This window comes from Pseudomonas sp. 2 (assembly GCF_056627435.1).
This window is the reverse complement of record NZ_JBWXNG010000012.1, coordinates 110,615-168,285: the sequence shown is the minus strand read 5'-3', so window position 1 is coordinate 168,285 and position 57,671 is coordinate 110,615. Positions and strand designations below refer to the sequence as shown.

The window sequence follows — 57,671 nt, the reverse complement described above, 5'->3', positions numbered from 1 at the left end:
GGCCTGGCCGCCGAGACGTTGAGCGAGGCGGGGCTGGATTACGCTCAGAAGCATTTGCGCATGTTGTCTGGCCTGTATGGTCTGTTGCGTCCGCTGGATCTGATGCAGCCGTATCGTCTGGAGATGGGCACTAAGCTTGCGAACGCGCGGGGCAAGGATCTGTATGCGTTCTGGGGCGAGCGTATCAGTGAGTGGCTCAATGAGGCGCTGGCCGATCAGGGCGACGATGTGTTGTTGAATCTGGCGTCCAACGAGTATTTTTCGGCGGTCAAGCGTTCGGCGCTCAAGGCGCGGGTGATCGACACGGAGTTCCGTGATCAGAAGAACGGGCAGTACAAGATCATCAGTTTCTACGCCAAGAAGGCGCGGGGGATGATGAGCCGGTTCGTGATCGATGAGCGGATCGAGAATCCCGAGCATCTGAAGCGGTTCGATGTGCAGGGGTATCGGTTTGCGGCCCAGCTTTCCAAGGGGGATAAGTTGGTGTTTTTGCGGGATGAGATTGACGCCTGATCGGCTTGGGTCTTGATGGGTGGTGCGTGGTGTTGCGTGCTTACCTGTGATCTGCGGCGACAGTGCGTTTGTTTGTTCTGCCTAACGGCAGAAGCGTTTCGACTTCGTCGAGTTACTTGGAAAAGTCGGAATGCCGCACCACCCCCAAGTAACCAAGGGGTCCTGCTCCTGGTTTGGCCCCTCCTGCGTCGGGGTCCCTTCATTCCGGCCTCGCTCCGTGGGCCCGGCGCGAAAGGGCCATCCATGGCCCACGCGCCTCTCGCGGCATCCTGCCGCTCGTCCCACTCCACGAGACCTCCATTCAGCCTGCACCCAAGTCGCGTTTTGTGTTGTCTGGGCTATCGCGCATGAAGATCAAAAGCAACGGCAACGGGTTGATGTTGTGCGATCTGATTTTGATTCTGGCCGAAGGCCGTGGGAGCAAGCTTGCTCGCGATCTGGCGCGAAGCGGCAGCAAAATCATGCACCATCCGAGTGCCAGATTCACCGCTATGTATAGAGCTACATAACCAAACTTCCCGCCATCAAAGTTCCTCCCCCCAACTTCCCGCAGACGAACGGCACGATTCGCCATACATCTGACGCCAACATTCAGTCACCCTCAAAGTTCCCCTGGCTTTTCTCAAAAAATTAACAGGATTTTTCAGTGCTGGCATTTTAGCTTTTCTCACTAATGGCACAGTTACATGCATCACCTGTAAACCCCTTATAACTAAGGGCGAAACGGAAATGGCCATCACGATGCAACTACAGCCCAAATGAAAAAGATTTCAAAAAATCTCAAAAAGAGGACGAGCGGGCAGGAACTTCTGGGGAATGCCCACGCTCCTACATCCCGTAACAATTCTCGTCCACCTTGTGAGACATCTCTTACATAGCAGCAGGACGGATCTGAAAGTTGCTTTCAACGGTGTAAGACCTTTCGGTCAAGTTGGTTCGGGCAAGGAGTGACCCGCCAAACTAGTTGAACTAATGAGCAAGCACCGAACGGGTGCCTGCAGCCACTGACGAGCAGGACAAGACTGAATCATGGCTAAAAGCCTTGAGCCAGAGGCGCGGCAGCGACTCGCAATCATCCGCTGGAGTGTTATGCCATATCCCAGATCGGGAACCTGCATACATATGTATGGGCCACCCGACGCTTGTAACCGGTAAAATTCGGGCCCGCCTGAGACACCAGGTCGCCCCTGTTCAAATTCTGCCTGTGCTTGTGCCACGACATTAACTTGCCGTGCGGACGAGTGCGCGAAATTAGTTAGACCGTATTTATATCCAGCCAACTAATGGCGTAAAAATCGAGGAGATTACGATGCATATCAGCATCTTTGGTTTGGGCTATGTCGGTGCAGTATGTGCTGGTTGCCTCTCGGCGCGTGGTCATGACGTGGTGGGTGTGGATATCTCCAGCACCAAGATCGATCTGATCAACCAGGGCAAGTCTCCAATCGTGGAACCGGGTCTGGGCGAGCTCCTGGAAAACGGCATCAAGAACGGCAAACTGCGCGGCACTACCGATTTTTCCGAGGCCATTCGCGCCACCGATCTGTCCATGATCTGCGTCGGTACGCCGAGCAAGAAGAACGGCGATCTGGAGCTGGATTTCATCGAGTCCGTGTGCCGCGAAATCGGCTTCGTGCTGCGTGAGAAGAGCACCCGCCACACCATCGTCGTGCGCAGCACCGTGTTGCCGGGCACCGTGGCCAACGTGGTCATCCCGATTCTGGAAGACTGCTCGGGCAAGAAGGCCGGCGTCGACTTCGGCGTTGCCGTGAACCCGGAGTTCCTGCGCGAAAGCACCGCGATCAAGGACTACGACCATCCGCCGATGACCGTCATCGGCGAGTTCGACAAGGCCTCCGGTGACGTCCTGCAATCGCTGTACGAAGAACTCGACGCGCCGATCATCCGCAAGGACATCGCCGTTGCCGAGATGATCAAGTACACCTGCAACGTCTGGCACGCGACCAAGGTCACCTTCGCCAACGAAATCGGCAACATCGCCAAGGCGGTCGGCGTCGACGGTCGTGAAGTGATGGAAGTGGTCTGCCAGGACAAGGCCCTGAACCTGTCCCAGTACTACATGCGCCCGGGCTTCGCGTTCGGTGGTTCGTGCCTGCCCAAAGACGTTCGCGCCCTGACCTACCGCGCAAGCTCGCTGGACGTCGAAGCGCCGCTGCTCAACTCGCTGATGCGCAGCAACGTATCCCAGGTGCAGAACGCGTTCGACATCGTCGCGGGCGGCGATTCGCGCAAAGTCGCGCTGCTGGGCCTGAGCTTCAAGGCCGGCACCGACGATCTGCGTGAAAGCCCGCTGGTGGAACTGGCCGAGATGCTGATCGGCAAGGGCTTCGACCTGAGCATCTACGACGCCAACGTCGAATACGCCCGTGTTCACGGCGCCAACAAGGACTACATCGAGTCCAAGATCCCTCACGTCTCGTCCCTGCTCAACTCGGACTTCGACGCCGTGGTCGACAACTCCGACGTGATCATCCTCGGCAACCGCGACGAGCGCTTCCGCCCACTGGCCAACAACGCGCCGGCCGGCAAGCGCGTCATCGACCTCGTCGGCTTCATGAAAGGCACCACCGACGAAAACGGCCAGACCGAAGGCATCTGCTGGTAAGGCAGCGGCAAGCTGCAAGCTTCAAGCGACAAGTCAAAGCCAGCTCCAGGTTGCACGTCGGATGCGTTTCGCTCCGGCTTGCAGCTTGAAGCTCGCCGCTTGCAACTGATTCTGGGGTACGAATTATGAACGGGCTAAAACACGGCTTACTGCAAGCCGCAGGCTGGCTGTTTTATCTGAGTTTGCTGGCGGCCATCGCCATGGCCTTGCCGGTAACTCTCTTCGACTCGCAGTCGAAGGACTTTATTTTCCTGGTCGGTATCGTCGGTATCTGGCGTTACTCGATGGGCGCAACGCACTTCGTGCGCGGCATGATTTTTCTTTACATCGTCTACCCGCTGCTGCGCCGCAAGGTGCGCAAGCTGGGCAAGGCGGCCGATCCATCCCACGTGTTCCTGATGGTCACCAGCTTTCGCATCGATGCGCTGACCACCGCTCAGGTCTACAGCTCGGTGATTCGCGAGGCGATCGACTGCGGCTACCCCACCACCGTCGTCTGCTCGCTGGTGGAAATGTCCGACGAGTTGTTGATCAAGGCACTGTGGGCCAAGGCCAACCCGCCAGCACACGTGACACTGGATTTCGTACGGATCGCCGGCACCGGCAAGCGTGACGGCCTGGCGTATGGCTTCCGCGCCATCTCCCGGCACATGCCCGATGATCGCGCTGTCGCGGCGGTGATCGACGGCGACACCGTGCTCGCCGAAGGCGTGGTGCGCAAGACCGTGCCGTGGTTCCAGCTGTTCCCCAACGTGGGCGGCCTGACCACCAACGAATTCTGCGAAGTGCGCGGCGGTTACATCATGAGCGAGTGGCACAAGCTGCGCTTCGCCCAGCGTCACATCAACATGTGCTCGATGGCCCTGTCCAAGCGCGTGCTGACCATGACCGGGCGCATGTCGGTGTTCCGCGCCACCGTGGTCACCGATCCCGACTTCATCGCCGACGTCGAGAACGACTCGCTGGAACACTGGCGTCTGGGCCGCTTCAAGTTTCTCACCGGCGACGACAAGTCCAGCTGGTTCAGCCTGATGCGCCTGGGCTACGACACCTTCTACGTACCGGATGCAGCGATCAACACCGTCGAGCACCCGCCGGAAAAGAGCTTCATCAAGGCCAGCCGCAAGCTGATGTACCGCTGGTACGGCAACAACCTGCGCCAGAACTCCCGCGCACTGGGTCTGGGTATCCGCCGCCTGGGCCTGTTCACCAGCGTCGTGCTGTTCGACCAGCGCGTGTCGATGTGGACATCGATCCTGGGCCTGACCGTGGCCATGCTGGCCTCGTTCAAGTACGGCGTGGCCTTCCTGCTGGTGTACCTGCTGTGGATCGGCATCACGCGGCTGATTCTCACGCTGCTGCTGTCCTGCTCGGGCCACGCCATCGGCCCGGCCTACCCGGCGATTCTCTATTACAACCAGATCGTCGGCGCGCTGATGAAGATCTACGTGTTCTTCCGCCTCGACAAACAGTCCTGGACCCGCCAGCCCACCGCGCTCAAGCGTGACCTGGCCAGCTTCCAGCAATGGTTCAACACGTGGTCATCCAGAACCATGACCTTCTCGGCGGGCAGCATTTTCGTTGCCGTGCTGCTGACGATGGTGTGACCGGGTCAATCGCCCGCACCAATGGATCAATTCGATTAATCAGGAACTACACCAGGAATTCTCGCCATGAACACAGCCGTGAATGCAAACGTCGTCCATGAATCCGAAGCCCAGCGCCAGCACGCCCGGATCAAGATTCCCGCCAAGCTGCGCCTGCTCAACGGCCAGCCGAACGCGCCGCTGGTGCGCATCGAAGACCTGTCCGCCGGCGGCCTGAGCTACATCACCCCGCAAGGTCTGAAGCCTACCGTGGGCGAAGTGATCAAGGGCCGCCTGCAGTTTCTGATCGACAACCTGGGCCTGGCCATGGACGTCGAGCTGCAGGTACGCGCCTATGATCCGGCCAGCGGCCGCGTCGGTTGCCAATTCCAGCACCTGGAAGCCCAGGACATCGCCACCCTGCGCCACCTGATCACTTCGCACCTGTCCGGCGAGATCGTCAGCATGGGCGAAGTGCTCGCCACCCTGCAGCGCGACAACTTCACCAAGGCGCGCAAGAACAAGGACAGCAGCGGCGGCATGAGCGCGTTCGGTCGCCTGCGTGCGGTCACCTTCAGCGCCGGTGTATTCATCGTTGGTCTGGCGGCATTCGGTTTCGTCGCCAAGTCGGTGTACGGCATGTACTTCGTCAGCCACTCGACGTCGGGCCTGGTCAGCGTGCCGAGCATGGACGTGACCATGCCCCGCGAAGGCACCATGACCAGCCTGGTCGCCACCAACGGCGAAGTCGCCAAGGGCGCGCCGCTGGCCACCTTCAATACCAGCATGCTCGACATGCTCAAGGGCAACCTGGACCCGGACGAAATGCAGCCGGCCAAGATCGAAGAGCTGTTCGGCCGCCAGCTGGCCGGCACCATGACCAGCCCGTGCGACTGCATCGTCGCCAAGCAACTGGTCGCCGACGGCCAGTACGCCAGCAAGGGCCAGGTAATCTTCCAGCTGGTGCCGCGCAACGTCGCCGCCAACGTCGACGCACGTTTCACCTATCGCCAGTTCGCCGAAGTGCAGCCCGGCGCCCGGGTGAACTTCCAGATCGCCGGCGAAGACGCCACCCACAGCGGTCACATCGTCAGCTCCACCGCCCTGAGCCCGGCCGACCTGTCTTCGGACATCCGCGTGCAGATCAAGCCTGACGAGTCGATCAACAGCAGCCTGGCCGGTCGTCCGGTCGAAGTGGTCAGCGATCGCGGCCCGTCCCTGAACTGGCTGATCGACAAAGCCACCGCTGCAGGTCTCTGAACATGACGGGCCCTCTACGAAGCGTATCCGCACAGGCTCAGTTGAGGCTGGCCATCGCCTTGGGCACTGCTCTCGGGTTGGCGGGCTGCGGCCTCAACCTGCCCGACCAGCGCCTGGCCAACGAAGCGCTGCAGCGCGGCGACACCGCGCTGGCCGAACAGAACTACCGCCAGCTGGCCGACATGGGTTACACCGATGCCCAAGTGGGCCTGGCCGATATCCAGGTCGGCACCCGTGACCCGGAACTGATCAAGCAGGCGGAAGCCACCTACCGCGCCGCAGCCCAGACTTCGCCGCGTGCGCAGTCGCGCCTGGGCAAGCTGCTGGCGGTCAAGCCCAACTCCACCGAGGCCGAGCAGCGCGAAGCCGAGGGCCTGTTGAAGAAAGCGTTCGCCAATGGTGAGTCCGGCACGCTGATTCCGCTGGCCATGCTCTATCTGCAATACCCGCACACGTTCCCCAACGTGAACGCACAGCAGAAGATCAACGAATGGCGCGCTCAGGGCTACCCGGAAGCGGGCCTGGCGCAGGTCGTGCTGTATCGCACCCAGGGCACCTATGACCAGCATCTGGGCGAAGTCGAAAGCATCTGCAAACAGGCGCTGCGCGCCAACGACGTCTGCTACATGGAGCTGGCGACGGTCTACCAGAAGCGCGGCGAAGCCGACAAGCAGGCCGCCCTGCTCAAGCAGATGGAAAGCGGCTACGCCAGTGGCAGCGTGCCGGCGATGCGCGTCGACACCGTGGCCCGCGTGCTGGCCGATTCGACCCTCGGCAAACCGGACGAGAAGACCGCCCAGCAACTGCTGGAGAAGGTCGCTCCCGGCTACCCGGCTTCGTGGGTGAGCCTGGCGCAACTGCTCTACGACTTCCCGGAACTGGGCGACGTCAACAAGATGATGGAGTACCTGGACAACGGCCGCGCCGCGGATCAACCCCGCGCCGAACTGTTGCTCGGCAAGCTGTACTACGAAGGCAAGCTGGTGCTGCCGGACGCGAAGAAAGCCGAGGAGCATCTGCTCAAGGCCGCACCGACGCAGATCTCCGCGCACTACTACCTCGGTCAGCTGTACCGCCGCGGTTACCTGGGCAAGCCCGATCCGCAGAAAGCCGTCAACGAGCTGCTGACCTCTGCACGCGGCGGCCAGAACAGCGCCGACTACGCCCTGGCGCAGTTGTTCTCCCAGGGCAAGGGCATCAAGCCCGATCCGGTCAACGCCTGGGTCTTCGGCCAGCTGGCGCAGGCCCAGGGCACGCCGCAGGCCAATGACCTGGCCCAGCAACTGAACGATCAATTGCCGCCCGAGAAGCGCGCGCCGGCGCAGAGCCTTTTGCAGCGTGAACAGCAGGTGCGCGGCACCACGGCGCAGAACGCCCTGGCCATGCAAACCCTGCAAGCAGAAAAAGATGGCGAGGACGCACCGCTATGAAGCTTAAGTTGAACCCTCTGATGGCAGCCGGCCTGGGCCTTGGCTTCACCCTGATCTGGGCCACGCCTGCGCTCGCTGCACTGACTGACACCCAGAACTTCGGCATCGAAGTCAAAGCCACCGGCCAGATGGAAGACGACCGCGACCTGGGCACCCGCAGCGGCGGCGACGTCAACGGTGTCGGCCTGGATCTGCGCCCATGGGCCTACGGCGAATGGGGCAACTGGAGCGGCTACGCGATGGGCCAGGTGGTCACTGCCACCGACACCATCCAGACCGACCCGCTGGACCAGCAATCCACCGACGCCAACGGCCAGACCGTCTCACACAGCCGCAAGACCTCGAGCAGCCGCGAAGTGGACGACAGCTACGCGGCCCTGCGTGAATTCTGGATCGGCTACAGCGGCTTCACGCCCTACCCCGGCGAGATCCTCAAGTTCGGTCGCCAGCGCCTGCGCAATGACGACGGCCAGTGGCACGACACCAACATCGAGGCGCTGAACTGGACCTTCGACACCACCCTGCTCAAGGCCGAAGTCGGCGCCGCTCAGCGCTTCAGCGAGTACCGCACCGACCTCACCGAACTGTCGGCGCAGGACAAGGATCGCCAGCACCTGTTCGGCGACGTGGAGTACCAGTGGATGCCAGGCCAGTGGGCCGGCATTCGCGCGCACCACAGCCACGACGACGGCAGCCTGAAGCATCAGGGCGAGGCCATCGACGATCTGGACAAGACCACCCGCGGCGACCTGACCTGGCTGGGCCTGCAGGCCAACAGCGATGCCTACAACTATCGCAACCTGAACACCGTCAACTACTGGGGCAGCCTGACCTGGCTGACCGGTAACCGCGATCAGATCGGTACCAGTTACGACGCCAACACCGACCAGTATCTGGCTGGCCAGAAAGACAGCAGCCACGTCAATGGCTGGGCCACCGACCTGGGCCTGCGTTTCCGTCTCGACCCGCAGTGGCAAGTGGGCGGCGCCTACTCGCGCGCCAGCAAGAACTACGAGCAGAACGGCCTGGAGAGCAACCGCTCGAACTGGACCGGCACCCGCTCGCGCATCCATCGCTTCGGCGAAGCCTTCCAGGGCGAGATGGCCAACGTGGAATCCGGCTCGCTGTTCGCCTCCTGGCAGATGCAGGACGAATACGACGCCTCGCTGATCTACCACAAGTTCCGTCGCGTCGACGGCCACGCCGGCATCGGTGGCGCAGGCGTCAACCCGGCCAGCGAAAGCGTCGATGCCAACGGCGTCTCGACCTTCACCTCGCTGCCGATGGAAGACGGCAACAAAGACCTGGGCCAGGAGATGGATCTGGTCGTGACCAAGTACTTCAAGCAAGGCCTGCTGCCGACCTCGGTGAGCCAGTCCTTCGACGAGCCGTCGGCGCTGGTGCGCCTGCGCGCAGGCGTGTTCAAGCCCGGCGATGCCTATGGCAGCGGCGTGGACAACTACATGCATCGCGCAATCGTCGATGTCATCTGGCGCTTCTGATGATGACCAGAACCGTGTACCTCGCCCCCGTAGCAGTCCGGCTTGCCGGCGGCAGCGATCTTGCGGACGTCACCGCCGGCAAGCCGTGCTGCTACGGGTTCGCGGTATTCAATAGTGGTTTTCAGGCTAATGAGAGTGCATGACATGAACAGCCAAACCAACATTTTGCGCCAGAGGGCCTGGCCTCATGCACTGCTTGAAAGCGCAGTGTTGAGCAGCGCCTTGCTGCTGACCAGCGCATCGGCCATGGCCAACACCGCGCCCGTCGCCAAACCTGCCGCTGCGCAGACGCCTGCCGACACCGGCACGGTCAAGGACCTGCACCAGGCCAAGACCTACACCATCACCAGCCCGCCTGCCGAGCCTTTGATGATGGACAAACCCAAGCTGCCGGACCTGTCGGGCTACACCCAGCAGGCCATGCAGAAGAAGATCGTGCGCAGCAAGGCGGCCAAGGTTTCGATCCGCCGCATGATGCAGGAAGACGCGCTCAAGGAATTCATCGGCGGTGACAACAAGATGGCCGAGTGGGTCGCGCGTCAGCACGGCATTCCCCAGGCGATCTTCGTCGACGACGGCTACATGAACCTGCAGGACCTGGCGAAAAAGGTGCCCAAGCAGTACCTGAGCGAAACCTCGCCGGGCGTGTTCCTGGCGCGTCTGCCGATCGTGGTCGGCAAGAAAGGCATCTTTGAAGTCGACAAGAAAACCACCGAACTGCGCCTGTCTCAGGAAGGCGGTGCGTTTCTGGTCAACGACAACCAGCTGTTCATGCAGGACACCAAACTGACCGGCTGGAGCGAGAAGGCCAACGGCCCGTCGACCTTCAAGACGCCCAAGGAGTTTCGTCCGTTCCTGCTGTCCTGGGGTGGCAGCCAGACCTACATGTTCAACACCAAGGTGGCGAGCCTGGGCTACAACAACAGCAAGTCGTACGGCATCAGTATTTCCCAGTACACGCCGAACATGAAGGCGCAGATGAACCGCCCGGACCCGACCGGCTGGATCGTCAATTCCGAGTTCTCGGACCTGTGGTACGGCTACTACTGCTATGAGACCCGCGACTTCGTGGTCAAGGGCAACACCTACCGCGACAACATCATCTACGGCATCGACCCCCACGACCGTTCCCACGGCCTGATCATCGCCGAGAACACCGTGTTCGGTACCAAGAAGAAGCACGGGATCATCATTTCCCGCGAGGTGAACGACAGCTTCATCATCAACAACAAGAGCTATGAAAACCACTTGTCGGGCATCGTGCTGGACCGTAACAGCGTGAACAATCTGGTGGCTTACAACCAGATCTACCGCAACCACACCGACGGCATCACGCTGTACGAGAGCGCCGACAACCTGCTGTGGGGCAACCGCGTGTTCGCCAACAAGCGCCACGGCATCCGCGTGCGCAACAGCACCAACATCAAGCTCTACGAGAACCTGGCCGTGGGCAACGGCCTGATGGGCGTCTACGGCCACATCAAGGACCTGACCGACACCGACCGCGACATCAAGCTCGACCCGTTCGACGCCGAAGTGTCGCTGATCATGGTCGGCGGCGAGCTGACCTCCAACGGCTCAGGCCCGCTGTCCATCGATTCGCCCCTGAGTGTCGAGCTGTACAAGGTGTCCATGCTGGCACCGACCAAGAGCAGCGGGATCAGCTTCAACGGCGTACTGGGCGACCGTCAGGACGAGATTCTCGACCTGCTGGTGCGCCAGCAGAAACCCGTGTTGATCGACCCGGTTGAAAGCCAGAAACAACTCCGGGACTGAGGAAGATATATCCATGCACGCACATTTGATCAAACTGCTCAGGCTCTCGGGCCTTACCGCCGCGGCTACATTAGTGATGCTCGCAGCCAGCAACGCGGCGTATGCCGACGACGCGACAGCGCCGAACTTCACCGCCGAGCCTTGCTGCAGCCTGTGCCCTGAAGCCCATGACGAGAAGAACTACGTCAGCCGCTATCAGCAGAACTTCACCACGCTGGTGCAGGCCCAGGGCGACTGGCTGTTCCGGACCCGCGAAGACCTGCGCACCGAGTTCGACACCACGCCCGAAGGCTACCGGCGCATGCAACAGCTGCACGACGCCTTCAAGAGCAAGGGCGTGGAGCTGGTGATCGTGTATCAACCGACGCGCGGCTTGGTCGATCGCAACAAGCTGTTCCCGGCCGAGCGCGACAAGTTCGACTACAACACGGCTCTGCGCAACTACCAGGCCATGCTCGGCCGCTTCGCGAAAATGGGCTACACCGTGCCTGATCTGTCGCCGTTGACCAACGAGCAGCAGGCCCACGATTTCTACTTCCGCGGCGACCAGCACTGGACCCCGTACGGCGCCCAGCGCACCGCGAAGATCGTTGCCGACTCGGTGCACAAGATGGCCGCGTTCAAGGACATTCCCAAGCGCGAATTCGAGACCCATCTGTCAGGTCGCATGGGCAAGAAGGGCACTCTGCACAACATGGCCGGTCAATTGTGCGGCACCAGCTACGCCATCCAGTACATGGATCAGTTCGAGACCGAACCCAAGGGCGAAGCGGCCGACGGCGACCTGTTCGGCGATTCCGGCAACCCGGAAATCACCCTGGTCGGTACCAGTCACAGCGGCAAGAACTACAACTTCGCAGGCTTCCTGCAGGAGTACATCGGCGCCGACGTGCTCAACGTCGCCTTCCCCGGCGGCGGCCTTGAAGGCTCGATGCTGCAGTACCTGGGCAGCGAGGACTTCCAGAAGCACCCACCGAAGATTCTCATCTGGGAGTTCTCGCCGCTGTACCGGCTGGACCAGGAGACCATCTATCGCCAGATGATGTCGCTGCTGGACAACGGCTGCGAAGGCAAACCGGCGCTGATGACCACTAAAACCTCCCTCAAGCCGGGCACCAACGAGCTGTTGGTCAACGGCAAAAACGGCATCAAGGATGTGCGCAACGGCAGCAACCAGATCGACATCAAGTTCGCCGACACCTCGGTGAAAACTCTCCAGGCGCGCCTCTGGTACATGAACGGCCGCCACGAAGACTTGAAGATCGAGAAACCTGAAACATCCGAAACCGACGGGCGCTTCTCCTTCGAACTGCGCAACGACAACGACTGGGCAGACTTGCAACTGCTCGCGCTGGAAATCCAGGGCCCCGAAGCGGGCACTGCACCGCAGGAAGTTGAAGCGAAAGTATGCAAACGCAACGTGTTCCCGAATGTCGCGCACCAGACCGCGCAAGCCGGGTTATGAGGCTCCTATGCACACTCCAAGACTGATGCTCCCCACCCTCCTGTCGCTGGCCGTGCTGTCGGCCACGACATTCGCCACCGGCGCCAGCGCCGCGTCGACCCTCGTGCCGCCGCAGGGCTATTACGAGGGTGTGGAGAAATTCAAGAGCAAGGAAGGCAACTTCAGCTGCGACGCCACCCCGCAGCCCTACACCGGCTCGCTGCAGTTCCGCAGCAAGTACGAGGGCTCGGACAAGTCGCGCTCGACGTTCAACGCGGTCTCCGACCAGGCCTTCCGCGACTCCACCAAGGACATCACCACCATGGAGCGCAACACCAGCAAGGTGGTGATGCAGTACATGCGTGACGGCCGTCCCGAGCAGCTCGACTGCGCGCTGAACATGCTGACGACCTGGGCCAAGGCCGATGCGCTGGAGTCCACGGACTTCAACCACACTGGCAAGTCGATGCGCAAATGGGCACTGGGCAGCATGTCGTCGTCCTACCTGCGCCTGAAGTTCTCCGACTCGCACCCGTTGGCCACCCGCCAGCAGGACGCGCAGGTGATCGAGGCCTGGTTCAGCAAGCTGGCCGATCAGGTGGTCAGCGACTGGAGCAACCTGCCGCTGGACAAGATCAACAACCACTCCTACTGGGCCGCGTGGTCGGTGATGTCCACTGCCGTGGCGACCAACCGCCGCGACCTGTTCGACTGGTCGGTGGAGGAGTTCAAGGTCGCGGCCAATCAGGTCGACCCGCAAGGTTTCCTGCCCAACGAACTCAAGCGCAAGCAGCGCGCGCTGGCGTACCACAACTACGCCCTGCCGCCGCTGGCGATGATCGCCAGTTTCGCCCAGGCCAACGGCGTGGACCTGCGCCCCGAGAACAACGGCGCGCTCAAGCGTCTGGGTGACCGGGTGCTGGCGGGCGTGCAGAACTCCGGCAGCGAATTCCAGGCCCGTGACGGCCAGCAGCAGGACATGACGGATCTGAAAACCGACATGAAATTCGCCTGGCTGGAGCCCTACTGCTCGCTCTACGACTGCAGCCCGGACACCCTCGAACGCAAGCACAAGATGCAGCCGTTCAAGAACTTCCGCCTGGGCGGCGACATGACCCGCACCTATGACCCTTCTCACGAGAAGGGTGAGAAAGGCGGTTCGTAAGAAGCAAGACTGAATGCTGACCCACTGTAGGAGCGAATTCATTCGCGAAAGGGCCAGTACCGACACCTCGGGACTGACCCGCAAACGGCGGTGACACAACCACCGCATTCGCGAATGAATTCGCTCCTACAGGGGTGCGATGTAAATGCGTGATTCCCCCGATTTTTCATGGGGGGTTTGGGGGGGGCTGTGGCCCTTGATGCTGGACAAACGGAGAGATAAGGATGGTTTTCTCATCCAACGTGTTCCTGTTCCTGTTCTTGCCGGTGTTTCTCGGCTTGTACTACGTGAGCGGAACCCGCTACCGCAACCTGCTGTTGCTCATCGCCAGCTACGTGTTCTACGCCTGGTGGCGAGTCGACTTCCTGGCCCTGTTCGCGGCAGTGACGCTTTGGAACTACTGGATCGGCCTGCGCGTCGGCGCTGCCGGTGTGCGGACCAAACCCGCGCAGCGCTGGCTGTTGCTGGGTGTCGCGGTCGACCTGTGCATCCTGGGCTACTTCAAGTACGCCAACTTCGGCGTGGACAGCCTCAACGCGATCATGACCTCGTTCGGTCTTGAGCCGTTCATCCTGACCCACGTGCTGTTGCCGATCGGGATCTCGTTCTACATCTTCGAGTCCATCAGCTACATCATCGACGTCTACCGCGGCGACACCCCGGCCACCCGCAACCTGATCGACTTCGCGGCGTTCGTGGCGATCTTCCCGCACTTGATCGCTGGCCCCGTACTGCGCTTCCGCGACCTGGTGGACCAGTTCAACAACCGCACCCACACGCTGGACAAGTTCAGCGAGGGCTGCACACGGTTCATGCAGGGCTTCATCAAGAAAGTCTTCATCGCCGACACCCTGGCGGTGGTGGCCGACCATTGCTTCGCCCTGCAAAACCCGACCACGGGCGACGCCTGGCTCGGCGCGCTGGCCTACACCGCGCAGCTGTATTTCGACTTCTCCGGCTACAGCGACATGGCCATCGGCCTGGGCCTGATGATGGGTTTCCGCTTCATGGAAAACTTCAAGCAGCCCTACGTCAGCCAGTCGATCACCGAGTTCTGGCGGCGCTGGCACATCAGCCTCTCCACCTGGCTGCGCGACTACCTGTACATCACCCTGGGCGGCAACCGTGGCGGCAAGGTCGCGACCTACCGCAACCTGTTCCTGACCATGCTGCTGGGCGGCCTGTGGCACGGCGCCAACATCACCTACATCGTCTGGGGTGCCTGGCACGGCGTGTGGCTTGCCATCGAGAAGGCGCTGGGCATCAACACCGCACCAAAGACCTTCAACGTGGTGCGCTGGGCCTTCACGTTCCTGCTGGTGGTGATGGGCTGGGTGATCTTCCGCGCCGAGAACCTGCACGTCGCCGCCCGCATGTACGGCGCGATGTTCAGCTTCAGCGACTGGCAGCTGTCGGATCTGAACCGCGCCAACCTGACCGGCCTGCAAGTGGCGACGCTGATCGTGGCGTACATCACGTTGGCGTTCTTCGGTCTGCGCGACTTCTACCAGAACCCGCCAGCGGTCAAGAGCAAGGGCGAGAAGCCGGTACAGGCCGACGGCCCTGCCACCGCGCAACCGGGCCTGATCAAGGCCGTGCCGGGGGATGCGCCGGGCAGCATTCATCAGCCGGGTTACATCGTTGGCACCGACGCGCAGGTCCAGCCTGCCTACTGGACCGCCGACTGGTCGCGCTACGTGATGCGCGCCCTGATCCTGCTGATGTTCGTGGCCTCGATTCTCAAACTCTCGGCGGCCAGCTTCTCGCCGTTCCTGTACTTCCAGTTCTGAGGAACCTGACATGACCCGTTCCTTACGCGTGCTCTACATCTTCCTGTTCCTGGCCATCCTGCTGGCGCTGGGGCTGTGGTCGCTGCGCAGCTTCATCGGTTTCTCGACGTCCAAGGAAACCACCGTGCTCAACGGCCATTGGACCAAGGCGGTGGAAACCCACTACGACGACGAGTTTCCGATCAAGCGCCTGGGCACCAACCTCTGGGCCGCACTGGATTACAAGGTGTTCAACGAAGGCCGTCCGGGCGTGATCCTGGGCAAGGACCAGTGGCTGTACACCGACGAAGAATTCGACGCGGTGGCCAACGGCGAGCAGAACGAAGCGGACAACCTGGCGATCATCCAGGGCGTGCGCGACACCCTCAAAGCCCACGGCACACAGCTGGTGCTGGCCATCGTTCCGGCCAAGACCCGCCTGTATCCGGAACACGTCGGCGACACCAAGCCTTCGGCGCTGCACACCGATCTGTACCAGCAGTTCCACGCCCAGGTGAACCAGGCCGGGATCTTCGCCCCTGACTTGCTGGCGCCGCTGCAAAGCGCCAAGGACAAGGGCCAGGTGTTCCTGCGCACCGACACCCACTGGACGCCGATGGGCGCCGAAGTGGTCGCGCAGCAACTGGGCGAAGCGATCTCTAAAGAGACCCCGCTGAGCGGCGAGCCGCAGACCTTCGTCACCGAAGCCAAGGCCAGCGCGCCGTACAAGGGCGACCTGACCAACTTCCTGCCGCTCGACCCGCTGTTCAGCAACCTGCTGCCCAAGCCGGATGACCTGCAGCAGCGCAGCACCAACCCGGCGCAAGCGGCGGGTGAAAGCGACGACGCGCTGTTCGCCGACAACTCGGTGGCGGTCGGCCTGGTCGGCACCAGCTACAGCGCCAACCCCAACTGGAACTTCGCCGGCGCCCTGAAACAGGCGCTGCACAGCGACGTGGTGAATTACGCCGAAGACGGCCATGGCCCGATCCTGCCGATGCTCAAGTACCTGCAGACCGACGCCTTCAAGAGCAGCCCGCCGCAGGTGCTGATCTGGGAATTCCCGGAGCGCTACCTGCCCGCTCACAACGACCTGACCGAGTTCGATCCGCAGTGGATCGCCGAACTCAAGAAGGCTCGTGATCCGCAACAGAACGTGGCGCAAAACGCCAACAGCTCCAATTCCAACATCAATGCTGAGTCGCCCGACCGGGCGCAAAACTAAAGAGAGGACTCCTCGACATGACTATGCAGACCACCACTCACATGCCTGTTCGTTCGACCAAATCCGGCCTGCTGAAAACCTGCGTGCTGGCCGCGAGCCTCGGCTTCGTTTCCCTCTCGGCCTTCGCCGGTGGCGACGCCGCCCTGTACGGCCCGACCGCGCCAAAAGGCTCGACCTTCGTGCGCGTCTACAACGCCAGCAACGCGGAAATCAGCGCAAGCGTCGGCAACACCAGCCTCAACGAAGTCGGCCCGCTGGCCAGCAGCGATTTCAGCTTCATGCCCCAAGGCGACTACAGCGCCAAGATCGGCAACAACACCCTGCCGGTGAAACTGGCGAGCGACCACTACTACACCATCGTCAACAACACCTCGGGCGCCCCGCAACTGGTGGAAGAGCCACCGTTCAAGAACAAGCAGAAGTCCCTGGTGCGCGTGCAGAACCTGAGCGACAAGCCACTGACCCTGAAGACCGCCGACGGCAAGACCGCCGTGGTCGATTCGGTCAAGGCCAAGGGCACCGGCGAGCGCGAAATCAACCCGGTGAAAGTCAGCTTCGCGCTGTTCGACGGCGACAAGAAAGTCAGCGACCTGAAACCGGTAGCACTGGAGCGCGGTGAGGCCGCAGTGCTGTACGTCACCGGCAGCGGCAGCAACCTGTCGCCCGTGTGGGTCAAGCGCCCGACGTCGACCCAATAAACGCATCACGCATTACCCCTGTGGGAGCGAGCTTGCTCGCGAATGCGCAGGGTCAGGCGCAAGCGATGTTCCGGATGTGCCGACCTCTTCGTGAGCAAGCTCACTCCCACAGGGTGAGTCACCACAAGAAAGACGAACGACAGAAAACAACCGACGTATAGCCCAAAACAAACGCTATCGAAATTTTGGAGAAACAAAATGATTCCAGTGATCTTGTCAGGTGGCAGCGGTTCCCGACTCTGGCCTCTTTCGCGCAAACAGTTTCCGAAACAGTTCCTGGCGCTGACCGGCGAACACACCCTGTTCCAGCAGACCCTCGAGCGTCTGCAATTCGAAGGCATGCAACACCCGGTGGTGGTGTGCAACAAGGAACACCGCTTCATCGTCGGCGAGCAGCTCGACGGTCTGGGCCTTGATACCCAGGGCATCATCATGGAGCCGTTCGGCCGCAATACTGCGCCCGCCGTGGCGATCACCGCCATGATGCTGGCCAACGAAGGCCGTGACGAGCTGATGCTGGTGCTGCCGGCCGACCACGTCATCGACGACCAGAAAGCCCTGCAACGCGCACTGGCCCTGGCCACCGTCGCTGCCGAGCGCGGCGAAATGGTGCTGTTCGGCATCCCGGCCACCAAGCCTGAAACCGGCTACGGCTACATCAAGTCCACCGCCGATGCGCTGCTGCCCGAAGGCGTCAGCCGCGTCGCCCAGTTCGTCGAGAAACCCGACGAGCAACGCGCCCGCGAATTCGTCGACGCCGGTGGCTACTACTGGAACAGCGGCATGTTCCTGTTCCGCGCCAGCCGCTATCTCGAAGAGCTGAAAAAGCACGACCCGGACATCTACGACAACTGCCTGCTGACCCTTGAGCGCAGCAAGCACGACGGCGACAACATCGAACTGGATCAGGCCAGCTTCGCCTGCTGCCCGGACAACTCCATCGACTACGCGGTCATGGAAAAGACCCAGCGCGCCTGCGTGGTGCCGCTCGACGCCGGCTGGAGCGATGTCGGCTGCTGGTCGTCGCTGTGGCAAGTGCACGACAAGGACGACAACGGCAACGTCACCAAAGGCGACGTGGTGGTCCAGGACAGCCGCAACTGCATGATTCAGGGCAACGGCAAACTGGTCACCGTGATCGGCCTGGACGACATCGTCGTGGTCGAAACCAAGGACGCCATGATGATCGCCCACAAGGACAAGGTTCAGGGCGTCAAGCAACTGGTCAACACCCTCAACGAGCAGGGTCGCAGCGAAACCCAGAACCACCTGGAAGTCTACCGCCCGTGGGGCTCGTACGACTCCGTAGACATGGGCGGCCGCTTCCAGGTCAAGCGCATCTCGGTCAAGCCCGGCGCCAGCCTGTCGCTGCAGATGCACCACCACCGCGCCGAGCACTGGATCGTGGTCTCCGGCACCGCGCAGGTCACCTGCGACGAGAACGTGTTCCTGCTCACCGAAAACCAGTCGACCTACATCCCGATCGCCTCGGTCCACCGCCTGCGCAACCCGGGCAAGATCCCGCTGGAAATCATCGAAGTGCAGTCCGGCAGCTACCTGGGCGAAGACGACATCGAGCGCTTCGAAGACGTCTATGGTCGTTCGACGCCGGGTATCGAAGCAGGCGTGAGAACCCAGACCATCGCGCGTTGATGGGTTTGTAACAACGAGTTGTAGAGCCCCTGCCCGCCTTCTGCGAATCCCCATCCGCTGGGGGTGGGTGGGGGGCTCTACATTGCAGCGTCAATGCGGATCATCATGAATGCTCAATCGATCAGAATCCGCTGTCTGAATTTCACGCAACCGTTACACTAACGGCAACTTTATCCATCAGGAATAATATAAACGGGTCGCGAGTGCCGCCAAAGAATCTGCATTGTTAAAAACATTTATCGCCCTGGCCACTGGATTACTTTTCCAGATCGCTTTTCTTCTCGCGACTTCCAGTTCAGTCTCGCCCGCGCCTCCGCGAAATCTCTGCATTTGAGAGATATAGCGGCTCCTGGCGAAAGTCCCCATTTCTTTTTCGTCAGGGCCTTCCGAGAGAAAGATGGCCGAACATTCGATCAGGCTGGAAATCTCTTGTTGCCGACGTTCTGACGAGCTTTCATGCCGGGTCGCCCCCTCGCCGAGATACATTAAATCTGACGTCGAAAACAGCACATGCGAACTCTCATGTATCAGTGTGGAGGCAGTAAATTCAGCGCTAAACTTCTCAACATCTGCTTCTGCCAACAGTATCCTGCTAAAGTCTTCGTTCGGCTTTATTTTCGAGGGTAGAGATACTGCAGCGCTGCTGGCATCCGGGAACTTGACCAGACTCAACCTCCACCCCTCCTCAGCTTTCAAACTTTTCACAAACACCTTGATCTTCGAAAAACGGTCTATAAGAGCAGGTTTCATATCTTGAAGCTGCTCTGCGTTTGAAACCACATCATCACCAAATACCATTGAGAGCGCCGCCGTCACTTCCGGGCCAAAAGTCTCACTTGAAAGCTCATCCACCAGTAGCGTCAACATGTCATCAGCCAAATCAATTCCCGACTCCAGCTTTTTTCGGAATCCAACAGGAAACAACTTAATTCCGCTATGCAAAATCGATCCACCATCGCTTATAAACCCTTCCTCGTATTGGTCGTAGGGAATACTTCCGAGGTGGTCTATGTATCGCAACGGGCAGTTCAATAGGAAGCCAAACATATTCAACCCGCCGTACTCGCCCAGCAAATCTGGATTAATCCACCGCATCAACCACGGCGCGTAATACCTCAACCCATAGTAATAAAGCCCCGTCGCATCCCGCTCCTTGCCTGAATAACGCACCGTCTTGTATCTCGCCTCGACTTCACTGCGCGCCGCGAACCACGCCGTTTCACCATAGGGGTAATACACCTCCTGGCTGATCAACTGTGCATGCTGGTCCAACTCAAGCGCGGTCGAACCCAGATGATCGGTGAAGCTGTAGCGGATCTGATCATTCTCGATCTCACTCGGACGTCCCGCTTGCCAATGCAATACGCGCACTTCGCTGCGACCGGCCTTGGCGACAACGACATGCAGCGTTTGGCCGGTAGCACTGTCAGTACGAAATTCAAGACCCGGCAAATAACGCGCTTCATTGATATGTGTCGCTGCTTTGGCTGCCGCAGTGCGAACTTTGCGCACGCGCATTCCGGCAGCGTCGTATCGGTAGATTTCTCGGTCGTTGTCCGCCAAGTCCCGAACCACTGGTGTGACTTCACTCAGCTGATTGCGCTGATCCCAGCTCAACCCTTGTCCTGGCGCCAACTCGCGCAAGTTACCGTTCGCATCGAATCCGGCCGCGATCTGTTGTTCAGTGGGGGGATGTGCGCCGGTTTGAATCAACGTGCGATTGCTGTGGCGGGACGTTGCAAATAGATGGGTGTGGTTTTGCGCACCGCCATGAACGAGTTTTTGCAGGTTGCCTGCGGCATCGTATTCATAACGCTCGGTGTAATTACTCAGTTCATTGGCCGTGGCAAACGATGAAACACCGGAAGGCCCCTGGTTGTTAGCCGCTGCTTCAAACCCGGTGGCTTCGATCAGTTGATACAAGGTGTCATAGCCGAACGTGCGCAATGGCTCGATCTGTTGATTGGAAAAGAACCGACTCGGTTGCGCGGTATCTTCGATACTCACAACATTGCCCACCGGATCGTAGGCGTAATGCAGGTTCTGTAGTCGGCCATGGTCAGCGCGAAGCTGGATTAACCGACCATCGATGGGATCGTAATCCAGCGCGGTGATGACGCCATTACCCAAGGTTTCCGATTCAATTCGCTGTTGCGCGTCGTAGCGGATATCGCTGACCAGTGTTTGCGCCGACCTCCCATTCAAACGCAATACCGTTCGTTCAAGTTGCCCATATAGGGTTTGAGTGAAGAACTGAACATTGCCTACAGCGTCCGTCTGTTCAAGCACATCGCCCAGCGGCCCGAACCGCCAGCGGCTCACGGCACCTTCACCCGGCTCCAGCAAGGCATCGCGCTCATTCAGGGCAACAGGCCAGTCAGGAATTTCCAGGTCGCCCAGCAGTCGGCGTGATTGGCAAACCACTTCTCCACTCAGACCAAAGTGCACATTGAGTAACGAACCTGCCGGGTCGTCGTGCCGAATCAATCGCCCACACTGGTTGCCCGACACAGTTGTCGAATCGCCGTAGCTCAGACGCTCGGCACAGATCTCGTTCACGCCGTTGCTTTCGAACACCGCCAGCAGACGTCGCGAATCATCGTATTGAAAACGTTGCCCCTGACCTTTGGCGTCCCAGCGGCAATCACATTCGCCAGATTCGGCAAGCAGCTGCGCACGCCAGCCTGCATCGGAGCTGTCGCTGAACAATTCCTGCCCGCTCAAGGAATGAATCGAGCGCGCATTGCTCGGTGCGCCAGCCTGATTCGCGCCAGCCCATAACCTGGGATCCCATCGAGCGACTCGCCGGGTGGCGACATCGTAGGTCGAACGGTCCACTCGCTCGGCAAGGGCCTGGTCAGCCTGAACCCGATAAAACGCCACGGACCGCACCGGCAAACCGCGTGGGTCCGTCACAGAAAGAACGGGAGTGTGGCTATGCAAGGTCATCACCGGCGCAATCCATTGCTGCATGTCCTTGAAGGTTAGTCGCCAGTCAGCGTCGTACCTGACCGTCAGTCCGGGACACGACCGAATCGCCAATTGGTCTATCTCTCCCCTTTCGGTACGATGCCACTATCTGCCTTCGCGAGACCTGACCATGATCATCGGCGCCGTACTGATCCTCACCTGGCTGGTGCTTCTGCTGCGCTACCCCTCCAAGGCCCTGCCGGTTTCCCTGGCGGCGGCGGTGGGTTTGGCGGTGGTCGCGGGGATCGTGGTCTGGCAAGACAAGCGCGATGCCCAGCGGCTGGAGCGTCTGCAGTTGCGCCTGAACTACGCGCCGCAGCAATGCCCGGTGGGCCGTCCGCTGCTGGTGCTGATCGACAACGGCAACGATGTGCCGCTACAGGAACTGCGCTGGAAGGTGGCCGCCTATGCGCCGGGCGACACCGTGAATCTGGCCGACGACACCTACACCGCCCCGCGCTACCGGGGCCCGGGCGAGTTGCTGCCCGGCAGCCAGTGGCAGGACTGTTTGCCGCTGCCGCCGCTGCGTAACGGCTATCGCGCGCCAACGCTCGAATTTCGCGCCGAGCGTCTGCAAGGCACATTCTCTGGCTGATCCTTTCTCTTTCAAGGAATGAAACCTATGTCCGTCGTGTTGATTACCGGTTGCTCCAGCGGCATTGGCCGCGCCATGGCCGATGCCTTCAGGACCGCCGGGCATGAGGTCTGGGCCACTGCCCGCAAGGCGGCCGATGTGCAGGCGCTGGCAGCGGCGGGATTCATTGCCGTGGAGGTGGACGTCAATGACAGCGCGGCCCTCGATCGACTGGCTGCCCAACTCGAAGCACAGGGCAAAGGCCTGGATGTACTGATCAACAACGCAGGCTTCGGCGGCATCGGCCCGTTGCTGGACGGCGGTGTCGAGGCGATGCGTCGGCAGTTCGAAACCAACGTGTTTTCCATCGTCGGCGTCACCCGTGCGCTGTTCCCCCTGCTGCGGCGCAACAAGGGCCTGGTGGTCAATATCGGCAGTGTTTCCGGGGTGCTGACGACGCCGTTTGGCGGGGCTTATTGCGCGTCCAAGGCGGCTGTGAGTTCGTTGAGCGACGCACTGCGCATGGAACTGGCGCCCTTCGGCATGCGGGTGATGGAAGTCCAGCCCGGCGCCATCGACACGCAGTTCGCGAAAAACGCCAGCGCTGAAGCCGAGCAGGTCATCCATGAAGGTTCAGCGTGGTGGCCGTTGAGGGAGGGTATTCGCGCACGGGCCAACGCCTCGCAAACCAACCCGACCCCGGCCAGCGACTTTGCCCGTGACGTGCTCAATGCCGTGCAACGACCAAACCCACCGCGCCTGCTGCGCTCGGGCAACGGCAGCACCGCGCTGCCGCTGATGGCGCGGCTGCTGCCCAAGGCGCTGCTGGAAGGGATTTTGAGAAAACGGTTCAAACTGAACCGTACACTCTGATCCGAAAAGCCTGCATATATCAACAATCCAGCCCTCTAGCATCCGCTGCTTGATCGTACGACATCGAAGGAAAAAGACTACAGAGTTAAATTTAAAAGTGACAGATACTTCCTGCAGCTCTCAGCGCGAGGGCGTTAACAGTCAAGGAAGACATCATGAATCAACTACTGCAACATCTCCCGCCACTCGAATACTTCGACGCAGATGACCTCAGGCTCGTACCGCAGGGCGCTGACAATCCTTCTGGCGATGTTATATATGACCTGACCGAATCAGGCATTCAACGCGTCACAAAAGATATTATTTCGTTGCTTGAGAAAATCCAGCGCATCAACCTGTTCAGCGCGCCACACTACATTGACCACTGGATAAACACCAGGATTCGGCTCAGCACTGGCTCCCAGGAATTCAAAAGCAGTGTTAGCGCAAACTCGTGGATTCGAACGGAAGCGAAGCACCCCGACGGGGTGCAAATTAGAGACTTTCGACTCCGAGAAATCGTTACCGACACCTACCGCCGAAAACTTTCATCTGAAAAAAAACACTCAGTAAAATGGCCATCCGATTTCCCTGCCGAGCTCATCTCAGAGTTCCAGAGCGCCAATCTGGAGCAGGCATATTCGAGTGAAGTAGAACTCAAACTGAATGGCCCGGAGGTCAGGTTCGCGCGAAAGATCATTCTCAAACACGAGCTGACCGAACGGATAAAACTCTTCATCCTTCGAACGACTCAGCACGACCCTTACAGAAAAATAGGGCAGTCTTATCTGGAAGGGCGCGGGACGCATAAAACCGTTTTATTCAAAACCAGCCATGGACGGACAAAAGTCGCCAACGCCGTCTACATCTGCGACGACAATGAGAAACAACAAGGTGGCATTCTGATTTTCCTGGATGAGCCGAAATCTTTCTCCAGCATCGCGCTCCCACCTGAAGGGGCAGAACGCCGACGCCTGATTGAAGGAAGTGACTATTTAAGGAGAAACATTTTTAGCCGGATTCCTGTGTACCGCGCCAAAATCCCTGCAAACACCGCACTGACGTATTATCGACATCCCGTAGGTGGCGTGGCGTCCCCCCTTCAGTTTGAGGAAACCGACGATATCTTTGGGAGCCTGCACGACATTCATTTAAACCTTATCAAAGGTGATATGGACTTGCTTGTCAGTACCGACTCTGAACGTTTTGACGACTACCTGATGAGCGTGTTTACGAAGTTTGCGCTACTGATTGCAGGCCTTAGTACTCTTCTGCTGCCATTGTTCCCTGTGGGCTTTGCCATTTCTGCGTTTGTTGCCAGCGCCGGTGCGGGATTGATCACAGCCCTGCGATCAATAGAGACAGACGACCCGGAAGACGCTGAGCGACTCATGAACATGGCGGTGGAAAAGCTGAACGAAGCCATCCTGACGCCTATCGTCAATGCGGCGACAGACCAGATCTCTGCCGCCTCCGCCGAAGACATCTACGATCGCGTGAATCATGGCTCGATCAACCCGATAGTTCGCTCGTAGCCTTCGCTGAAGCTTGAAGCGAATGTCAACGCTGCCTCATTCCGAGGCTGCGGGGTTGACGATCACCGTACAGGTAATCCCCGCCGCCAGTACCACGCTGTCCGGTACGTTATCCAGATGGATGCGTACCGGCACGCGCTGGGCCAGGCGCACCCAGTTGAAGGTCGGGTTCACGTCGGCGATCAGCTCGCGGCTTTCCGGGTTGTCGCGGTCGTAGATCGCGCGGGCGATACTTTCGACGTGGCCTTTCATCACTTCGCCGCTCATCAGTTGCATGTCGGCCGGATCACCCACCTTGACGTGGGGCAGCTTGGTTTCTTCGAAGAAGCCGTAAACCCAGAACGAATTCTTGTCGACCACGGCCATCTTCGCTTCGCCGATGCGCGCGTAGTCGCCGCGATGCACATTGAGGTTGGTGACGTAGCCGTCGACCGCAGCCAGCACCTTGGTGCGTTGCAAGTTCAATTGCGCGGCTTCCAGTTGCGCCACGGCCAACTGGTAATCGGCCTGGGCGGAGTTGGCGACGTTGGAGGCGTCCTCGCGGTTTTCGGCGGAGATCACCAGCGCGTCCATGTCCTTGCGCCGTGCCGCGTTGACCTTGCGCATCTCCCAGGTGGCCTTGCGTGAGGCGACCATCGCTTCGGCCTGCTTGACCGCCAGTTGGTAATGCTCGGGGTCGATCTGCATCAGCAAATCGCCCTTCTTCACCGGCTGGTTGTCCTTGACCGGCACGTCGACCACCACGCCGCTGACATCGGCGGCGACGTTGATCACGTCGGCGCGCACCCGGCCGTCGCGGGTCCAGGGCGTGTCCATGTAGTGAATCCACAGCAGCCGGCCGATCCAGATGGCCAGGGCCAGAATCAACAGCGTGGCGATCAGGCTAAAAAGCTTTTTCATCTTTGAACCATGCACCTCAACGGTAAACAGTGAGCGCCATCGCGCCGAAAATGCAGCTGAACAGGCTCAGGCGCAGCAGCGCCGGATGCCAGAAAAAACGGTACAGGTCGAGCCCGGACATGAAGCGGTCCAGGGCCCAGGCGAGCACCATGGCCACCAGAAACATCACGGTGACGGTGGGCATGTAAACGCCGTGGAAGGCGATTTCACGAGGCATGGGAAAGTCCTTGCGGCGCCTGCGCGGCTTGCGCCGGCGCGTGGGCAGCCAGTGGCGATTGCGGGTCCAGCAGGCAGGTGCGGATGAAGTGCAGGTAGCTCTTGACCCGGCGCAAAGCCGAGGTGTCGAAGTGCGGCGCGAAAGGTTCGTCGGTGTTCTGCACGCAGATGATCGCGTGGTCCACGGCGTACAGGCTGCGCGCCAGATTGTGGCGATCAGGTGCGATGAACAGGCGCACCAGCGAGCGGCCCATGGCGCGGATCGCCTGGCGCCAGGGCTGGGATTCGGCGTAGCTCGGGTGAACAGGCAAACCTTCCTGCTCGCGACGCAGCTCGATGATCGCGTGGCCGATTTCCTGCACCACGAACATCCAGCGCAGCAGGTTGCGTTGCACCTCGGGCTTGCCGGCGGCCAGGCCGTAGGCCTGATGCATCAGGTCGCGGGTGCGGCTTTCGAAGTTCGAGCGAATGCCCTTGAGCGGCGCGCTGATGGCAAAACTCACCTGCTGGCGCAGATCGCCTTCGAGCCGTCGCCAGAACCAGCGACTGTTGGGCGGCATGATGATCGCCCCCGCTGCCGCGCACAGCAGCATGCCGATGACCATGGCGATGTAGTCGTTGATGAAGGTGTAGGGGTTGTAGACCGTCAGGTTGTCCGGGGCCGAGCCGATGCTGAAGAAGATCAGCAGCCCGAGCCCCACGCCAACCCACTGCGGGCGCATGGTCAGGAACGCGCCGAAGGCGAACACCGGCGCCAGCACCATGCACAGCAGCGGGAAGCCGTCGATATGCGGGAACACGAAGAAGGTTTCGAAGAAGCCCAGCACCGCGCCCAGCGCCGTGCCGCAGCCCATCTGAAAAGCCATGCGCCGCGGGTTGGGCGTGGTGGCGGACAGGGCGATGGTCGCCGCCGACACCAGCGTCATGGTCGCGCCGCTGGGCCAGGCGGTGGCCACCCAGTACGCCGACATCACCCCCAGAATCACCGTGGCGCGCAGGCCCGAAGCCAGCGACAGCATCCAGTTGGTGGTGTTGACGAACGGCTCGACCCACTTTTCCCGCTCATGCCGGTGATCGGCGAGCGAGGCGTGGGTCTGGGCGTAATCGTGCAGGTCGTCGACGAAGCGATAAAGCAGCTCGAAGGCGGTGTGAAAATCCAGCAATTCGTCGTCCCCGGGCTCGGTCTTGACGAATTCGGCACGCAGGGCGCGAACCTGGCTCGGCAGTTCGGCCTTGTAGACGCTCAAGCGCTCGGCGAGTGAGGCGGCGTCGGCGTTGGTCAGCGCCCGCCCGGCGAAGTGTTCGAGCAACTCGGCAAGCGACGCCAGCCCCGGCTCGATGGCCTGCACGGCGGGCGTCAAACCACGACGACGCAGGCGCTCAAGCAACTGGTGCAGGGCGTTGAAGCGAGTGGTGATGGCCATGAACTCGCTGTTCAGGCGGTTCAGACGGCCATTGCGCCGGCGCATGTGCGGGTCTTCGAAAACGGTGACCGCGCGCAGGCCTTCCAGGCCCACGGCGTCGGCGATGAAACGCACGTTGCTGGCCTCGGCTGCGGCCGGGTCGGTCTCGCCGCGCAGGCCATTGACCACGAAGCGGGCGAACACGCCGAAGCGCTGATACAAAGCATTGCGCATCGCCGCACCCGAGCTCTGCGGCAAGATCGCGGCAGTGACCAGCGTCGAGCAGACAATCCCCAAGGAGATTTCCAACACCCGCCACATGGCCGCCATAAAGGCCGTTTCCGGGTGAGCCAGTGCAGGCAGGCCGGTCATCGCCGCGGTGTAACCGGCGAGCACGAAACCGTAAGCGCGAAAGTTGCGATAACGCGCCGCGCCCGCGCAGCAGAAGCCGACCCAGATCGCCATGCAACCGAGAAACAGCTCGCTGTTCTGGGCGAACAGGGCCATCAGCGTGACCATCACCACGGAACCTGCCAGGGTGCCGAGCAGGCGATAGAAGCTCTTGGCGAATACATGGCCGCTTTGCGGCTGCATGACGATGAACACCGTGATCATCGCCGTGCGCGGCTGCGGCAGTTCCAGGCGCATCGCCACCCAATAGGTCAGGAATGCGGCCATCAGCACCTTGGCGATGTAGACCCAGGTCACCCCGTCGCTGCGCGCCCAGCCGTTGAACTCGCGGCGCCATTCGATGGATTTGAGCCAATGCAGAACGTGGTTCATTTCGATCCAGAACCTACATTGCTCACCCTGCCGTCTTCGTGAGCAAGCTCACTCCCACAAAGGTTCCTCATGGCCCACGGCATCTGCGGCTCTCCACATACTTTGTGGGAGTGAGCTTGCTCACGAAAAGGCTCCGTACGGCAGCACATGTTCATCAGCCTCACCGCCCAAACATGTTCAACGCCGCCGGGGTCTTCGGCGCTGCGGTCTTGTCTGGCGCTGGCGAATCATTGCCCGCCATCAACCCGCCACCCAGCGCCACCACCAGCTCGGCATGCACGGTCAGGCGCGCGGCCTGGACCTGTTGCTGCACCTGTTCCTGATGGAACAGCAGCGTCTGCGCATTCAGCACATTGAGGTAATCGGTCAGGCCGCGCTGATAGGCGACCATGGCGATGTCATAGGTTTTCTGCGCCGCAGCCACCGATTCATCGGCGAACACCTGCTGCTTGTTCATCGACTCGCGACGAATCAGCTGATCGGAAATGCTCTTGAGCGCCGTCACCAGCGTCTCGTTGTACTGGGCCACTGCCGCGTCATAACCCGCCGAGGCCACACCCAGTTCGGAACGCAAACGCCCGCCATCGAAGATCGGCAGGCTGATGGCCGGCCCCACGCTGTAGTTGAATTTCTTGCCGGTCAGAAACTCCAGCATGCCGCCACCGGTGGCCATGTAGCCCAGGCTGCCCATCAGATCGACGTTGGGGTAGAAACCGGCGTGGGCGACATCGATGCCCCGCGCCTGAGCAGCCACGCGCCAACGGCTGGCGACCACGTCAGGACGTTGGCCGAGCAATTGCGCCGGCAGCGCCGAAGGCAGTTTCAGTGCGGTTTTCAGCGACAGGCTCGGACGCTGGATCGACGCGCCCTCGCCCGGCCCCTTGCCCGCCAGCGCGGCGATCTGGTTGCGGCTCAAGGCAATGGCCTCGTCCAGCGCGTCGATCTGGCGATGGGTTTCCGGTAGCGGGGTTTCGGCCTGGCTGACTTCGAAATGGGTGCCGATGCCGCCCTTCAGGCGACGTTGCGCCAACTCCAGAATCTGCTGCTGTTGCGCCAGGGTCGCCTGCACGATGTCTCGCTGGGCATAGTTGAGCGACAGCTGGATGTAGGCGCGGACGATGTTGTCCTGCAATTCCAGCTGCGCCTGACGCTCCTGGGCCGCGCTCATGTGCGCCAGGTCCAGCGCCTGCTCGGTGTTGTTGCTTTCGCGGCCCCACAGGTCCAGCGAGTAGCTCAGGCCAATGGACGCGTTATTGTCCCAGGTGCTGGTGTTGGACAGTTCGCCCGGGCCGTAGAACTGGTCAGTGGGCCAGTTGTGCCGCTTGAGCGTGCTGTCGCCATTGATGTGCAGGGATTCGGCGGACTCGGCAATGCCGGCCATGGCCTTGGCCTGGCGCACGCGAGCGGCGGCCATGGCCAGGCTGGGGCTGCCCAGCGCCGCGAGGTCGATCCAGTGGTTCAGCTGATCGTCGCCATAGGCGCGCCACCATTGGCCATCCGGCCAGTGGGCATCCTTGGCGGCCTCTTTGATCGCGTCGTCGGTGGCCAGTGAGTCTGGCGCCAACGAGCGGTCCTGAGGGGCGATTCCACCTGTTCCAATGCAGCCGCTGATGAGTAACGTTAAAGCCCAGACACTGAGGGGCTTGAGCCCTCTGACGATGCGACGCGGCACTGCTGCAATTACCCGAATGGAAGAGGAAATGGATCGAGCCGCGATTCTAGGATGCGTCTGAATCGGCGATAAGCCGGGACTTCTGTGAATCTTTGTTACCGAACGGAAGATAATCCTTTGGTATGGCTGACATGGATCAGTAACTTCATGTCACAATTTGCTATCTCACCAGAGAACGGCCCATGGACACTCTGCAAAACATGCGCGCTTTCAGTTGCGTGGCACAGGCGGGCAGCTTCACGGCTGCTGCGGCTCAACTGGACACCACCACCGCCAACGTTTCGCGTGCTGTTTCCAATCTCGAAGCGCACCTGCAAACCCGCCTCCTCAACCGTACGACCCGACGCATCGCCCTGACCGAAGCCGGCAAGCGTTATCTGCTGCGCTGCGAGCAGATCCTGGGCTATGTGGAAGAGGCCGAAGCCGAAGCCAGCGACGCCCACGCGCGTCCGGCCGGGCAGTTGAAGGTGCACTCGATGACCGGCGTCGGCCAGCATTACGTGATCGACGCCATCGCCCGCTATCGCCGCAACCACCCGGATGTGTCGTTCGACCTGACCATGACCAACCGCGTGCCGGACCTGCTCGAAGAGGGCTACGACGTGTCCATCGTGCTGGCCAGCGAGTTGCCGGATTCGGGCTTCGTGTCCCAGCGCCTGGGCATCACCTACAGCATCGTTTGCGCGTCGCCCGCCTACATCAAGGCGTTCGGCATGGCGCACAAACCGGCGGATCTGCTCAACCACGCTTGCCTGCGCCTGGTGAGCCCGGTGTTCCCGCTGGAAAAATGGGCGTTCGACGGCCCCGAAGGCCAGGAAACCGTGACCATCGCCAGCTCGCCGTTTCTGGTGAACTCGGCCGACGCCATGAAGGCCGCGATCAGCAGCGGCATGGGCATCGGCATTCTGCCGATCTACTCGGCCATCGAAGGCCTGCGCAACGGCTCGCTGGTGCGCGTCCTGCCGCACTACCGCTCACATGAGCTGAACCTGTACGCCATCTACCCCTCGCGCCAGTACCTGGATGCGAAGATCAAGACCTGGGTCGAATACCTGCGCGGCTCGCTGCCGGAGATCATGGCGGCCCACGAGGCGGATCTGCAGACGCACGTGTTGCCGGAGATGGTTTAATCCATTGCCATTGCAAACGCACACCCTGTAGGAGCGAATTCATTCGCGAAACGATTTTTCAGATAACGATGATGTTGTGTGTGCCGACGTCATCGCGAATGAATTCGCTCCTACAGGCTCTATCAAGCCGCCCGAGAGAAGCTATCCGATGAAAAAGACCGTCCTTGCCTTCAGCCGCGTGTCCCCGGAAATGGCCGAGCGCCTGCAGCAAGACTTCAACGTGATCATCCCCGACCCGAAAAAGGGTGATCTGAACGAGCAGTTCAACGAAGCCCTGCCGCACAGCCACGGCATGATTGGCGCGGGCCGTAAACTGGGTCGCGAGCAGCTGGAAAGCGCAAAACAACTGGAAGTGGTCTCCAGCATCTCGGTCGGCTACGACAACTACGACGTCAGCTACCTCACCGAACGCGGCGTCATGCTCACCAACACCCCGGACGTGCTCACCGAAAGCACCGCCGACCTGGGCTTTTCCCTGATCATGAGCAGCGCCCGCCGGGTCGCCGAGCTGGATGCCTACACCAAGGCCGGCAACTGGAAGCGCAGCATCGAAGCGCCGCAGTTCGGCACCGATGTCTACGGCAAGACGCTGGGTATCGTCGGCATGGGCAACATCGGCGCGGCCGTGGCCCGGCGCGGGCGGCTGGGCTTCAACATGCCGATCATCTACAGCGGCAACAGCCGCAAGACCGCGGTCGAGCAGGAACTGGGCGCGCAATTCCGCACCCTGGATGAACTGCTGGCCGAAGCGGATTTCGTCTGCCTGGTAGTGCCGCTGAGCGAAAAGACCAAACACCTGATCAGCACCCGTGAACTGGCGCTGATGAAGAAGAGCGCGATCCTGGTGAACATTGCGCGTGGTCCGATCGTCGACGAAGCGGCGCTGATCGAGGCCCTGCAGAACGGCACCATTCGCGGCGCCGGCCTGGACGTGTACGAGAAAGAGCCGCTGGCCGAATCGCCGCTGTTCCAGCTCAACAACGCCGTGACCCTGCCGCACATCGGCTCGGCCACCCATGAAACCCGCCAGGCCATGGCCGACCGCGCTTACACCAACCTGCGCGCTGCGCTGCTGGGTGAGAAGCCGCAGGACCTGGTGAATCAGCAAGTGTGGAAGGGTTAAGGCACCGAGCCTGAACCTGTGGGAGCCGGCTTGCTGGCGATTGCGGTCGGTCATTCAATGATGCAGTGTCTGATCTAACGCATTCGCCAGCAAGCCGGCTCCCACATGGCCCTCATTTCACTTCTCAGGCCAGCTTCCCACCCACCGGCACCACCGCCTTGGGCTTTCTGAACACCAACACGTTGCCCACCATCACCAACACCAGCCCCACCAACGCCGGGCCGGTCCACTGGTAGCCTTCGGCGTAGGCCGAGACGTTCAGCGCCACCACCGGGAACAGCACCGTGCAATACGCCGCGCGCTCCGGGCCCATGCGGCCGACCAGGGTCAGGTAGGCAGTGAAGCCGATCACCGATCCCGGAATCACCAGATACAACAACGAACCGATGTAGCGCGCATTCCACTCGAAGGCGAACGGCGTGCCGCTGATCAGGCAATACGCGCAGAGCATCGCCGCACCGTAGAGCATGCCGTAGGCGTTGGTGGTCAGCGGGCGCAGGCCGGCTTTCTGCTGCAGGCTGGAAAGCATGTTGCCCGCCGAGAAACACAGAGTGCCGAGCAAGGCCAGGCCCAGGCCGATGAAGGTTTCCTGGCTGGCGCTGTGGCCGGACAACTCGGGCCAGAACAGGCAACCCAGCCCCAGCAGCCCCAAAGCGCCACCAGTCAGCACATTGCGCGCGACCTTCTGCTTGAAGAAGATCCGCGCATTGAGCGCGTTCCACAGCGTAGCCGTGGAAAACACCACCGCCACCAGCCCGCTCGGAATCCAGCGGCTGGCGGTGTAGAAGCACATGAAGTTGACGCAGAACAGGCACAATCCCTGGGCCAGGCAGATGAACTGGCCGCGCCGGTTGACCTTCTGCAGCTTGCCGCCGATCAGCAGCATGGCGAACAGGATCAGGGCCGCCAGGCCGAAGCGATAGACGATCGACACCGGGATCGCCACTTCGCCCAGTTGCAGTTTCAGGGCGATCCAGGTCGTGCCCCAGATCAGGACGGTCAGCAGATACAACGAGATGTTCATGGCGCAGCTCCTCAGTGAGGCTTCAGTCTGAGGGTCGCCCTGCATGCAGATTTGCAAAATCTTGCGCATTTGATCGCGGCCAGGCTGGCAGCGGGGGCGCTACGGAGTAGGATGCGAGGCACGACTCTTTCGTAGCAGCACGGCTTGCCGGCGGGAGCGGTGTGTCAGGCAATACATTCGTCACAGACACACCGCCCCGCCGGCAAGCCGTGCTGCTACGTGAAGCGCAAACAGCGAGATCTTGAGAGCGTTCCATGCCATCACTGGACCACATCCAGGTTTTCCAATCCCTGAACAGCTCGCCCCACGCGCAGCTGGAGCAGAGTGCCGCGCTGGGCGATGGTGTGGTCGCGGCGCTGTGGAACAACCGGCATGACGCCCAGGACTACCACGCGCCCAGCCATCACACGCTGTCCTGCTACATCGCCGGCGGCACCGGCACTTATCGGCGCGACCAGCCGCACATGAAAGGCGCGCCGGACAAACTCTGCGTGCTGCCCGCCGGCCACCAGTCGTCCTGGGTGGTCAACGGCGACATCCGCCTGGCCCACCTGTACATCAGCCCCGAACAGTTCGCCCTGAACTGCGTCACCCTGCTCGACCGCGAACCGCGGGAAATGATGCTGCGGGAAAACACCTTCATTGAAGATCCGCTGCAGGCCGAGCGTTTTCACCGGCTGATCCGCATGAACTGGAGCGAACCGGGCGAGCGCTTGCAGACCAGCAGCCTGGCCCACGAACTGCTCGATCACATGATCCTCAGCCAGGTCGGGCTGCGCGAGGGCCTGCGTCTGAAGGGCGGCCTGGCGCCGCACTTGCGCAGGCAACTGGTGGAGTTCATCGAGCTGAACCTGGCCGAGGCCTTGAGCCTGGGGCAACTGGCCGGGCTGTGCGCGCTGTCCGAGTACCACTTCGCGCGCATGTTCCGCGAAAGCTTCGGCCTGCCGCCGCACCAGTACCTGCTGGCCCGACGCATGAACCGCGCCCGGGATCTCTTGCGCTCGACGCGGATGCCCTTCGGCGAAGTCGCGCTGGAATGCGGTTTCGCCAGCGCCAGCCATTTCAGCAACACCTTCAAAACCGCCACAGGCGCAACGCCCAAGGCGTATCGGGCGGCGTTTCAGGCCTGACTCAGAACTCCAGCGTCGTCGCCAGGATGACCTGCCGCGAATCGCCCATCGACACGAAATACCGGCTCACCGCCGAGCTGTAATAGGTGCGGTCGAACAGGTTCTTGACGTTGAGCTGAAACTTGACCTTTTGCCCGTCGAGCTTCGTTTCATATGTCGCAAAAGCATCGAACACGGTGTAACCGGGCAGATCAAAATCGTTGTCCGGGTTGCCTGCGCGCTCGCCGACAAAGTGCGCGCCAGTGCCGGTCCTCAGCCGATCTGCGCCCAGCGCCGGGCCAAAATCGTACACCGCCGACAACGAGCCGCTATGGCGTGGCACGTTCTGCAGGCGATTGCCTTTGAGTGTCGGATCTTCCACCACCCAGGCATCGGTGAAGGCATAGCCGCCGATCAGGCTCCAGCGCTCCGAGAGCTGACCGCTCAGGTCCAGCTCGACGCCCCGCGAACGCACCTGGCCAGCGGTGCTGTAGACGGTATTGGTCGTCAGTGAGTCGAAGTTGGCCACCAGCACGTTGCGTTTGCGGATGTCGAACAGCGCCAGGGTGCCGCTGATACCATCGTCCGCATCCCACTTGGCGCCCAGCTCCCAGGCTTTCGACTCTTCGGGCGCCGTCGCCGAATCCAGCACCGTGCCGCCCGCCAGCGCGGCGATGCTGGAGTTGGGTTTGAAGGACTCGGTGTAGCTGCCGTAGAACGACAACTCATCGGTGTAGCGATAGACCAGCCCGGCCCGGGGAATCCACTTCTGGCCGTTCAGGTCCGTATTGCGGGTGAACGGAATGCCCTTGCCCGCCTGCTGATCGAACACCTGATAACGCGCGCCCGCCAGCACAATCCACTGGTCGGTCAGGTGGATCGAATCCTGGAAGAACAGCGAATCGGTGCGCAGCTCGTCGATCTGGTGGCTGTCCGGCAGGCTGACCTGGGTGCCCTCCACTTCCCGGCCATAGACCGGGTTCAGGTAGTTGAAGGTGGTCACACTCTTCTGCCGGATCAGTTCGCCTCGATAGATCTTGCGGTACTCGTCGTCGAAACCGAACAGCAGGTCGTGTTGCAGGCCGGCCAGCGCGACGTTGCCGCTCAGGGTCAAGGTGGTGAAACGGTCAGTGCTCAAGGCGTCGCCGGTGCCATCCATCGAGCGGGTCAGGGTGCCGTTGACCGGGTTCACTGCCGTGATGCGCACCTGGCTCGCGTCGTAGGTTTCGCGGTTGTAGCTGTAGCCCAGATGGCCCTGCCAGGTATCGTTAAATTGATGATCGACTTCGAAGTGATACAGGTCCGAGCGCCCCTCCATGTTGTTGAACGGCTCGTCCAGCCGGCGCGTGGCCGGGATGTTCAGCGGGCGGTTGGTGCGCGGGTCGATGGCGGTGCCGCGATCAAACGGCGAGAGAAATTCGCGATGCTCGAAGGCCGCCAGCAGTTGGGTGTTTTCGCCGTACCAGGCCAGCGAAGGCGCCACCAGCGATTCGCGGTGCACGCCGTAGTTGCGCCAGTAATCTTCGTCTTCATGATCGACGATCATGCGATACGCCAGCCCGCTCTGCCCCAAGGCCCCGGTGCTGTCGAGGGTGCCGCCGCTGCCGTTCTTGCCGGAGCCGAAGGTTGAACCGCGCGCGATCAGCTCGGTGTGGCTCAGCAACTGCGGGCGCTTGCTGACCACGTTGATCATCCCGCCCGGGTCCTGAATGCCGTACAGCAACGACGCCGGACCCTTGAGCACTTCGACCCGTTCGGCGGTGGCGTTGAGGCTGCGGCCCTGCACCACCGGCATGCCATCTCGGATGATCGCGCCGTCGCGGTTGTCGCCGAAGCCGCGCTTCATCAGGGTGTCCTGAGTGCTGCCCAGGGTGTTGCCCTGAGTCACGCCGCTGACGTTGCTCAAGGCGTCATCGAGGTTGCGCGGCGCCTGATCGCGCAGCACCTGCGCGGGCACCACGCCGATGCTCTGCGGAGTTTCCAGCTGCGTGGCGGGTGAACGCAGCACTGAAGTGCTGGCGGGACGCTGATAACTGTCAGCTGCGTTGCGCCGCGAATCGATTCGGGTCAAGCCCAGGGTCAAGGTGCCGTCACCGGCAATCGGCTCGAGGGTGAAGGTGTCCTGTGTCACCCGGCGAAAGGTCAGGCCGGACCCGTCGAGCAAGCGTGCCAGCGCCTGCTCGGCGGTCATCGAGCCACGCAATGCCGGGGCGTCGAGGGTATACGGCGCGTCCTGGGTGTAGATCACGCCCTGTCCGGTGACGCGGCTGAACTCGCTGAGCGCCTGGGGCAAGGGCCGCGGCGCAATCGAAAAGTCCCAGACAGGCTCTGCCGCATGGATGCAGGTGCTCCATGCGGTTAGCAGAGAAATGCCGAGCCAGGTTTTCAATCAGGTCAGTCCTCGAAATCGCAGACACTGTGGGAGCCGGCTTGCTGGCGAATACGGTATGTCATGCACCAATGATGCAAATTGACACGCCTCATTCGCCAGCAAGCCGGCTCCCACAAAAGCAACATCCAAAACACCGTCAGCGAATCACGATCACCCGCCCCAACGCCTCGTACTGCTCGAAGCCGACGACCGATTTCAGCGCCGCCAACACCGCCCGAGGATCGTCGCTGGGGAAACTGCCGCTGACCTTTTTCTCGGCCAGCCGATCGTTGAGCACCACAATGCGCCCCGGGTAGTAACGGCTCAGGTCGCTGATCACATCGGCAAGTGGCGTGCGGTAGTAATTCAGCCAGCCCTCGCGCCAGGCCAGTTGGCTGGCGCTGTCCACCGATTGAGGGTCAGTGGTGTGGGTCTGGTCGTAGGTCACGCGCTGGCCGGCAATGAGAATCTGCTGCGGCAGGTCGCTGGCGGCCTTCACCCCCACTCGCCCGGAAAGAACGGTGACTTGCGCGCCCACCGGTTGCAGGCGCACTTCGAACTGCGTGCCCAGCACCCGGGTTTCGCCCTGCCCGCCGTCGACCACAAACGGCTCACCGGTGTGGGTCACCTGAAAGAACGCCGCGCCGCGCCGCAACTGCACATGGCGCTCGCCACCGGCGAAATGCACGGCGATGGCGCTGTCGGCATCGAGGGTGACCTGGGATTGATCGGCCAGCGTGACGGTACGCACCTGCCCCGGCGCCGACACATAGTCAGCCCCCAGATCGTCGGCCCAGCGCGCCGGCTGCCAGCCCAGCCCCATGCTCACCATCAGCAACAGGCAGGCGGCCATCGCCAGCGAAGCGCCCCAGGCAGCCCGGGAGCGGCGCGGCGGTGCGTCCATGGCCGCGAGCAGCGCCTGCAATGCGGCGTCGTCTTCCCGGGCCAGTTTCGCGGCCGGTTCTTCGCTCATTTCCCAGATCACCTGGGCCTGCGCGTAGGCCTCGGCATGGGCGGGGTCGGCCTGCAGCCAGCGGCTGAAACGCGCCTGATCGGCGGCGCTGGGCTGGTCGTGCAAGAGGCTCAACCAGGTCAGCGCGGCGTCGTGTTGTTCGGGGGAAATCATGGGACTGGCATCCAGAGGCGCTTTCATCGGCGAGCGTCCTGATCCAGGCTCGCCTTGCAGGCTTGCAAGGCGCGCATCATATGTTTTTCCACGGCGCTTTGCGAAAGGCCCATGGCCTTGGCGATCTCGCCGTATTTGCGCCCGTGAATGCGGTTAAGCAGGAAGATCTGCCGGGTCTTGTCCGGCAGCCCGCGCAACGCCGCCTCGATGTGGCGCAGATCGTTGCTGGCTTCCAGTGCAGCCTGGGGTTCGTCGTTGCGCAGTTCCTGCTCGTCGGGGATCAGCCCTTCGTTGATGCGTGCCCGCGTGCCTTCATTGCGCAGGTGGTCGATGGCGATGTTGCCCGCGCAGCGCAGCAGATAAGTGTTGAGTTCCTCGACCTGCACCAGCGGCCTGCGCCAGAAACGCACGAACAGGTCCTGCACCAGATCCGCCGCCGTCGCCCGGCAGCCGACACGCCGGTTCACCAGCGCTTCCATTTGCGGACGCTGGGACAGGAAGACCTTGAGAAAATGCGCGCGGGCCGCCTTGGGTGAGTCCTGATCGGCATCGCAGGGCCCGGTGCCGGGCGGCGGGGTGAGGTCGAGCATCTGGATGACTCAGGCCAGAAGTTGAAGGCAGGCGGCAACCGGGCACAGCACTGCGCCGATTGCCGCCAACGACAAGGCCAGCCTTGGCCGATAACTCATCATGAACACCCACAGCACCGCGCTGCCCATCAGCGCGGCGGACCACTGCACCAAGGCCAGCCCCACGCTCAGCGAAGCCAGCGCGACCCACAGCGAAAGCCCCAGGGCGATCCAGCCCGACAGCCTGAACGCCCTGCCCCGAGTGACCGACAGACCGGCGCCGAGCAGGTCTTCGTGGTGGCGGTTCATGGACAGGCACAGCACAGTGAAACCGACGTAGCAGAGCAAGGTGGCCAGCAGCATCAGCGGGCCTCCGGAGCAGCGGCATCGGCATTGACGCCTTCGTGAGCAAGCTCACTCCCACCTTTCTGCGCTCGACTCGAACCTGTAGGAGTGAGCTTGCTCGCGATCACGGCCTGGCCGTCACCACGAAACCTGAACGCACCCCAGGCCAGGAATACACCAGTGGCCAGGGCAGTAAGGTCCAGCGCCGCCAGCGTCCAGTAACCCTGCTCCAGCGAGGCCCACAGATAGCGCCCCGCAGTTGCCATATCCAGCACCGGCAACAGGCAGTACAGCGCTGCGGCCAGAGTCAGTTGCTCACGCCAGGCGCTGCGCCCATCGCGGAAAAAAACCCGCACGAAAGCATGCAGCAAGGCCAGTCCCCAGACGCAGAAAAAAGCGTTCACCTCCCAGCCGCTGCGCCCGGCCAGGCTTACCGGCAACAGGCGGTTGGCCCAGAAGAAGCTCACCACCGCCAGCATTAGGCCGGACATGCTCGCCACATTGAGCATCTCCACCAGCTTCAGCTCGAACGGCAGTACGCCGGACTTGGCATGTTTGAGCCGACGCTTGCCCAGCCAGATCACCAGCCCCGTGGCGATCATCGCCGTGCCGCCGATCCCGGCGAGGAAATACAGCCAGCGCAGCAAGGGCCCGGCGAAGTGGCCCATGTGCAGACCGTACATGCCGCCGGCCAGCAGCAGCGACGCGGAACTCGTGCCGCTCTCCTTGCTCAACTCACCGGTCACACCGTCGAAGGTCAACGCGGTACCCGCCTCGCGGGCAATGGTGTCGGCATCGTTACGCCCCAGAGAAACCGTGGCGTTGGCCTTGCCGGGATTGTTCACGGTAATCAGCCCGGCGCGGCCACCGTCCCACTTGTCCGCCGCCACCTCGAGCATCGGCGCGATGGGCTTCAATGGCGCTGTTTCAGCAACGGGCGGCGCGCTCTTGAAGGCCGGAAAAAGATCGTCGAAGAACGCGCCGGTATTGCCGCCATAGGTGGTCAGGATGCTCGCCGGCATCACCATCGTCATGAAGATGACCAGGCTGCTGTAGGTGATCATCAGGTGGAACGGCAGAATCAGCACCGCCACCGCGTTATGCCCGTCCAGCCAGGTGCGCTGGCCCTTGCGCGGGCGGAAGGTGAAGAACTCCTTGAAAATCTTCTTGTGGGTGATGATGCCGCTGATCAGCGCGACGAACATCACCATCGCCGCCAGAGTGGCCAGCCAGCGGCCCCATGGGTGCGGCATCTGCAGCTGGAAATGGAAGCGATAGAAAAATTCACCGCCCATGCTTTCCCGGGCCTGCACCGGCTCACCACTCTGGGCGTCCAGCGATTTACGCTGGAACCGGCCATCCGCCCCACTCCAGGACAAACCGATGTCCGGGTTGCGCTCATCGGGCAGGCTGATGAACCAGCGCTTGGCGTCTGCAGCGTTGGTCTGCAGCCATTGCTGGCCACGTTCGGCAGCCACAGCGGCCGTCACTTCATGGGGAATGATTTCCGGCTGCGCCCAGGCGCTGATCTCTTCCTTGAAATAAGAAAGCGTGCCGGTCAGGAAAATCGCGAACAGCAGCCAACCAAACACCAGCCCGGCCCAGGTGTGCAACCAGGCCATCGCCTGACGGAAACCCTCTTTCACGATAGCCACCGTATGCAGCCGTACACCGCCCCCAGAATCGCGCAGGGCACCAGCAGCCCCAGCCAGGCGCGCAAGGCGCTGCGGCAGGCGAAACACCAGAGCACGGCGGGCAGATAGACCAGGAAGGAAAGAGTCATGGACAGCACCGCCGCCTCGGCGCGGGATGCGTTGAACGCCAGCAGCAAAAGCTGCCCCAGGCAGACGCTGCACAGCGCCGCCAGCAGATAGCCGCCCAGCAAGGCGGCCAGCACCCGCGAGGCCACCGCCAGACGCCAGCGCAGCGGAACAGCCTCGCCTTTTTTTGGCGCCTTCTGGCGTTTCTCGGGCATGGCGGCGCTCACCGTCGCGGCGTCCATCAGCGATGGACTCCGAAAAAGGCGCAGGCGCGGGGACCGCGTGGGGCGTGAATCAACATCGACATGATCGTCCTGAAATCGAAGGCACAAAAATACACCGCGCGAAAGCGGCGTACAAAAGAGCGCAATATTAATGATAAATATTCTCATATGCAAAAGAGTCTGACAGAATCGCCGCCTTTACTGGCCCATCCCGGATAGCCATCCTCCATGTCCAGCGCCTCTTCCGCCCTGAATCACACCGTTGAAGGCCTCTACAACGCCCACCACAACTGGCTCACCGGCTGGTTGCGGCGCCGGCTGGGCTGCCCTCACAACGCGGCGGACCTGGCCCAGGACACCTTCGTCAAAGTATTGCTGGCCCGGGAAACGCCGCAACTGGTTGAGCCGCGCGCATTCCTGACCACCATCGCCAAGCGGGTGCTGTGCAACCATTACCGCCGCCAGGAACTGGAGCGCGCCTACTATCAGGCGCTCAGCGAGTTACCCGAGGCACTGGCGCCGTCCGAAGAAGAACGGGCGATCATTCTGGAAACCCTGGTGGAACTGGACCAGTTGCTCGACGGCCTGCCGCTGCTGGTCAAGCGCGCCTTTCTATTGGCGCAGATCGACGGCCTGACCCACAGCGAAATCGCCGCGCGGCTGAACATCTCCGTGGCCACGGTCAAACGTCACCTGACCAAGGCAGCCATGCGCTGCTACTTCGCCCTGTGAACGCCCGTGCCCAGGGCCTTGGCGCCGACTCGATGAACCGCCCGGAAATCTCCGCGCAAGTCGCCGAGCAGGCAGTCAACTGGCTGATCGAGATGCAGAGTGGGCAGCTGGATTCGGCCCGCCAGCAGGCCTGGCAATCCTGGCTCAACAGCCACAGCGACCATCAGCGAGCGTGGGCGCATATCCAGCGGATCAACCAGCGCCTGCACGGCCTCTCATCGCCGCTGGCCCACGCCGCGATCAACGCACCGACGTCCAGCAGCCGGCGCCAGGCCCTCAAGTTGCTGCTGTTGCTCGGCGCAGGTTCGCTGGCCGCCTGGAGCGCGCGCGACCGGCTCGACCTGCCGCCGCTGCTGGCCGACTACCGCAGCAGCGTCGGCGAGCGTCGCAAGGTCGCGCTGGCCGATGGCAGCCAGCTGCAACTGAACACTGACACCGCGCTGGATGTGCGCTTCGATCAGGGCCAGCGCCTGATCAAGCTGCTGGAAGGCGAAATCATGCTGACCGTCGCCAACGACGTCCGCCCGCTGCATCTGCTGACCGCCGAGGGCAGCCTGAGGGCGATTGGCAGCGGAGCGCGGCTCAATCTGCGGCAGCTTTCCGGGCGCACGCAGTTGGCGGTGTTTTCCGGCAGCGTGGAGCTGAGCCCGTTCGAGAAATCCGACTCGACGCTGCTGGTCAAGGCCGCGCAGCAGGTGACGTTCGACCGCAATCACTGGGAGCCCGTGCGCCCGGTGGACAGCAGCAGCGGCGCCTGGGCCGACGGCATGCTGGTGGCCGCACACATGCGCCTGGCGGACTTTCTCGGCGAACTCTCGCGCTACCGTCGCGGCCGCCTGAATTGCGATGCGAAAGTGGCCGACCTGCTGATTTCCGGCAGCTACCCGCTGAACGACAGCGAACGGATCCTGGACATGCTCGAAGTGGCGCTGCCGGTGAAAGTGCAGCGCTTTACGCGGTACTGGGTGAATGTCGAACGGCGCGCGTGACCACTGCATGCCCCAACAAATTGGCGGCACCTACGGACTTTGTGACCGACGCGTTTTTTCTGTAGGAGCGAATTTATTCGCGAAACGGTGGTACATCCGACGCATATGTAGCGCCTGAATGATCATTCGCGAATGAATTCGCTCCTACAGGGCTGCCCAACGACCCAAAATTTTTCAAAACGAGTGAGCTGTTTTTCCACCCTCGCGTGACAGACAGGAAAAGCCCCCTTGATCCGTCTTTCCAAAGGACTCCTGCATGTCATCCCGACCGACCCGTTTGTCTCCCCTGACGCGCACCCTGCGCCATGTTCTGTTCGGCGCCAGCCTGTCGATCACCGCGGGCTCCATGGCCTTCGCCGACGAGGCTCCGGCACGGGCGTATCACATTGCGCCGAGCGAGCTTGAAACCGCGCTGAACCAGTTCGGCCGCGAAGCCGGGGTGCTGATTTCCTATGGATCGAGCGTCACCAGCGGCCTAAAAACCCGTGGCCTGCAAGGCAGCTACACCACCGAACAGGCGCTGGCGGCGTTGCTCGAAGGTACCGGCCTCAAGGCCCAGGGCGATGGCCAGGGCGGCTTTACCCTGCAACCTGCCGATACCACTCAGGCCAGCGGCCCGCTGGAGCTGGGCGCCTCGACCGTGGTCGGCGACTGGCTGGGCGAGGCGCAACAGGCCAACGTGTTCGAACACCCGGGCGCGCGGGATGTGATTCGTCGCGAGGAGTTCGAGCGCGCCGGCGCCACATCGGCGCGGGAAGTGCTCAACCGCATTCCCGGCGTCAATGCACCGGAAAACAACGGCACCGGCAGCCACGACATGGCGCTCAACTTCGGCATTCGCGGCCTCAACCCGCGCCTGGCGGCCCGCTCGACGGTGCTGATGGACGGCATCCCGGTGCCCTTCGCGCCCTACGGCCAGCCGCAGCTGTCGTTCGCGCCGGTGAGCATGGGCAACATGGATGCCGTGGACGTGGTGCGCGGTGGCGGTGCCGTGCGCTACGGCCCGCAGAACGTGGGCGGCATCGTCAACTTCGTGACCCGGGCGATCCCCGATGCGCCGACGCTCAAGGGCGGCATCCAGACCGAAACCAGCCCATCGTCCAGCCACGACGGCTTCAAGACCACCGGCAACCTGCTGGCCGGCGGCACCGCCGACAACGGCCTGGGCGGGGCGATCCTGTATTCCGGCGTGCGTGGCGGCGACTGGCGCGAGCACAGCGACACGCAGATCGACGACCTGATTCTCAAGGGCAAATACCAGATCGACGAGGCCAACAGCCTCAACGCCGAAGCCCAGTATTACGAAGGCGAAGCCGACATGCCCGGCGGCCTTTCGGTGGCCGACTACGATGCCGACCCGTATCAGTCCACGCGCCTCAAGGACAAATTCTGGGGCCGCCGCACCATGTTCAACGTCGGCTATCGCTATCAGGAAGATGCGCGGGAATTCACGGTCAATAGCTTCTTTACCAAGACCCTGCGCAGCGGTTATCTGGATCAGGGCTCGTTCGTTTCGCTGTCGCCGCGCGAATACTGGGTGCGCGGCCTGGAAACCCGCTTCGCCCAAGGCTTCGCGCTGGGCGCGACGCAACATGAAGTCGGCGTCGGTTATCGCTACATCAACGAAGCCGGTCACGAACTACGTTTCCGGGAAAACACCGCGCTGAACCTGCTGCCGACCACCGACAGCCGCAACGATCGCGATACCCGCGGTTCCACCGAAGCTCATGCGTTTTTCGTCGACGATCGCATCGATATCGGCAAGTGGACCTTCACCCCCGGCATTCGCTACGAGATGATCGATTCGGCGCAAACCAACAACCTGACCCACGTCAAATACCAGGGCGATTACAACACCGCCCTGCCCGCGCTGAACGTGCTGTACCACATGACCGAAAGCTGGAACCTGTACGCCAACACCGAAGGCTCGTTCGGTTCGGTGCAGTACAGCCAGATGCCCAACCGCGTGGCCGGTGGCGAGGTCAAACCGGAGAAAGCGCGCACCTGGGAGCTGGGCACCCGTTACGACAATGGCAACCTGCGGGCGGAAATCGGCGCATTTCTGATCAACTTCGATAACCAGTACGAGAGCAATCAGACCAACGACACCGTCATCGCCCGCGGCCAGACGCGCCACCAGGGCATCGAGACCAGCGTCAACTACGCGCTCGATGGTTTGAGCCCGATCTTGTCCGGGTTCGACGTCTACGCCACTTACGCTTATGTTGACGCGACTATCCGCGAAGATGGGCCGAACAAGGGCAATCGTGTGCCGTTCTCGTCAAAACACAAGGGCACGTTGGGCGTCGCCTACACCGACGGCCCGTGGAAGCTGAACCTGGACAGTTCGTACCAGAGCAGCCAGTTCGCCGACAATGCCAACACCTCGACTGAAAGCGCCGACGGCAGCACCGGGCGCATCCCGGGCTACATGCTGTTCAGCAGCCGCGCGGCCTATGACTTCGGCCCGCAGATGTCGGACCTGAACGTCGCCGTCGGGGTGAAAAACCTGCTCAACCACGAGTACTTCACCCGCTCCTACGACGATAACAACAAGGGCAAATACGTCGGCGAGCCGCGTACGCTCTACGTGCAGACCTCAGTGTCGTTCTGACACCTGAATCCTCGTAGCAGCACGGCTTGCCGGCGGGGCAGTGTGTCAGACGATACTTTCGTCACAGACACACCGCTCCCGCCGGCAAGCCGTGCTGCTACGAGGGAATCGGCGCATATACGCCTTGGTTGTCTCTTTGCAAAATGATTTCTGCAATGAAATATTTCTTTCGTTTTGGGGGTTGAATTGTTCTGCGTTCGGCGCCAACACTGTGAGTGAGGGCAGGCGAAAATCCACCTTCGCCGGACCTCAAGCAACTGCTAGCAAGCGAAACCCGAGCAAGCCAAAGTAAGGGAAGAACTATGCACATCCAGGTCAATAGCGATAACCACATCGAAAGCAGCATCCGACTGGAGGAGTGGGTAAAAACCACCGTTGAAAACGCCCTCGACCGCTTCGAGGAAGACCTCACCCGCGTCGAAGTCCACATCCAGGACGAGAACGGCGACAAACCTGGCCCGCATGACATCCGCTGCCAAATGGAAGCCCGGCCAAAAGGCCACCAACCCGTATCCGTGACCCACAAGGCCGATTCCCTGGATCAGGCCGTGGACGGCGCCGCCGTCAAACTCGAACACGCACTGGAGCACCTGTTCGGCAAACTGCGCAGCAAACGGGGCAATGTATCGCCCATCGGCAGCGCCCGCAGCAAAGGCGCCGAACACCCGGACGCGCTGCTGCAGGAAGAATTCCTGGAAAAGGACGAAGCCCGGCACGGTTAAGCTGGCCGCTTTGACAATCTGATCATCGAAAAAGGGCGGGCCTGTGGAGACAGGCCCGCCCTTTTTATATACGCACAGAAACAAGGCAAGGCGCGCAGTAGTGGTGCTGCCCCTCAACTAAAGAGGCATTTGGCCAGTACTTAAGCATTAATGAATTACGGTGAAACAGTTCACAGCCTTATCGCTGAAAGGATTATTCGGCCATTTAAACGCGCCGTTCGTCTTGAATGGCCCGAACCCTGCAAGTTACCGATCATCGAGCCTCCACCCGCGCAAGGCCCCATATTCTCTGGCTCGACGGGCCGTTGACCGGCTTTGGCGACAGGCGCGTTGATCAAACCGCTGATCCTGCGTCGCGAACTAAAACGCCCAAGCTCAAGTCAACTTACGCAGATCGATAATCAGGTAACCGCTCATGGATAACCCTTTTCAACAGATCACCGATGCATTTCACCCAGACTACCGGGTCAACCTGAGCATCCAGGATTTGGACGGCACCATCATGCTGACGCTGTCCAACGAATCGGGCGTGGTCGCCAAGCGCCTGATCAGCACCGAACAACGCAATTCCCCCAAGCGCCTGGCCCGGCTGATCGAGAGCGTGCAATTCGGCATCGCCATCGAACAGGGCCACAGCGCAGTGAAGATCCTTACCGCGATGACCGATGGCGACGTCAAGCAGCTGAGTTCACGCAACCACTTCGCCGACCGTCCACAGCTGAACGTGGGTATCTGAACACAACATCACTCCCGTAGCAGCACGGCTTGCCGGCGGGGCGGTATGTCTGAGACGAATGTTTCGCCTGACACACCGCTCCCGCCGGCAAGCCGTGCTGCTACGTCGCAAACCCCTTAAATCTCGCCCTTCTCCTCGATCAACGCGCCCTTCTTGCTGCTGTGCGGATCCGGCACCTTCACCGAAGGAAACTTCGACGACGCATAGCGCACCACCAGAATCGCGAACGCCAACAGCAGAATCGCACCACTGAGGTACACCACACTTGAGTTTGATAGTGCATGCGAGTCTTCCGCCTTTAAACACAAGAGCAAACCCCGGCCTCACCGATGCCAATTTGACATCGCTCAGTAGTCACGCGAAAATCCCTCCAAACTATTACTATCAAGCGACAAAGGAAGCGCTATGATCGCAGGACTGTTCATAAGAAACTACAAGACATATCAACAATTAACCTTTCTGCCCTTCATTAAGCAAAACAACCACAAACTGAGTATATTCATAGGACAAAACGGGGCAGGAAAATCATCGATACTAGAGTCACTGGACACGCTTTTCAACAATAAAGACTGGAATTCAAACATAACCTCGCGCAAGTCCGACGGCTTTATCTGCCCTATATTTCTAATTCCCAAACGCTCCATACGCCCTAACAAGTCACTAGAAACAATAAGTGAATACTTTTGGAAGTATTCATTATCAGAAAATACGGGCGCCATAAAAAACAGCGCGCAAAAAGAATTCATTTCCTTCAGAGACCAGACACTTTCGAAGTTCAATTCACAAGACTACTACTTAATCGTGATAGGGCGCAGTGAGCAGGGCCACACTAGCTTCACCTCGACCCATAGGGCATTAGAAAAAAAGCTAAGCATCCCTGAAAGAATTAAAGTCCTCAACACTGTGCTAGATCGCTACGCCTATACATATCTTCCCATCCACAGCTCGCCAACTGAACTGCTTAATTTAAAAGCTAGAGAAGTACAAGCATTACTTGACAAAAACTTCATAAAAGAAATTGAGGAAATATTAAACAAGGATGAATCTGGAGACAGCCCAGTCAAAAGCATAAATCAAAAGCTAGACAAGTTTCTTACAGAGATCAATGAAAAACTTCAAACCTTGGACGGGAACTATCAATATAAAAACACTGTACATAACAAAGTTTCTGCTAGCGACCTCACAGAGACTATATTAAACAAATATATTTCAAAGCGCTCACTCCAGCGTGACAACAAGCCTATCCAAAACTTGAGCTCTGGGGAACAGCGGTTAGCTATAATAGATGTTGCCTATGCTTTCTTAAGCAAAGGCGGAGATACCACTAAAGAATTGATTCTCGCGATAGATGAGCCTGAAGTCAGTTTAAACCCAGCCAACTGCCTACGGCAATTTAAAAGAATTTTCAAAATAGCTAACGAATTCAACCGACAAACGCTCATTTCGACTCACTGGTACGGTTTATTGATGGCGCCCGACGAGGCGACGCTTAATTACGTGGAAAAAGTGGATGATCGCTCGACAGTCAAATCATTAGATTTATCTAAAATTCAAGAAGAGCGCCGGCACTTTCCCGACTCATTTGAAATGAAAAGCTACTTCGACCTTGTTTCCTCGATACTATCTACGATAAAGTCCGACTCAGCAAGTTGGTTAATTTGCGAAGGCAGCGATGATCAAAACTACATCAGATCGCTACTCCCTCAAACTGCAAAATCACTAAACATATTGCCCATCGGCGGCAGAAGTGGCGTGATTAAACTATACGAATATATGAGGATTGCGGCCGAAGACAAAGCTGAAAGAGGACTTTTAAAGGGCAAGGTACTATGTATAATTGACACTGACCCTGAAATAATAAGCATTTCTCCCTGCTCACATAAAGCACAATCAACTTTAAAAATCTTGAGATTTCAGATCTCAAAGGAAGGCACTGCTGAGCTTATAACCCCTACTCCGAACGGCTATCATCAGCAAACGGAACTCGAGGACGCATTGGACCCTATCGATTTTTACAATGCAGCCAAACGAATTATCCAAACACAAGCACCGGAGCCTGTTAAAAAAGCCTTCTTGGCTGCGTCCCCCAATGAGAACGCCAGTTACTCAGGAGTCAACTACGACCTAAACTTTCTAAACTTAAGAAACGAAGATCATTATCTTAAGAAAGAAATACGCGACTTTCTTTCAAAAGACCATGTAAAAAGCGACATTGCCACAAGGTATTCAGCCCAGCACACTAAACCAAAATGGGCATCCACAATTGAGGATTTTTTCGCGCCAGAAAAAACTGACGCCAATTCCGTGCATAATTAGTTATCAACACGGCGATACACACAAAAAAAGTGATACTGAAAAAAACAACTACAACTCTAATTCTTAGACAAGTCGCTTCTCAGTATCACAAATCCAAACCTGACCGTAAATTCAATCTCGTTTTTACGGCCACCTTACCATTAGAAAATAATGAACCTGCTTTATTGGAAGTTAGATAAGACTAATCCCTTCCAAATCCTCACTACTATTCTTAATAGCTCCCGCAGCATTGGATACTAAATCTCCCCCTTCTCCTCGATCAACGCGCCCTTCTTAGTGCTGTGCGGATCCGGCACCTTCACCGAAGGAAACTTCGACGAGGCGTAACGCACCACCAAAATCGCGAACGCCAACAGCAGAATCGCACCACTGAGGTACACCACGCCCAAATCCGGCGGCGCATGGTGCGACACGTCGGAAATCAGCAAGCGGGTCAGTGCGGTGATCGCCACGTATATAAGGAAGCGCACCGGCATGTGGTTGGTCTTGAAATAGATGCCGACCATCGCCCCCAATTCCAGGTAGATGAACAGCAGCAGGATGTCATCCACCGTGATGTGGCCCTTCTCCAGCATCCCCAGGAACGCCATGACCGCCGCCCAGGCCGTGACGGCGCCGATGGCGAACAGCGCCAGGTAGTGGAAGGTCTCGACGAACAGATTGCCCAGCGACTCGGCGCAGGTGTGAACCCGCTGACGCAGGGACTCGGCCCAGTTGATTTTCACGATGTACTTCCTTGAATAGCCCGAAATGATAATGCCGCCCACGCGTGAAGCTTTTGCTTGCGAGATGGGAGAAGCATTAAAGGGGCCATGGGCTATGGTTGAGAACGCGACCGGTTGTCGCAAGGCGTGAGGGCGGCGCGAAAAATGAATGTGAATTGCCACTATTCAGGCAGCGCCGATTGCCTTATGCTGCGCACTGTATATAAACACAGTACCCATTCAAGGTTACTTTCGTGAAGGCATATGAGGTGGTAAATGGCCGTCGAAGTGGTATACCGCAGCAGCCGGGATCTGGAGCGCCTGTTCATGGATAAAGCCGAAGCTGATCGTCATGACAAGATGCTCGAACTCGCCGAGTTGTTGTCCAGCGTCCTGAGCAAGGCGGTGCCTTCGCTGTCCGAGACCCAGGTTGAGGAAGCGGGCATCTACATGGCCAAGAACCGCGACGTTTTCGCCCGCGCGTTCAAGAACCAGCCCGATGCGCTGAATGAATTGCTCAGCGGCGAAGCCGAAGAATAGTTCGCACACCCCGTAGCAGCACGGCTTGTCGGCGGGGCGGTATGTCTGTGACGAAAATTTCGCCTGACACACCGCCCCGCCGGCAAGCCGTGCTGCTACGGATTCAGCGCTGGATCAGACCTCTTTCACCAGCACATCGGCAATGCGGATACTCAACGCCGCACCGGTCAGCGTCGGGTTCACGCACGACGAGGACGGCATCACGCTGGTCCCGGCGATGAACAGGTTCTGGTGGTCATGGCTGCGGCAATCGCGGTCGACCACCGAATCCTTCGGATCGTCGCCCATGATGGTGGTGCCCATGATGTGCTGACGGTTCTGGAAGCCGGTGTCGGTGCTCAGGATGTCAGCGTCCAGCAGTTTGGCGAACTGTTTGAAGTCTTCCAGTGCCTTGTCCTTGCCCGCGTGCCAGTAGTCCGGAACGCTATAGTAGATTTCCGGCACCGGCAGGCCGATGGCGTCGAACTTGGTCTTGCTCGGCACCACGCGGTTTTCTGGCAGCGGCAGGGTTTCGAAGTCCACCGCCCAGTTCAGCGAGCGCGCCGATTGCAGGCGGATCTGCTCGTCGAGCTTCGAACCCAGCACGCCCTTCGCGATCAGGTTCGAAGTGATCTGCGAGGTCGGCACCGTGTTGCGCACCTTGATCTTGTAGCTCGGGTAATCCTTGCGGAACCCGCCGTCGCGGCTGTTCAGGTAGACCAACAACTGGGTCGGACCTTCGCCCGGCCACATGTCCTCCTTGGTCATGACGTTCATGCTGATGCCGGTGTGGTCCATCAGGTTGCGCCCGACCTGGTCGGAAGAGTTGGCGATGCCGTTCGGGTATTTCTCCGACGTCGACATCAGCAAAAGCTTCGGCGACTCGATACCGTAGGCCGCCAGCACGAAGTAGCGCGCGGTCAATTTGTGCTTGGACTTGTCCGGGCGCATGTACCAGACCGCCGTGATCTTGCCGTCATCACCGGCCTCGATCTTGTACACCACCGAGTTTTCCATGACCTTGGCGCCATGGCGCTCGGCTTCGTCGATGTGCATCGAGCCATCGTATTTGGCAGCAATCGGGCACACCGGGTTGCAGTTGTTGTTGCCGGCGCACGGCGGGCGCTTGCCGTAAGGGCGGGTGGCGCGGCCGTTGGGTTCAAGGATTGGGTTGTAGCCGCCCTTGCTCAGCATTTCCGACAGGCGCTTGAACATGTAGCTCGGCTTGAGGCCTTCCATCGGGTACGGAATCGAACGCGGCGGATAGGCTTCACCGCCCTGCCCGCTTTCGTCCTGGCCGTCGACGCCGGAAACCCCCAGCTCGGTTTCGGCGCGGGCGTAGAACGGCTCCAGCTCGTCATAGCTGATCGGCCAGTCGCGGCCACGGCCGTACAGGGATTTGAGTTTGAAATCGTTGGGCAGCATGCGCCACAGCGACGAACCGAAGTGCCAGGTAGTCCCGCCAACAACGCGCAGGTACGAGGTGTTGTACTTGACCGGGCCCTTTTGTTGCAGGTAGTCGCCGTAGGTGGACGGCGCGTGAGGCAAGCTCGGATACGGCGAGCCCGCGCCCTGCAGCTTGGCGTTGGCCAGCGACAGCTTGACCGGCGCGTTACGGAAGGTTTCCACGATGTCGCGACGGTTCACCCGTGGACCCGCTTCGAGCACGATCACCGATTTGTTTTCTTTGGCAAGGCCGGTGGCGATCAGGCCGCCCATGACGCCGGAGCCGATGATGACCACGTCGGCATCGAATTGATCGCTGCTCATACTTTCGAATCCTGAATGACTGCAGGTTTAGGGCCCCACGAAGCAGGGCCGCCACCGTAGGTGGGAATGGCGAGAATGCCGTGAGTCGGCTGGTACATGATCGCTTCGGAATAACTGATCAGCTCGGCGTCCGCCGGCTCGCCGACGATGCCCAGATACCAAGCCGAAATGATGCTGGTGGCCGTAGCCTTGAGCGATGCATCAGGCTGGACCTGCGCCAGGTATTCATCGACGTGCTTGTAGCCCTGGGCGCTGATCAGCTCCTTGAGGGCAATGACGTTGCCGGCGAAATTCGGCGCGCGCTTGGCCAGCGCCGCGTGGTAACGCGAGGCCAGTACCGGATTGACCGGACGGCTGATCAGAAACTGCGACAGCGCGATGAAATCGGCAGCCGTCACTTCGGCGGCGAAGACCGATTGCAAAGGCGTCAGCGAGCCGAGCATCGCAGCCAGGCCCAGCGTCACCGAGCCGCGCAGCAGGCTGCGGCGGGAAAACCCCGGCGAGGTTTCGGCTTGAACGGAAGTGGTGTTCATCAATGAGTCCATGGTTCAAGCCCCCTTGCGACGGCGGGAAATCAGCGCCCAGGCCACCAGGCCGATCAGCACGCCGATCAGGATGATTGCCGGGATGGTGAACTTGGCCATCACGGCCAGTGGCGCCTTCGGGCCGCCTTCACGCACCTGCGCCACATCGGCTGCGGTGACTTTCAGATCCGAATTGCCGTAGTGGGCCAGCACGTAGTTGCTGACGTCGGCGATCTGCTGATCATTGAGGCGATCAGTGAACAGCGCATCAGGACCGAAGCCCGGCATGTCGATGGCCACGCCGTCGACTTCGCGGTGCACGCCATAGACGATGGTGGCGATCAGGTTGTCGGCACGGCTGGTGGCGGTGTTGTGGAACAGCGACGGGTATTCCTTGTTGCCCTGGCCATTGGCCTGGTGGCAGTTGGCGCAGGTGCCGCTGAAGATGTGCCAGCCCGGATTGTCTTCCGGCTTGCCGCCGCGCAGGGTCAGCTCATCGACCGACGCCTGTCCGTATTCGTGGCGGGCGCGGGTTTCCCCGGTCTTGACCGGCTGGGTCTGCAGCAGATACGCAGCGATGGCCTGCAGATCGGCGTCGCTCAAGTGTTGCAGGCTGTTTTCCACCGCCTCGGCCATCGGGCCGGCGGCTTGCGCCTTGCCTTCGACATGGCCGGTGCGCAGGTACGCCACGATCTCGTCGCTGGACCAGGCGCCAATGCCGCTGACCTTGTCGGAGGTGATGTTCGGTGCATACCAGCTGCCCAGCGAACCGCCCGCCAGGGCCTTGCTGTTGTCGGCGGCCATCAGCACGTTGCGTGGGGTATGGCAGGTGTCGCAGTGGGCCAGGCCGTTGACCAGGTAATCCCCGCGATTGACCTCGGCGGACTTGGCCGGGTCCGGCGTGAAGCGCTTGTCACTGTGGAACAGCGCGTTCCAGCCGATCATCGACGCGCGGATGTTGAACGGGAAATCCAGCGCCGTTTTTGGCGTGGGTTCGTCCACCGGCTTCACTTCATGCATGAAGTAGTCGTACAGCGCGGCGATGTCACTGTCGGTGATCTTCGAGTAGGAGGTGTACGGCATGGCCGGGTACAGATGACCGCCGTCCGGGGTGACGCCATCGCGCACCGCGCGGGCGAACTGCTCCTCGGTGTAGTTGCCGATCCCCGCCGTTTTCGATGGCGTGATGTTGGTCGAATAGATCGTGCCCATCGGCGAACTCAGCGGATAGCCACCGGCGAACGGCTTGCCCTGCGGCACGCTGTGGCAGGCAACGCAATCGGCTGCCACCGCCAGGCGCTTGCCCCTGGACGCACTGTCATCGAGCGCCTCGGCATGGGCTGAACTTGCGGTTATCAACATCAGCGTGAACAGACCCGCAATGGTCTTGCCCACACCTCCCCCCTTACTCACGTAACGCGACATGTTTCCTGCCTCAGGCGACTGATTTCTCGGTTTTTTAAAGGTTGTAGAAACAGCAGACGCACCGATCCCGTGATCCCGAAATTGAGAGATCAAGAGGTACGATGTCTTATGATTTATATGAATATTTCACAAAGGATAACATCTTACAACAGATTACGGCGGCAAAATGCCACACATATTTTTTGAGCACAAAGGCTCTATCTCAATGCTTTTGAAATGGTGTAGAGATCACCCAGTGTGATAATTAATATTTAGTAACCCTTTAGTCCTGGACAGAAAAGCCGATAGACATAGGACGACCGTTCGTCGGAATCGATTCGGTCGCCCTTCATTCCAACAACGGCAGGACGTCAGATGAGCTGGACCCGCGATGCAAGACTCTCGACCAAATTGATCACCGCCTTTGCGCTGTGCGCCCTCATCACGCTGGGCGTGGGCGTGCTGGCCAGTCGGGGGATTTCCCAGCTCTCGGCGAGCCTGGATCAGGTGTTCGGCAACAACCTGGTGTCCGTGGTCAACACTGACCAGACCAAGATCAAGGCCATCGGCCAGACCCGCGACATGTACCGGCTCTACGTCGCGACCCAGGCCGGATTGCCACAAAGTGTGAAAGACGAATTCATCGCCTCGATGAACGCCAACCAGGCCGCCAGCGAAAAAGCCTTCGCCGCCTATCGCAAGACCGTGCTGGCCGATGACGAGCGCGCCGCGGGCGATCAGATGGAGCGCGACTGGCCGGCATATCAGGCCGTGGTGCAGCGCTACGTCGCCTTGATGCGAGCGGGAGATGTGGAAAACGGCCGCGCCCTGCTGCTGGGCGATTTGCAGAAGGCCTATCGCGTGGTCATGGATGAAATCACCGTGATGACCAACTCCAACGACCGCCAGGTCGGCGAAGGCGCGGTAAAAGCGGCGGACTTGGCGTCTTCAGCCAAGACCTCGCTGTACATCGGCATTGCGCTGGCCTTTGTCGCGGCGATTCTGCTGGGGCTGTTCATCAGCCGCCTGATCAGCCGGCCAATCGCCGATGCCGTCGCCAGCGCCAAAAGCATTGCCGAGGGCGACCTCACGCAGCGCATCGTCAGCAGCGGGCGCGATGAAGTGGGCCAGTTGCTCAGCGCGCTGGCCGACATGCAACACAGCCTGAAAACCACCATTCAACAGATCGCCAGCGCGTCGGATCAACTGGCGTCGGCGGCCGAAGAAATGACCGCTGTCTCCGACGACGCCAGCCGTGGCCTGATCCGCCAGAACGATGAGATTCAGCAGGCGGCCACCGCGGTCACCGAAATGACCTCGGCGGTCGAGGAAGTCGCGCGCAACGCGGTGTCCACCTCCGAAGCGTCGCGAGTGGCCAGCGAGCAAGCCAGCAATGGCCGCGATCAGGCCCGCAACGCGGTGACCGCGATCAACAGCGCGACCACGGAAATCGCTGCATCGACCGGCATGGTCAAGGACCTGGCCGAACAGGTGCGCGATATCGGCAAGGTGCTGGACGTGATTCGCGGCATCGCCGAACAGACCAACCTGCTGGCACTCAACGCCGCCATCGAAGCGGCCCGCGCGGGCGAACAGGGTCGTGGTTTTGCCGTGGTCGCTGACGAGGTCCGCGCACTGGCCGCCCGTACCCAGGCCTCGACCGGCGAGATCGAAGGCATGATCGGCCGGGTGCGCAGCAGCGCCGACCAGGCCGTCGATGCGATGGGCAAGAGCCAGTCACTGGTGATCGATACCCAGACCCTGGCCCATGAAGCCGGGCAGGCGCTGGAACTGATTGCCGACGGCATCGCCCAGATCAACGACCGCAACCTGGTGATCGCCACCGCCTCGGAAGAACAGGCCAACGTCGCCCGCGAGGTCGATCGCAACCTGGTGAATATTCAGGACCTGTCGACCCAGACCGCAGCAGGTGCGCATCAGACCAATGCGTCCACGCAGGAACTGTCCAGCCTGGCGATATCGTTCAATACGCTGGTGAACCGGTTCCGGTTGTAAGCCCCGGTATCCATCGGAATGTGTGGCTGACCTCAAGATCGCCCCGCGGGCAAGCCCGGCTGCTACGGAGGATTCGGGGGGCGCAGAATGGTGGGCCTATCCCGAAACCGTAGCAGCACGGCTTGCCGGCGGGGCGGCCTCAAGATCACTGCCGCCGGCAAGCCGGACTGCTACTGGGTTTGCGACGTATTCATGTGCGCCATTTACCGTCGCGGGCCAGGCTCATTACCAGATCGGCAAATGCCTGTGGCTTGTCCTGCGGCAGGTAATTGGCCACCACCAGCCCCACGCAACGCGTCGGTTTGAGCACCTCGGCCAGGCTCGCCGCGCGACCGCCTTCCTGATAACCGGCGAGTACGGCCTCGGGGATATGCAGCGCGTTCATCAAATCGATCACGTCCTGGCCCAGGGCGCTTTGTTGGTCGGCAGGCGGCGCGTCGTTATCCAGCAAGGTCGTGCTGCCATGGCCGCGCAGGTAAGGTACGACCACGCGCATGCCTTGCGCGGCAAGCAGCGGCGCCACCTCGGCGAAGCTCTGGATGTCGTGACTGGCGCCATGCAGGAGGATCACGGCATGGCCATCTTCCGGGCCAACCTCGACGTAGCCAATGTCCAGCAGGTCGGTACTGACTTGCTGCACCGGGCCCAAAGCCGTGCTTTCAGAGGCGGCGAACACCGGCGTCAGATCGCTCAGCGCAAGCACCGCCACGCTGGCCGCCGAATACGTCAGAAAGTGCCGTCGATTGAGTGTGAATCCGGACATGGTTCAAGCGTTCCCAATGATTGAAAAAATTCAGGCGCCGAACTCGACACCCACGATCAGCCCGCTGCCGAGCCAGCTCGCCAGCAAACCACCGGCCTTGGCCACGCCCTGCTCTTCGCCCAGGCGCTCGACCAGCATTTCGCACAACCCGACAAAACTGCCGTCACGCTGAAGCAGCTCAAGCGCGGCGTATTCCAGCGCGTCGATTTCGCGCAACCGCGAGGTGAACTGACGACGCCAGACCAGCAGCCCGCCGGCCTCGGCGAGCATTTCGCTGTCCGGCGGCCTACGGTCCTCACACAGCGCGCTCCAGATCGCTTCGACGTTGGTGGTCATCGCGTGCACCCGCAGTGATGGCGTGAAGCGCAGCCGGGCGTTGTCCCAGTCGACCGTCGCCAGGGCATCCAGCGACAAAGGCTCGGCGTCGCGCGCGACGAAGGCCTCCCCCAGCGCCAGTTCGATCCAGGCCAGTTCGTGGATGTCCGGGTTATCCGGGAACCGCTCGCGTAAGGTCTGGCCGAAGTCTTCGGCATAGGCGTCGAGGGTCCAGGAATGAGGCGGGTATTTCTCGATGTGCGCGATGGCGGCGTTGCGAAACTCGTCGTCACCCACCCACTTCTGCAGCAACGGGAAGCTGTGCTTGAGGCAATTGACCAGTTGCGTGCGGTAAGTGTTCTGGTACACCGCCAGCCCCGCAGCGGCGTGAACGCTCAAGCGATCGGCGGCGTCTTCGGATGCCTCCACCAGCCAGGACTGGAAATCGCGCTGCATGTCGGCAAGCTTCATGCGACTTCTCCTGCGCGGCGGCTTGCTTCGGCGGCGCCCAGTTGACGGGCGATGGCCAGTTCATCGAGCAGTTCGGCCAGCGGCGGAATGTCGTCGTCGCGTTCGATCATGGTCGCGACCGGGCCCAACAGGGAAATCGCCTTGGCATACAAGTGCCAGACATCCGGGCAGACCGGGCTGTCGTGGGTGTCGATCAGCAAATCCGGCCCCTGGGTGTGGCCCGCCAGGTGAATCTGGCGGACGCGCTCGGCGGGGATGCCGTCGAGAAACGCCAGGGCATCGAAGCCATGGTTGCTGGCGCTGACGAACACATTGTTGACGTCCAGCAGCAGCTCGCAGCCGGTGCGGCGGGACATCTCGGCAATGAATTCCCACTCGGTCATGGCCGCGTCGGGAAAGCTCAGGTAACTGGACGGATTTTCGAACAGCATGGTCCGCCCCAGCGCATCCTGAGCCTGGGAAATATTGGCGCACACCCGCTCCAGCGCTTCATGGGTGTAGGGCACCGGCAACAGGTCGTGGGAGTTGAAACCGCCGATGCGCGACCAGCTCAAGTGGTCGGAAACGAACAGCGGCTGGATCTCGTCGACCAGGTTGCGCAGGCGTTTCAGGTAAGCCGGGTTCAGGCCGTCCGCCGAGCCGATGGACATCGAGACCCCGTGCAACACCACCGGATGACGCTCGCGCACGCGACGCAGAATGTCCCGTGGCTGGCCGCCTTCGACCATGAAGTTTTCGGAAAT

The 57,671-nt window shown here is 60.8% G+C and carries 46 protein-coding genes and 2 pseudogenes (2 of these 48 running past the window's edge); 28 read left to right on the top strand and 20 right to left on the bottom strand.

Going from position 1 to position 57,671, the window contains the following annotated elements; all coding sequences use genetic code 11:
- From yaaA to AC1MEK_RS20200, 13 genes are all read left to right on the top strand, one after another.
- Positions 1 to 513, top strand: partial view of a peroxide stress protein YaaA gene (gene yaaA, locus AC1MEK_RS20260; RefSeq protein ID WP_480398047.1) — the 3' portion only. The gene continues 267 nt to the left of window position 1, outside the view; only the last 513 of its 780 coding nucleotides appear in the window; the start codon falls outside the window, past its left edge; it ends in the stop codon at positions 511 to 513.
- A 1,309-nt stretch (positions 514 to 1,822) separates the two neighbouring features.
- Positions 1,823 to 3,139 (top strand): nucleotide sugar dehydrogenase, encoded by a 1,317-nt coding sequence (locus AC1MEK_RS20255; protein ID WP_480398046.1) that lies wholly within the window; start codon positions 1,823 to 1,825, stop codon positions 3,137 to 3,139.
- Between the two features lie 125 nt (positions 3,140 to 3,264).
- Positions 3,265 to 4,746 (top strand): mannuronan synthase, encoded by a 1,482-nt coding sequence (gene alg8, locus AC1MEK_RS20250; RefSeq protein ID WP_480398045.1) that lies wholly within the window; start codon positions 3,265 to 3,267, stop codon positions 4,744 to 4,746.
- Positions 4,747 to 4,812: 66 nt separating this feature from the next.
- Positions 4,813 to 5,985: a PilZ domain-containing protein gene (locus AC1MEK_RS20245; RefSeq protein ID WP_480398044.1), complete on the top strand. Its 1,173-nt coding sequence runs from the start codon at positions 4,813 to 4,815 to the stop codon at positions 5,983 to 5,985.
- Between the two features lie 2 nt (positions 5,986 to 5,987).
- On the top strand, positions 5,988 to 7,415 hold the full coding sequence (gene algK / locus AC1MEK_RS20240; RefSeq protein WP_480398043.1) for an alginate biosynthesis TPR repeat lipoprotein AlgK: 1,428 nt from the start codon (positions 5,988 to 5,990) through the stop codon (positions 7,413 to 7,415).
- Positions 7,412 to 8,917, top strand: coding sequence for an alginate export family protein (locus AC1MEK_RS20235; RefSeq protein WP_480398042.1), 1,506 nt, complete (start codon positions 7,412 to 7,414; stop codon positions 8,915 to 8,917). Before algK ends, AC1MEK_RS20235 begins: the two co-directional genes overlap by 4 nt.
- 144 nt (positions 8,918 to 9,061) lie before the next feature.
- The gene (algG, locus tag AC1MEK_RS20230) at positions 9,062 to 10,693 is read left to right on the top strand and encodes a mannuronan 5-epimerase AlgG (RefSeq protein ID WP_480398041.1); all 1,632 of its coding nucleotides are present in this window, start codon (positions 9,062 to 9,064) and stop codon (positions 10,691 to 10,693) included.
- Between the two features lie 13 nt (positions 10,694 to 10,706).
- Positions 10,707 to 12,158, top strand: coding sequence for an alginate O-acetyltransferase (locus AC1MEK_RS20225; protein ID WP_480398040.1), 1,452 nt, complete (start codon positions 10,707 to 10,709; stop codon positions 12,156 to 12,158).
- Between the two features lie 7 nt (positions 12,159 to 12,165).
- Complete coding sequence (locus tag AC1MEK_RS20220; protein ID WP_480398039.1) at positions 12,166 to 13,302, top strand: mannuronate-specific alginate lyase; 1,137 nt, start codon at positions 12,166 to 12,168, stop codon at positions 13,300 to 13,302.
- Between the two features lie 224 nt (positions 13,303 to 13,526).
- Positions 13,527 to 15,092: an MBOAT family O-acyltransferase gene (locus AC1MEK_RS20215; protein ID WP_480398038.1), complete on the top strand. Its 1,566-nt coding sequence runs from the start codon at positions 13,527 to 13,529 to the stop codon at positions 15,090 to 15,092.
- 10 nt (positions 15,093 to 15,102) lie between these two features.
- Positions 15,103 to 16,296 (top strand): alginate O-acetyltransferase, encoded by a 1,194-nt coding sequence (locus AC1MEK_RS20210; RefSeq protein WP_480398037.1) that lies wholly within the window; start codon positions 15,103 to 15,105, stop codon positions 16,294 to 16,296.
- A 17-nt stretch (positions 16,297 to 16,313) separates the two neighbouring features.
- A complete protein-coding gene (locus AC1MEK_RS20205; RefSeq protein ID WP_480398036.1) occupies positions 16,314 to 16,994 on the top strand; it encodes an alginate O-acetyltransferase AlgF in 681 nt (226 codons plus the stop codon).
- Positions 16,995 to 17,192: 198 nt separating this feature from the next.
- On the top strand, positions 17,193 to 18,647 hold the full coding sequence (locus AC1MEK_RS20200; RefSeq protein ID WP_480398035.1) for a mannose-1-phosphate guanylyltransferase/mannose-6-phosphate isomerase: 1,455 nt from the start codon (positions 17,193 to 17,195) through the stop codon (positions 18,645 to 18,647).
- Positions 18,648 to 18,824: 177 nt separating this feature from the next.
- Here the strand turns inward: AC1MEK_RS20200 and AC1MEK_RS20195 are convergent, their stop codons facing one another.
- On the bottom strand, positions 18,825 to 21,620 hold the full coding sequence (locus AC1MEK_RS20195) for an RHS repeat-associated core domain-containing protein (RefSeq protein ID WP_480398034.1): 2,796 nt from the start codon (positions 21,618 to 21,620) through the stop codon (positions 18,825 to 18,827).
- 127 nt (positions 21,621 to 21,747) lie between these two features.
- Here AC1MEK_RS20195 and AC1MEK_RS20190 point away from each other — a divergent pair, with 127 nt between their 5' ends.
- The 3 genes from AC1MEK_RS20190 to AC1MEK_RS20180 all read left to right on the top strand — a co-directional run bounded on the left by AC1MEK_RS20190 (position 21,748) and on the right by AC1MEK_RS20180 (position 24,578).
- A complete protein-coding gene (locus AC1MEK_RS20190) occupies positions 21,748 to 22,212 on the top strand; it encodes a multidrug transporter (RefSeq protein WP_480398033.1) in 465 nt (154 codons plus the stop codon).
- A 27-nt stretch (positions 22,213 to 22,239) separates the two neighbouring features.
- A complete protein-coding gene (locus AC1MEK_RS20185; RefSeq protein ID WP_480398032.1) occupies positions 22,240 to 23,064 on the top strand; it encodes an SDR family oxidoreductase in 825 nt (274 codons plus the stop codon).
- Positions 23,065 to 23,219: 155 nt separating this feature from the next.
- The gene (locus AC1MEK_RS20180) at positions 23,220 to 24,578 is read left to right on the top strand and encodes a hypothetical protein (protein ID WP_480398031.1); all 1,359 of its coding nucleotides are present in this window, start codon (positions 23,220 to 23,222) and stop codon (positions 24,576 to 24,578) included.
- A 36-nt stretch (positions 24,579 to 24,614) separates the two neighbouring features.
- Here the strand turns inward: AC1MEK_RS20180 and AC1MEK_RS20175 are convergent, their stop codons facing one another.
- From AC1MEK_RS20175 to AC1MEK_RS20160, 4 genes are all read right to left on the bottom strand, one after another.
- Complete coding sequence (locus AC1MEK_RS20175; RefSeq protein ID WP_480398030.1) at positions 24,615 to 25,478, bottom strand: efflux RND transporter periplasmic adaptor subunit; 864 nt, start codon at positions 25,476 to 25,478, stop codon at positions 24,615 to 24,617.
- Positions 25,479 to 25,494: 16 nt separating this feature from the next.
- Positions 25,495 to 25,695 (bottom strand): DUF1656 domain-containing protein, encoded by a 201-nt coding sequence (locus AC1MEK_RS20170; RefSeq protein WP_480398029.1) that lies wholly within the window; start codon positions 25,693 to 25,695, stop codon positions 25,495 to 25,497.
- Positions 25,685 to 27,880 carry an FUSC family protein gene (locus AC1MEK_RS20165; protein ID WP_480398028.1) on the bottom strand — a complete coding sequence of 732 codons (2,196 nt, stop codon included), beginning with the start codon at positions 27,878 to 27,880 and terminating at the stop codon, positions 25,685 to 25,687. Before AC1MEK_RS20165 ends, AC1MEK_RS20170 begins: the two co-directional genes overlap by 11 nt.
- 160 nt (positions 27,881 to 28,040) lie before the next feature.
- Positions 28,041 to 29,552 carry an efflux transporter outer membrane subunit gene (locus AC1MEK_RS20160; protein WP_480398027.1) on the bottom strand — a complete coding sequence of 504 codons (1,512 nt, stop codon included), beginning with the start codon at positions 29,550 to 29,552 and terminating at the stop codon, positions 28,041 to 28,043.
- A gap of 182 nt (positions 29,553 to 29,734) precedes the next feature.
- On the opposite strand from AC1MEK_RS20160, the gene AC1MEK_RS20155 reads away from it, so the two are divergent.
- Both AC1MEK_RS20155 and AC1MEK_RS20150 read left to right on the top strand, forming a co-directional pair.
- Positions 29,735 to 30,682 (top strand): LysR family transcriptional regulator, encoded by a 948-nt coding sequence (locus AC1MEK_RS20155; protein WP_274135463.1) that lies wholly within the window; start codon positions 29,735 to 29,737, stop codon positions 30,680 to 30,682.
- A gap of 148 nt (positions 30,683 to 30,830) precedes the next feature.
- Positions 30,831 to 31,805: a 2-hydroxyacid dehydrogenase gene (locus AC1MEK_RS20150; protein WP_480398026.1), complete on the top strand. Its 975-nt coding sequence runs from the start codon at positions 30,831 to 30,833 to the stop codon at positions 31,803 to 31,805.
- 124 nt (positions 31,806 to 31,929) lie between these two features.
- Here AC1MEK_RS20150 and AC1MEK_RS20145 read toward each other — a convergent pair whose 3' ends face one another.
- Positions 31,930 to 32,829 (bottom strand): DMT family transporter, encoded by a 900-nt coding sequence (locus AC1MEK_RS20145; protein ID WP_480398025.1) that lies wholly within the window; start codon positions 32,827 to 32,829, stop codon positions 31,930 to 31,932.
- A 254-nt stretch (positions 32,830 to 33,083) separates the two neighbouring features.
- Between AC1MEK_RS20145 and AC1MEK_RS20140 the strand changes: the two genes are divergently transcribed.
- Positions 33,084 to 33,959 (top strand): helix-turn-helix domain-containing protein, encoded by an 876-nt coding sequence (locus AC1MEK_RS20140; protein WP_480398024.1) that lies wholly within the window; start codon positions 33,084 to 33,086, stop codon positions 33,957 to 33,959.
- 1 nt (position 33,960) lies between these two features.
- Here AC1MEK_RS20140 and AC1MEK_RS20135 read toward each other — a convergent pair whose 3' ends face one another.
- From AC1MEK_RS20135 to AC1MEK_RS20110, 6 genes are all read right to left on the bottom strand, one after another.
- Positions 33,961 to 36,303 (bottom strand): TonB-dependent siderophore receptor, encoded by a 2,343-nt coding sequence (locus tag AC1MEK_RS20135; protein WP_480398101.1) that lies wholly within the window; start codon positions 36,301 to 36,303, stop codon positions 33,961 to 33,963.
- A 163-nt stretch (positions 36,304 to 36,466) separates the two neighbouring features.
- Complete coding sequence (locus AC1MEK_RS20130) at positions 36,467 to 37,462, bottom strand: FecR family protein (RefSeq protein ID WP_480398023.1); 996 nt, start codon at positions 37,460 to 37,462, stop codon at positions 36,467 to 36,469.
- On the bottom strand, positions 37,459 to 38,025 hold the full coding sequence (locus AC1MEK_RS20125; RefSeq protein ID WP_480398022.1) for an RNA polymerase sigma factor: 567 nt from the start codon (positions 38,023 to 38,025) through the stop codon (positions 37,459 to 37,461). The genes AC1MEK_RS20130 and AC1MEK_RS20125 overlap by 4 nt, the downstream gene beginning before the upstream one ends.
- A gap of 9 nt (positions 38,026 to 38,034) precedes the next feature.
- Positions 38,035 to 38,367: a DUF3325 domain-containing protein gene (locus AC1MEK_RS20120; protein ID WP_480398021.1), complete on the bottom strand. Its 333-nt coding sequence runs from the start codon at positions 38,365 to 38,367 to the stop codon at positions 38,035 to 38,037.
- The gene (locus AC1MEK_RS20115) at positions 38,367 to 39,995 is read right to left on the bottom strand and encodes a PepSY-associated TM helix domain-containing protein (RefSeq protein WP_480398020.1); all 1,629 of its coding nucleotides are present in this window, start codon (positions 39,993 to 39,995) and stop codon (positions 38,367 to 38,369) included. Before AC1MEK_RS20115 ends, AC1MEK_RS20120 begins: the two co-directional genes overlap by 1 nt.
- Positions 39,992 to 40,351, bottom strand: coding sequence for a DUF3649 domain-containing protein (locus tag AC1MEK_RS20110; RefSeq protein WP_480398019.1), 360 nt, complete (start codon positions 40,349 to 40,351; stop codon positions 39,992 to 39,994). Before AC1MEK_RS20110 ends, AC1MEK_RS20115 begins: the two co-directional genes overlap by 4 nt.
- A 210-nt stretch (positions 40,352 to 40,561) precedes the next feature.
- On the opposite strand from AC1MEK_RS20110, the gene AC1MEK_RS20105 reads away from it, so the two are divergent.
- The 5 genes from AC1MEK_RS20105 (at position 40,562) to AC1MEK_RS20085 (ending at position 46,126) form a co-directional block, all read left to right on the top strand.
- On the top strand, positions 40,562 to 41,065 hold the full coding sequence (locus tag AC1MEK_RS20105; RefSeq protein ID WP_480398018.1) for a sigma-70 family RNA polymerase sigma factor: 504 nt from the start codon (positions 40,562 to 40,564) through the stop codon (positions 41,063 to 41,065).
- Between the two features lie 32 nt (positions 41,066 to 41,097).
- Entirely contained in the window at positions 41,098 to 42,054 is a 957-nt protein-coding gene (locus AC1MEK_RS20100) for a FecR domain-containing protein (RefSeq protein WP_480398100.1), read from the top strand.
- Positions 42,055 to 42,310: 256 nt separating this feature from the next.
- Positions 42,311 to 44,668 (top strand): TonB-dependent Fe(3+) dicitrate receptor FecA, encoded by a 2,358-nt coding sequence (gene fecA, locus AC1MEK_RS20095; RefSeq protein WP_480398017.1) that lies wholly within the window; start codon positions 42,311 to 42,313, stop codon positions 44,666 to 44,668.
- Between the two features lie 302 nt (positions 44,669 to 44,970).
- Positions 44,971 to 45,390 (top strand): HPF/RaiA family ribosome-associated protein, encoded by a 420-nt coding sequence (locus AC1MEK_RS20090; protein WP_480398016.1) that lies wholly within the window; start codon positions 44,971 to 44,973, stop codon positions 45,388 to 45,390.
- A 415-nt stretch (positions 45,391 to 45,805) separates the two neighbouring features.
- On the top strand, positions 45,806 to 46,126 hold the full coding sequence (locus AC1MEK_RS20085; RefSeq protein WP_480398015.1) for a DUF3509 domain-containing protein: 321 nt from the start codon (positions 45,806 to 45,808) through the stop codon (positions 46,124 to 46,126).
- 116 nt (positions 46,127 to 46,242) lie between these two features.
- Here AC1MEK_RS20085 and AC1MEK_RS20080 read toward each other — a convergent pair.
- A pseudogene (locus AC1MEK_RS20080) lies at positions 46,243 to 46,389 on the bottom strand (phosphate-starvation-inducible protein PsiE); the annotation flags it as partial.
- Positions 46,390 to 46,531: 142 nt separating this feature from the next.
- Here AC1MEK_RS20080 and AC1MEK_RS20075 point away from each other — a divergent pair.
- Positions 46,532 to 48,442, top strand: coding sequence for an ATP-dependent nuclease (locus tag AC1MEK_RS20075; protein WP_480398014.1), 1,911 nt, complete (start codon positions 46,532 to 46,534; stop codon positions 48,440 to 48,442).
- A 236-nt stretch (positions 48,443 to 48,678) separates the two neighbouring features.
- Here AC1MEK_RS20075 and AC1MEK_RS20070 read toward each other — a convergent pair whose 3' ends face one another.
- The gene (locus tag AC1MEK_RS20070) at positions 48,679 to 49,167 is read right to left on the bottom strand and encodes a phosphate-starvation-inducible protein PsiE (protein ID WP_480398013.1); all 489 of its coding nucleotides are present in this window, start codon (positions 49,165 to 49,167) and stop codon (positions 48,679 to 48,681) included.
- Positions 49,168 to 49,422: 255 nt separating this feature from the next.
- On the opposite strand from AC1MEK_RS20070, the gene AC1MEK_RS20065 reads away from it, so the two are divergent.
- Positions 49,423 to 49,686 carry a YebG family protein gene (locus AC1MEK_RS20065; protein WP_480398012.1) on the top strand — a complete coding sequence of 88 codons (264 nt, stop codon included), beginning with the start codon at positions 49,423 to 49,425 and terminating at the stop codon, positions 49,684 to 49,686.
- Between the two features lie 114 nt (positions 49,687 to 49,800).
- Here AC1MEK_RS20065 and AC1MEK_RS20060 read toward each other — a convergent pair whose 3' ends face one another.
- From AC1MEK_RS20060 to AC1MEK_RS20050, 3 genes are read right to left on the bottom strand one after another with little or no spacing between them, the layout of a single operon-like run.
- A complete protein-coding gene (locus tag AC1MEK_RS20060) occupies positions 49,801 to 51,435 on the bottom strand; it encodes a GMC family oxidoreductase (protein ID WP_480398011.1) in 1,635 nt (544 codons plus the stop codon).
- Positions 51,432 to 51,968, bottom strand: a complete 537-nt coding sequence (locus AC1MEK_RS20055) for a sugar dehydrogenase complex small subunit (RefSeq protein WP_480398010.1) — start codon at positions 51,966 to 51,968, stop codon at positions 51,432 to 51,434. Before AC1MEK_RS20055 ends, AC1MEK_RS20060 begins: the two co-directional genes overlap by 4 nt.
- Positions 51,969 to 51,983: 15 nt before the next feature.
- Positions 51,984 to 53,384: a cytochrome c gene (locus tag AC1MEK_RS20050; RefSeq protein WP_480398009.1), complete on the bottom strand. Its 1,401-nt coding sequence runs from the start codon at positions 53,382 to 53,384 to the stop codon at positions 51,984 to 51,986.
- Positions 53,385 to 53,738: 354 nt separating this feature from the next.
- Between AC1MEK_RS20050 and AC1MEK_RS20045 the strand changes: the two are divergent.
- Both AC1MEK_RS20045 and AC1MEK_RS20040 read left to right on the top strand, forming a co-directional pair.
- Positions 53,739 to 54,521 (top strand): annotated as a pseudogene (locus AC1MEK_RS20045) (MCP four helix bundle domain-containing protein); the annotation flags it as partial.
- Positions 54,516 to 55,379 (top strand): methyl-accepting chemotaxis protein, encoded by an 864-nt coding sequence (locus AC1MEK_RS20040; RefSeq protein ID WP_480398099.1) that lies wholly within the window; start codon positions 54,516 to 54,518, stop codon positions 55,377 to 55,379. The pseudogene AC1MEK_RS20045 and the gene AC1MEK_RS20040, both read left to right, overlap by 6 nt.
- A gap of 190 nt (positions 55,380 to 55,569) precedes the next feature.
- On the opposite strand, the gene AC1MEK_RS20035 is transcribed toward AC1MEK_RS20040, so the two are convergent.
- The 3 genes in view from AC1MEK_RS20035 to bufB are tightly spaced (at most 30 nt apart) and all read right to left on the bottom strand, a layout consistent with a single transcriptional unit that may run on beyond the window.
- The gene (locus AC1MEK_RS20035; protein ID WP_480398008.1) at positions 55,570 to 56,142 is read right to left on the bottom strand and encodes an alpha/beta fold hydrolase; all 573 of its coding nucleotides are present in this window, start codon (positions 56,140 to 56,142) and stop codon (positions 55,570 to 55,572) included.
- A gap of 30 nt (positions 56,143 to 56,172) precedes the next feature.
- Positions 56,173 to 56,928, bottom strand: a complete 756-nt coding sequence (locus AC1MEK_RS20030) for an HvfC/BufC family peptide modification chaperone (RefSeq protein WP_480398007.1) — start codon at positions 56,926 to 56,928, stop codon at positions 56,173 to 56,175.
- Positions 56,925 to 57,671 carry the 3' portion of an MNIO family bufferin maturase gene (bufB, locus tag AC1MEK_RS20025; RefSeq protein WP_480398006.1) on the bottom strand. 96 nt of this gene lie beyond the right edge of the window, so only the last 747 of its 843 coding nucleotides appear in the window; the start codon falls outside the window, past its right edge; its stop codon occupies positions 56,925 to 56,927. The genes AC1MEK_RS20030 and bufB overlap by 4 nt, the downstream gene beginning before the upstream one ends.

What these genes read in the sequence shown, in the direction of transcription:
- AC1MEK_RS20155 (WP_274135463.1), top strand. Translation starts at nt 29,735, where the DNA reads ATGGACACTCTGCAAAACATGCGCGCTTTCAGTTGCGTGGCACAGGCG.
- AC1MEK_RS20190 (WP_480398033.1), top strand. Translation starts at nt 21,748, where the DNA reads ATGATCATCGGCGCCGTACTGATCCTCACCTGGCTGGTGCTTCTGCTG.
- AC1MEK_RS20210 (WP_480398037.1), top strand. Translation starts at nt 15,103, where the DNA reads ATGACCCGTTCCTTACGCGTGCTCTACATCTTCCTGTTCCTGGCCATC.
- AC1MEK_RS20205 (WP_480398036.1), top strand. Translation starts at nt 16,314, where the DNA reads ATGACTATGCAGACCACCACTCACATGCCTGTTCGTTCGACCAAATCC.
- AC1MEK_RS20145 (WP_480398025.1), bottom strand. Translation starts at nt 32,829, where the DNA reads ATGAACATCTCGTTGTATCTGCTGACCGTCCTGATCTGGGGCACGACC.
- AC1MEK_RS20075 (WP_480398014.1), top strand. Translation starts at nt 46,532, where the DNA reads ATGATCGCAGGACTGTTCATAAGAAACTACAAGACATATCAACAATTA.
- AC1MEK_RS20175 (WP_480398030.1), bottom strand. Translation starts at nt 25,478, where the DNA reads ATGAAAAAGCTTTTTAGCCTGATCGCCACGCTGTTGATTCTGGCCCTG.
- AC1MEK_RS20245 (WP_480398044.1), top strand. Translation starts at nt 4,813, where the DNA reads ATGAACACAGCCGTGAATGCAAACGTCGTCCATGAATCCGAAGCCCAG.
- AC1MEK_RS20120 (WP_480398021.1), bottom strand. Translation starts at nt 38,367, where the DNA reads ATGCTGCTGGCCACCTTGCTCTGCTACGTCGGTTTCACTGTGCTGTGC.
- AC1MEK_RS20040 (WP_480398099.1), top strand. Translation starts at nt 54,516, where the DNA reads ATGCAACACAGCCTGAAAACCACCATTCAACAGATCGCCAGCGCGTCG.
- AC1MEK_RS20215 (WP_480398038.1), top strand. Translation starts at nt 13,527, where the DNA reads ATGGTTTTCTCATCCAACGTGTTCCTGTTCCTGTTCTTGCCGGTGTTT.
- algG (WP_480398041.1), top strand. Translation starts at nt 9,062, where the DNA reads ATGAACAGCCAAACCAACATTTTGCGCCAGAGGGCCTGGCCTCATGCA.
- AC1MEK_RS20085 (WP_480398015.1), top strand. Translation starts at nt 45,806, where the DNA reads ATGGATAACCCTTTTCAACAGATCACCGATGCATTTCACCCAGACTAC.
- AC1MEK_RS20170 (WP_480398029.1), bottom strand. Translation starts at nt 25,695, where the DNA reads ATGCCTCGTGAAATCGCCTTCCACGGCGTTTACATGCCCACCGTCACC.
- AC1MEK_RS20200 (WP_480398035.1), top strand. Translation starts at nt 17,193, where the DNA reads ATGATTCCAGTGATCTTGTCAGGTGGCAGCGGTTCCCGACTCTGGCCT.
- AC1MEK_RS20035 (WP_480398008.1), bottom strand. Translation starts at nt 56,142, where the DNA reads ATGTCCGGATTCACACTCAATCGACGGCACTTTCTGACGTATTCGGCG.
- alg8 (WP_480398045.1), top strand. Translation starts at nt 3,265, where the DNA reads ATGAACGGGCTAAAACACGGCTTACTGCAAGCCGCAGGCTGGCTGTTT.
- AC1MEK_RS20150 (WP_480398026.1), top strand. Translation starts at nt 30,831, where the DNA reads ATGAAAAAGACCGTCCTTGCCTTCAGCCGCGTGTCCCCGGAAATGGCC.
- AC1MEK_RS20065 (WP_480398012.1), top strand. Translation starts at nt 49,423, where the DNA reads ATGGCCGTCGAAGTGGTATACCGCAGCAGCCGGGATCTGGAGCGCCTG.
- AC1MEK_RS20255 (WP_480398046.1), top strand. Translation starts at nt 1,823, where the DNA reads ATGCATATCAGCATCTTTGGTTTGGGCTATGTCGGTGCAGTATGTGCT.
- AC1MEK_RS20105 (WP_480398018.1), top strand. Translation starts at nt 40,562, where the DNA reads ATGTCCAGCGCCTCTTCCGCCCTGAATCACACCGTTGAAGGCCTCTAC.
- AC1MEK_RS20185 (WP_480398032.1), top strand. Translation starts at nt 22,240, where the DNA reads ATGTCCGTCGTGTTGATTACCGGTTGCTCCAGCGGCATTGGCCGCGCC.
- AC1MEK_RS20130 (WP_480398023.1), bottom strand. Translation starts at nt 37,462, where the DNA reads ATGAAAGCGCCTCTGGATGCCAGTCCCATGATTTCCCCCGAACAACAC.
- AC1MEK_RS20030 (WP_480398007.1), bottom strand. Translation starts at nt 56,928, where the DNA reads ATGAAGCTTGCCGACATGCAGCGCGATTTCCAGTCCTGGCTGGTGGAG.
- AC1MEK_RS20125 (WP_480398022.1), bottom strand. Translation starts at nt 38,025, where the DNA reads ATGCTCGACCTCACCCCGCCGCCCGGCACCGGGCCCTGCGATGCCGAT.
- AC1MEK_RS20100 (WP_480398100.1), top strand. Translation starts at nt 41,098, where the DNA reads ATGAACCGCCCGGAAATCTCCGCGCAAGTCGCCGAGCAGGCAGTCAAC.
- algK (WP_480398043.1), top strand. Translation starts at nt 5,988, where the DNA reads ATGACGGGCCCTCTACGAAGCGTATCCGCACAGGCTCAGTTGAGGCTG.
- AC1MEK_RS20140 (WP_480398024.1), top strand. Translation starts at nt 33,084, where the DNA reads ATGCCATCACTGGACCACATCCAGGTTTTCCAATCCCTGAACAGCTCG.
- fecA (WP_480398017.1), top strand. Translation starts at nt 42,311, where the DNA reads ATGTCATCCCGACCGACCCGTTTGTCTCCCCTGACGCGCACCCTGCGC.
- AC1MEK_RS20055 (WP_480398010.1), bottom strand. Translation starts at nt 51,968, where the DNA reads ATGAACACCACTTCCGTTCAAGCCGAAACCTCGCCGGGGTTTTCCCGC.
- AC1MEK_RS20050 (WP_480398009.1), bottom strand. Translation starts at nt 53,384, where the DNA reads ATGTCGCGTTACGTGAGTAAGGGGGGAGGTGTGGGCAAGACCATTGCG.
- AC1MEK_RS20180 (WP_480398031.1), top strand. Translation starts at nt 23,220, where the DNA reads ATGAATCAACTACTGCAACATCTCCCGCCACTCGAATACTTCGACGCA.
- AC1MEK_RS20195 (WP_480398034.1), bottom strand. Translation starts at nt 21,620, where the DNA reads ATGCAGCAATGGATTGCGCCGGTGATGACCTTGCATAGCCACACTCCC.
- AC1MEK_RS20165 (WP_480398028.1), bottom strand. Translation starts at nt 27,880, where the DNA reads ATGAACCACGTTCTGCATTGGCTCAAATCCATCGAATGGCGCCGCGAG.
- AC1MEK_RS20220 (WP_480398039.1), top strand. Translation starts at nt 12,166, where the DNA reads ATGCACACTCCAAGACTGATGCTCCCCACCCTCCTGTCGCTGGCCGTG.
- AC1MEK_RS20225 (WP_480398040.1), top strand. Translation starts at nt 10,707, where the DNA reads ATGCACGCACATTTGATCAAACTGCTCAGGCTCTCGGGCCTTACCGCC.
- AC1MEK_RS20090 (WP_480398016.1), top strand. Translation starts at nt 44,971, where the DNA reads ATGCACATCCAGGTCAATAGCGATAACCACATCGAAAGCAGCATCCGA.
- AC1MEK_RS20110 (WP_480398019.1), bottom strand. Translation starts at nt 40,351, where the DNA reads ATGGACGCCGCGACGGTGAGCGCCGCCATGCCCGAGAAACGCCAGAAG.
- AC1MEK_RS20235 (WP_480398042.1), top strand. Translation starts at nt 7,412, where the DNA reads ATGAAGCTTAAGTTGAACCCTCTGATGGCAGCCGGCCTGGGCCTTGGC.
- AC1MEK_RS20060 (WP_480398011.1), bottom strand. Translation starts at nt 51,435, where the DNA reads ATGAGCAGCGATCAATTCGATGCCGACGTGGTCATCATCGGCTCCGGC.